Genomic DNA, 57,671 nt, shown 5'->3' on the forward strand with positions numbered 1-57,671 from the left:
ATCAATCAAAAGAATAAAAGAAGTTGAAAAATTACTAAATTACAGACCTATTAGAAAGTTTAATTATAATAACCCTATTGAAGTCCTAAATAATAAGTGTGTTGCACTTATGGGTTGAACTCAGCTATATTCATTCAAAAGGATTTCAAGGTATCTTAGGCATGGAACACAAAAACTCAAAGCCGGGTAAAGCAGGTGAACAAGCTGTCATTGAGGCTTACAAAGACACATCTAGTTTTTAAGAACAAAACACTTATGAAAATACACCTAATACATTTTTTAAGTTTTTGTTTTCTTATAACCTCACTAACCGTTTTAAGCCAAGATAAGAAGCCCTTAGTTTATATATTCTCAAAAACTACTGGATACCGACACACTTCCATAGAGCCAGGTATAGAAAGTATAAAAAAATTAGGTGTAGATAATAATTTCAAAGTTAAGGCTACAGAAGACGCTCAAGAACTTACTGCAAATCTAAAAAACACTTCTGTTGTCGTTTTTCTAAGTACTACGGGGCGTGTTTTTAACCATAAGCAGCTTAACACATTTAAAAGGTTTATAAAAAATGGTGGCGGCTACGTTGGTATACATGCTGCTCCCATAGCTGAACCACAATCTCATTGGTACACCAAACTAGTTGGCGCTCGTTTTAATAATCACCCTAAACAACAAAACGCGACACTTCATGTTTTAAACAAAACACATCAAGCCACTCATTTTTTAGATAATACATGGACTCGATTTGATGAGTGGTATAACTACAAAGATTTCTGTAAACATATTAATGTACTATTAACAGTAGACGAAAATAGCTATGAAGGTGGTGAAAATGGCAACTTTCACCCCATTTCGTGGTACCATAAAACACTTGGAGGCTCAGCATTTTATACGGGTCTCGGTCATACCGATGAAAGTTTTTCTGACCCTATGTTTCTAAAACATATACTAGGAGGCATAACATACGCCTTAGGCCGATAAAAGCCTAATGTAACATATTTCGTTTTTTAAAAAACTACACCCCTATTAACATCTTACTTACTTCGTAATAAATACAACAAAGCTAAGGCTGATAAAATTAAGCCAATAAATTCTCTAGATCCTTCTAAATAAGGCTTCTCATAAACCATCTCTCCAAAAATCTCATTTCTGTTGTCTGTTTGCCACCAATCTACTACATAAGGAAAATATCTAACAGATAAGAGCAACACCGCCACTAAAGCCGTCCATAAAATAAATTTAGATATACTTTTTAAACCTGAAATCAAACACAAAACCGCCACCGTTCCATAAATAATAACCCAAAAAACGGGATCGGGATCATTAAGCTGCAACACTGCAAACATGATGAATATTACAAACAATACAATCTTAATACCTTTATTTAATTTTGATGGGATTCTCATAAATATATCGTTGTTAAAAATAGGCCTCTAATTTTTCAGTAAAACAACAAAATTAGTTTATACTGGAAGAAAATCTGTTTATTTTTTCAGTAAATAATTATCCGCAGCTTTTTAATTTTGCATATTTGTCAAACATTTTAAGCACATAAAACCTACTAATGAATTACACAAAATTTAGTCTATTTTTCTTAATCATATTTTTTACTAGCTTACCAATATTTTCGCAAGGTAACATAAAAGGAACTGCTACCAGTAATAACAAACCTTTAGAAAATGTAACCATATACTTGCACCCAAAAAACCTAAGCACCTCAACAAATAGTTATGGAGAATTTATATTCAGTGATATTCCTGACGGCAGTTATACCATAACGTCTTATTATCTAGGATTTGAAACCCAGTCACAAAACATTGAAATAAGAAATAATAATTTGAACTTGGTTTTTGAGTTAGTTCCTGATTTAATAAATCTGAAAACGGTTATTATTACGGGCTCTTTTGACTCCAGATTGAATTTACAATCAAGCACCTCGGTAAGTGCCTTAACCCCAAAAGACATCCAAGGCGTTTTCCCTAGAGGAACAGCTAATTTACTTCAAGACGTATCAGGCGTTTTTGTTGACGCATCGGCCGGTGAGGTTTTCACGAGGGTGTATACACGAGGGGTTTCTGCTTCTGCTGAAGATGATATGGGCTGGTATTATGTTTCTCTTCAAGAAGACGGACTTCCTGTTAGCTTGGCGCAGCACTCATACTATTCACCCGATTTATTTCATCGTTATGATTTAACGACCAAAAAAGTTGAGGCCATTAGAGGAGGAAGTGCTGCTATTACTGCTGCGAATGCGCCTGGCGGTATTTTTAATTTCTTATCGCATGGTGCTAACCATAACCTCAAAGGTATTGTTCAAACTTCAGCGGGAATTCAAGGCGATAGCAATCCTATTTATCGTATAGACACACACATTGGCGGTCCCTTGTCTAATAACTGGTTTTTCAATATTGGTGGTCACTATCGCCATGACGAAGGCGCTAGAAATTCTGAGTTTACGTTTAGCAAAGGCGGACAATTAAAATTTGATCTTACCAAAACCCATAAAAACGGTTATTTTAAAATTTACGGAAAAACGCTGAACGACTACACTAACAGATACACAGGTGTTGCTGCAAAAAACTGGAATCAACCCGCGGCAGCATTTGGTCAAGATTTTAAAAACACATCTTTATTAATGCCGTCGTTTAACGCCTATATTCCAGATGGAAGATATTTACAACAAGGTGCCACAAATCGCTTTAACCCTGCTCAGGGGGTTCATGCTAAAGATTTAGCGGCTGGCATTGAGTTATCTCAAAACCTAGGAAGGCATTGGACAGTAAAAAACAATTTTAAATATTCTTCTAAAAATGCCAATTGGCAAACATCTATAAGTAATGCTTTTGTATCCATAAATAATCCGTTGGCCTATTTTATAAGTGGGGCTAATTTCCCCATTGGTCAGGTAGTCTTTAGAGATGCAGAACATGGACATGAAGTTGCAAGAATTGACAATAGTGGTATTTTATCTGGACAACCAGCACAGTATTTAACAGATGGAAGATTACCAAATGATGCCGTCATGGGCACTTCGGCATGGTATAAAGATGTAGACGCCGATGAATTTATGAACCAACTTATTATTCAAAAGCAATGGGAAAATCACACGTTTAGCTCTGGCTTGTTTTTAGGTTTTTCAGACATGAAACATTTTACACAAGGAAGTTTTGGATATACTACCTATCAACCAACCCCTAAAATGTTACGTGTTACCCTTGAAAACCCTTCTCAACCCATTATTGAACTTTCTGACGCCAATGGGGTAAGTAATTACGGTGGTTTATTTTATGCTAATACAAATGCAAACATCTCACAGATTGCCCCATTTATCAATGATCGATTTAAAATAAACAACAAAATCTATCTAGATTTGGGGTTACGTTTTGAACATATTAAACACACAGGAAGCAAGGATAGATACGCTCCAAACACATTGAACGGTGGTGTTGACGGCAATCCAAATACAGCCTATGACAATGGTATTTTGGTTCCCACGGGAGAAAAAGACTTTTTTAACTACCTATACAATTATGTATCATACTCGGCAGGTATAAACTATAGCCTCACAGAAAACACATCTGTATTCGGACGGTTTTCAAGTGGCAATAAAGCCCCCGAGCTTAATTATTATTTCAATAATTTTTCAAATGTTCCTATTAACAAAAAAGGAGAGATTCAAAATATTATTCAAACAGAAATTGGATTGAAACATGCCACAAAAAACTTTTCTGCTTCAGGCACTCTATTCTGGAGCACTTTGAAGAATATTGGTGTCACTAATTTTGAATTTGATGATTCAACAAACGAAGTATTTTATACCCCTATTCTGTTTAACACTTCAAGAACCATTGGCCTAGAATGGGAAAGTTCATATAAACCGTTTAGTTTTTTACGCGTTTTATTTCATGGAGTGATTCAAGACCCCAAAGCAACGAAATGGCATGAATATGATGCTAACGGTACTGTAGATCCTGATGACGATATTATTTATGACTATTCAGGAAATACATTAGCTTTTAACCCAAAAATCATGTTTCACCTTGGAGCTGAATATGACGAAAACAAAACCTCTGCTTTTTTTAAGTGGCAATTCATGGGACAACGGGAAGGAAATGTATCAAATGGTTTCCAATTGCCTTCTTACAGTGTTTTTAATACTGGTTTAGGCTATAAAATCACTAAAAGCTGGTCGGCTCAAGTAATTATAAACAACCTTTTTAACTCTGCAGGATTAGCTAACTTTTTTGGAGCAAACAGCTTTGGTGCTTCTGGAAGTGGAGCCACTCCTGAATTTGTTCAGGCTAATCCTGATGCCAGCTTTGTTGTTGTTCCTATTTTACCTAGAAGTTCTATGCTAAAATTAAATTATACGTTTTAACCTAGTTCAACCATATAAGCCAGTAAAATTTAAAATCATCTGATAACAAAAAAGCGATGTTACTGAACAACATCGCTTTTTTGTTTACTCTAATTCTTAAAACTACTCAACAATAAACGTCCCTTTCATAATGGCATAATGCCCTGGAAAGCTACATAAAAATTCGTAAGTTCCTTTTGCTGGAGCTTCAAATTCAACTACAGCTGTTTCTCCGCCACCAATAAGCTTGGTATGCGCAATAACATCTTTACCAGCTTCGGGAATGTATTCTGTTTCCTTTGATGTGGCTGCTTTATTGCCAAACGCAACCAAGTCAGTTCCAGATTTTAATAACACAAAATTATGCCCCATTACATTTTTATCCATTTTCCCTAAATGCTTCAATGTAATCTTGACTGGCGCACCTGCTTTCACACGAATTTCTTTCTTGTTGAACTGCATGGCATCATTAGCGGTAATTACCACATCATTTATGTCATTTTTAACCTCGTTAGTGGTTTCAGCCTTATTTTCATAACTAAAACCTTCTTTCTTCTTGTCTTTTTTATCGCCACAACTTACCATAATAAAACAAGAAAAAACGGCTAGTATAAGGTGTTTGAATGTTTTCATTTTTAGTGTTTTGTTTTCATTAGACTTCTATACACCCAAATATATTAATATAAACCTATTTTACGGTATAGTTTCTTTCAATGAAATAAATTAAACGAAAAACACTGGTGTTATAAAATGTAATCTGTACTAATAAAGTTTGACGTTTTCTTTTCTAAAAGCTCCGTTAAAATAGCATTATTATATTCATTGTCTTTTGAAGCCACAAAGGTTCTAATTGAAAAAGAGCGTAACGCATCATGTACGCTTAACGTACCAAAAGCAGAATCCTTTCTACCTGTAAACGGATAAACATCAGGACCTCTTTGACATGAACTATTTAGATTAACACGACAAACCAAATTTACCAAAGTATCAATTAAAGGCGATAATGTGTGGATATTTTTCCCAAATAAACTCACTTGTTGACCATAATTAGACTCTGCCATATCATCAAGCGGCTCTTCAATATCTGAAAACGAAACCACAGGAACAACAGGTCCAAACTGTTCTTCTTTAAACACTCTCATATCTTTGGTTACTGGATATAAAACCGCCGGGAAAATAAAATTTTCTGTGGTTTCTCCTCCTTTTTTATTTAAAACAGAAGCGCCTTTTTCTTTAGCATCATCAATTAGCTCTTGAATGTATTCTGGCTTACCATCTTCTGGAAGCGGTGTTAGTTTAGCCCCGTCGTCCCATGGGTTACCAAACTTAAGTTTATCAACTTTATAGGCAAAGCGTCTATTAAACTCTTCAACAACAGACTCATGAACGTATAACACTTTTAGTGCTGTACAACGCTGACCGTTAAACGATAGCGTGCCTGCCATACACTCTTCAACCGCTAAATCTAAATCGGCATCAGGTAAAATAATGGCTGGGTTTTTAGCCTCTAACCCAAGTACCATGCGCAACCTATTACCTTTAGGGTGTTGCGCCTGAAGTGCATTGGCTGAATTACTATTCCCAATTAAAGCCAGTACATCTATTTTTCCCGATTGCATAATAGGCGTTGCTAAAACGCGTCCGCGACCATACACTATATTCACAACTCCTTCAGGGAAACTACTTTGAAAAGCCTCTAATAAAGGGGAAATTAACAAAACACCTAACTTAGCTGGCTTAAAAATAACAGGGTTCCCCATTATCAATGCGGGAATCAGCAGGGTAAATGTTTCATTTAACGGATAATTATAAGGTCCCAAACATAACACAACGCCCAAAGGCCCTCTACGAATATGCGCATATACACCCGAGTTTTTTTCAAACTTTGCAGAACTTCTATCTATTTGTTTGTAGGCTTCAATGGTATCATATATGTAATCAACCGTTCTATCAAACTCCTTTTCTGAATCTGGTAAATTCTTACCAATCTCCCACATTAATAATTTTACAACCTCTTCGCGCCTGGTTTTCATTTGCTCTACAAAGGTTTCCATGCAGGCAATTCTATCGGCTACTTTCATAGTTGGCCATAGTCCTTTACCATTATCATAGGCATTGCTTGCTGACTCTAAAACCTCTAGAGCTTCTTTTTCACCTAATTGCGGAATGGTACCAAGAAGTGTTTTCTTATATTCTGAGGTCGATGAAATTGTAGAATACACCTCTGCGGTTTCTCCATTCCAAGATCTCAGCTCTCCATTAACTAAATATGTTTTTTGATGTAATAAATTAGTAATTTTAAATGCTTCAGGGATGTCTTGAAAAGTTTGTTCTATTTCCATAGTTAGTTTATTTTAATTGCAGCCAACAAAAAGAAATACTTAATCTTTTTAGCTACACTTACAAACACCAAATTAACTAAAAACAACTGAAATTTACCCAAAAAACAACCAATAACTCTCTGTAAAACAACGAAAACGATTGCGACATATGAGTCTCACAAAACTAAACTAAAAACTGAAAAAGATCAGGTTTATCATTTAGATAATCGCCATAGAAATTATGTTTTTTTAATTTAGCTATAAGAGGCGCTAAATCATCTGAAGATTTTAATTGCACACCAACTACAGCCGAACCATTTTCTCTGTTGGTTTTCTTAGCATATTGAAAATATGTAATATCATCATTCTCACCAAGAATATCAACCACAAATTCTTTTAAAGCCCCTGCTCGTTGAGGAAAGTTTATAATAAAATAATGCTTTAAATTGGCATATAACAAAGCACGCTCTTTAATTTCAGGCGTTCTAGTAATATCATTATTGCTGCCACTCACTACACAAACCACGTTTTTACCTTTGATTTTTTCAGCATAAAAATCAAGTGCAGAAATGCTTAATGCGCCTGCTGGTTCTACCACTATGGCATCTTTATTATAAAGTTCTAAAATGGTTTCACAAACTTTACCTTCAGGCACCGCTATTATATCATCTAAATACTGTTTACATATAGCAAAATTTAAGTTGCCCACCCGTTTTACAGCAGCGCCATCAATAAATTTTTCTATTCTACTTAACTCTGTATTTTTATTGTTTTTGATAGAAACCAACATAGAAGATGCGCCTTCGGGCTCTACACCAATAATTTTTGTTTGCGGGGATAATGTTTTAAAAACGGTTGACAAGCCTGCAGCCAAACCGCCACCGCCAACAGGAATAAATACATAATCAACAGCTACAGTTGTCTGATCTAAAATTTCAAGTCCGATGGTAGCCTGACCTTCAATAACTTTTTCATCATCAAACGGATGAATAAAGGTTTTACCTAAAGCCTCACATTCGTTTATGGCAGCATAATAAGCATCATCAAAAGTGTCTCCTACAAGTTTTATTTCTATGAAGTGCTCTCCAAACATCTTAACCTGTTCAATTTTCTGGTTTGGTGTAGGAGCTGGCATATAAATGGTTCCGCGTATTCCCAATAGTTTACAAGATAACGCTACACCTTGCGCATGGTTTCCTGCACTTGCACAAACCACACCTTGTTTTGATTGCTTGGGCGACAAAGAACTAATTTTATTATAAGCGCCTCTAATTTTATAAGACCTAACTTGCTGTAAGTCTTCACGCTTAAAAAACACACGGGCTTCAAACTGTTTTGAGTACCTCAAGCTTTGACCTAAAGGCGTAACTGCCGATACTTTTCTAATAGTATCGGCAGCTACCTTTATATCATCTATTTTAGGAAAATATGTTTTGTTTTCCTTACTCATAAATTGTGTTTTATACTATGGGCTTCATAGCGGTCATGGAAGCTCTTAAGAATTCTCCAACTTTTTCAACAGGATGTTCTCTCAATACTTTATTAATAGCTATTAACTTAGCGTTATCAACACCTTTACCATTATCTTTTGCATAAGCTTTACCAATAACATCAGTTGATACTGTTTTCATAAAATCAGTCAATAAGGGCTTACATGCATGATCAAATAAATAACATCCGTATTCTGCCGTATCAGAAATCACACGGTTCATTTCGTATAATTTCTTTCTAGCAATAGTGTTTGCAATAAGCGGTGTTTCATGTAACGATTCATAATAAGCAGACGCATCAATAATACCTGAATCTGTCATCGCTTCAAAAGCTAACTCTACACCTGCACGAACAAATGCTACCATAAGTACACCATTATCATAGTATTCTTGCTCTGAAATTTCAACATCACTCGCTGGAGTTTTTTCAAAATTTGTTTCAGCCGTAGCTGCTCTCCATGATAATAAGTTTTTATCGTCATTAGCCCAATCTTCCATCATGGTTTTAGAAAACTCGCCTTCAATAATATCATCCATATGCTTTTGGAATAACGGACGCATGATATCTTTTAATTCTTCTGACAACTCAAAAGCTTTAATTTTTGCTGGGTTTGATAAACGATCCATCATGTTAGTAATACCACCGTATTTTAAACCTTCTGTAACCGTTTCCCAACCATACTGAATTAATTTAGACGCATAACCTGGGTCAATGCCTTCCTCTATCATTTTATCAAAACAAAGAATAGACCCTGTTTGTAACAAACCACAAAGAATAGTTTGCTCACCCATTAAATCTGATTTTACCTCAGCAATGAATGACGACTCTAAAACACCTGCTCTGTCTCCTCCAGTCGCTACAGCGTAGGCCTTTGCTTGCGCCCAACCTTTTCCTTCTGGATCGTTTTCTTCGTGCACAGCAATTAATGTAGGCACTCCAAAACCACGTTTGTACTCTTCACGAACTTCTGAACCTGGTGACTTAGGTGCCACCATAATTACTGTTAGGTCTTCCCGAATTTGCATACCCTCTTCAACAATATTAAATCCGTGAGAATATGATAAGGTAGCTCCTTTTTTCATTAAAGGCATCACAGCATTTACTGCACTGGTATGTTGTTTATCTGGCGTTAAGTTTAACACTAAATCGGCGGTTGGAATCAACTCCTGATAGGTTCCAACGGTAAATCCGTTTTCAGTAGCATTAACATATGAAGCACGCTTTTCTGCTATGGCTGCATCACGTAATGCATAAGACACGTCTAACCCGGAATCTCTCATATTAAGACCTTGATTTAATCCCTGAGCACCGCATCCTACGATAACGATCTTCTTACCTTTTAAAGCATTTACTCCGTCTGCAAATTCAGAAGCGTCCATAAATCTACACTTCGATAATTGATTTAACTTATCTCTTAGCGACAGTGTGTTAAAATAATTTCCCATTTCTATTTTTAATTGTTATTATTGATTATTGAATGCCATAAGCAATTCTGTTATTTTCATTTCTTCTTTTGTTACTGCAATACGCCCTGAACGTACAAACTGCATAATACCAAACACATTTAAATCGCGTCTTAGCGATTCAATTTCATGGCGTCTTCCAGATTTTTCAAGTACAAAAAACTCTTTATTTACCGTTACAATTCTTGTATTACTTTCTTTTATAATGTTTTGAATTTGAGGTTCATCAAACAGTAATTCAGACTTGATTTTAAACATACAAGATTCTGTAAAGATAGTCTCTTCATTTGTATGATAATACGCTTTTATGGTTTCAACCTGCTTTTCAATCTGTTTTACAATTTTTTCAGCATTTGTTTTGGTTACATTTACCACAATGACAAAACGATTCACGCCATCAATCTCAGACTGCGAGGTGGTTAAACTTTCTATATTTATATGTCTACGCTGAAATATAGCGGATATACGATTTAGCAAACCGATATTATTTTCGGTATAAACTGAAATTGTAAATGTTTTTATATCTTCACTCATTGCTCTTCTAAATTTAGCTTAATCTAACATCTGAAACCGATGCTCCTGCCGGAATCATTGGAAACACATTATCTTCTTTTTCTACACAAACCTCTAAGAAATATGAATCTTTTGAAGCTATCATTTCTTTTACAGCATCAGCCAACTCTTCTCTTTTGGTAACACGTTTACCATCAATATGGTAGCCCTTTGCAATAGTTACAAAATCAGGATTAGTCATTTCAGTTGAGGCATAACGCTTATCAAAAAACAACTGTTGCCACTGACGCACCATACCTAAAAACTCATTATTTAAAACCACTATTTTTACAGGTACTTTTGTTTGAAAAATAGTGCCTAATTCTTGAATATTCATTTGATACCCACCGTCACCAATAATAGCAACCACTTCTCTATCTGGTGCTCCCATTTTAGCTCCAATAGCTGCTGGCAATGCAAACCCCATAGTACCAAGACCACCTGAGGTAATATTACTTTTGGTGATATTAAAATCTGCATACCTGCAAGCAATCATTTGATGCTGTCCAACGTCAGACACAATAGCCGCATTACCCTTGGTTTCCATATTGATTTGTTTCAATACCTCGCCCATAGTTAAGCCTTCTTTTGTTGGATTAAGGTCTTCATTTATCACGCTTTCAAACTCAATATCATAAAGTTTTTTGAATTCCTGAAGCCAGGAGTCATGCGCATTCTCAGTCAGAGCCTCGGCTAACATAGCTAAACTTTCTTTTGAGTTTCCTAATACCGCTATATCTGTTTTAACATTTTTATCAATCTCAGCAGGATCAATATCAAAATGAATAATTTTTGCTTGCTTTGCATAAGTATTTAAATCGCCCGTAACACGGTCATCAAAACGCATGCCTATAGCAATAAGTACATCACACTCATTAGTTAATTTATTTGGCGCATAATTTCCGTGCATACCAACCATACCAACATTTAACGGATGTGTTGATGGCAACGCAGAAGCTCCTAAAATAGTCCAAGCCGCCGGTATTCCTGCCTTTTCAACAACCGTTTTTAGTTCGGTCTCAGCTTCTCCTAAAATAACACCCTGCCCCCAAACAATTAAAGGTTTTTTGGCTTTGTTAATTAATTCTGCCGCGGCATCAATTGCCAATTGTTTTGTTTTTGGTACTGGACTATAACTACGAATACCTGTGCATTTTTTGTATTCAAAATCAAGCTCACCAAACTGAGCATCTTTAGTAATATCAACTAATACAGGACCTGGTCGGCCACTTTTTGCAATATAAAAAGCTTTTGCAATAGCTTCAGGTATATCTTCAGATTTTGTTACTTGACAGTTCCATTTTGTAACTGGTGTTGAAATGCCTACTATATCTGTTTCTTGAAAAGCATCACTCCCTAAAAGATGAGATGGTACTTGCCCTGTAATACAAACTACAGGTGTTGAATCTATTTGTGCATCAGCAATTCCTGTAATTAAATTTGTAGCTCCAGGTCCTGAAGTTGCCATAGCAACCCCTACTTTACCTGAAATACGCGCATAACCTTGAGCTGCATGTGCTGCACCTTGCTCATGACGTGTTAACACATGATGAATTTGATCTTGAAATTTAAATAACTCATCATAAACAGGCATGATAGCCCCTCCTGGATATCCATAAAGGATATCAACACCTTCAGCAATTAGGCATTTTATAATAGCTTCACTACCTGTTATTCGTTCTGTTTTACTTGCCACCTCTTGCTTATTATTTATTGTTTGTGTTTTCATAATTCTCAACATTTGAGATTTTCGCCTCAGCGAAAATGAAACTAATTTCTATTTAAAATGCATCTGTAACACATCCTTTTGAGGCTGGCGCTACCGATTTTGCATATTTGTATAATATTCCTTTTTTATGTTTTAGCTCTGGCTCTACCCACTGTGCTTTTCTGGCTGCTAATTCTTCATCAGAAAGCAACACGTTAATAGAGTTATCTTCTGCACTAATTTTTATTCTATCTCCTGTTTTCACTAAACCAATAGCGCCACCAGATTGTGCTTCAGGGGTTATATGTCCCACAACAAAACCATGAGTTCCACCAGAAAAACGTCCATCAGTAATTAAGGCCACTGATTTTCCTAAACCTGCACCCATAATTAAGGATGTAGGTTTTAACATTTCAGGCATGCCCGGACCACCTTTAGGTCCTACATACCTAATGACGACGACATCACCGCGTTGCACTTCACCATTTGAAATACCTGTATTAGCATCTTGCTCGCTATTGTAAACCACGGCTTTACCCTCAAAAACCAAACCTTCATTTCCTGAAATCTTAGCAACCGCCCCTTCAGAAGCAAGGTTTCCGTAAAGAATCTGTAAATTTCCTGAAGATTTTAATGCTTTATCTTTTGGATAAATGACTTGCTGATCATCTTCAAAAGTCAATGGCTCAACATCTTTTAAATTTTCGGCTAAAGTTTTCCCTGTTACGGTCATACAGTCGCCATGTAAATAACCATTATCTAATAAATATTTCATTACAGCTGGGGTTCCGCCAATACCATGAACATCTTCCATAAGATATTTACCACTTGGCTTTAAATCCCCTATTAGCGGTGTTCTGTCACTTACACGTTGAAAATCCTCTAAAGTAAATTCTATATCAGCAGCATGAGCTATAGCTAAGAAATGTAATACCGCATTGGTTGACCCACCAAGGGCATTGACAACCGTAATAGCATTTTCTATAGACTTTTTAGATATAATATCTAAAGGTTTTAAATCTAATTCTAAAAGATTTTTTACAGCTATAGCTGTTCTTTCACATTCCGATAATTTATTAGGATTCTCTGCTGGAATGGAAGAGTTATACGGCAATGCAAACCCCATACACTCAATGGCTGAAGCCATAGTATTTGCCGTATACATACCACCGCAAGCACCAGCTCCAGGAATGGCTCTTTTAATAATTTCTTTATATTCTTCTTCATCAATCTCTCCTGCTACTTTTTGCCCCAAAGCCTCAAAAGCAGAAACAATATTTAATTTTCTCCCTTTATAATTTCCAGACTTTATTGTGCCGCCATACATCATTATAGAAGGTCTATTAAGACGCAACATAGCAATAACCGCTCCAGGCATATTCTTATCACAGCCCACAACAGAGACCAAGGCATCATAACTTTGGGCATTCATCACTGTTTCAATAGAATCTGCAATAATATCTCTTGAAGCCAATGAATAATTCATACCAGAAGTTCCCATTGAAATACCATCACTAACACCAATAGTATTAAAACCTAAACCAACCAAACCTGCAATATTGCATTCTACTTTTAGCTCAGCAGCCAAACCATTTAAATGCATATTACACGGATTGCCATCGTATCCTGTACTAGCAATTCCTACTTGAGCTTTGCTCATATCTTCTTCAGTTAATCCTGCTGCATATAACATAGCTTGAGAAGCTGGTTGCGATTCATCTTGAGTTAACCTTCTACTATATTTATTAATTTCTTTCATTTTTATTGCAAATAATTTTAAGCTTTATCTTAATTTCATTTATTATCTTAAAAGAATTATGATTTTTATCACAAATTCCACAAATACGTGTCGAAAATAATTTATTACAATGTTATAACGTTTTACCTCATTTTTTTTCAGTTAAATCCACAACCCTAAAAAACACAACAACAAACTCATTTACAGTTATTTAAACTGTTTTTTTTATGATACCCAAAAATTAAAAAACTTCATAAAAAAACCTTCCGCTTAGGGAAGGCTTTTTCCGTTCTATATTAATTTGTACCACCCTTTAGCGTTGTGAAATAATCACAACAACCTCAGAAATGATATTTAAACCGTATTTTTTCATTTACTTTTACAAAAATTGACATAAAATTCATGACCACCAAATTTTTCTTAAAAAAGATAAAAACATATGCCGATTCTTTATTTTTTTTTACTTTTGCATGCACAAAATAATAGAGGAAAGATTTGACTGATTGCAACCTCTTTATACTTCTTTTAAGTATAAAATAAAAATGCTAAAGGCAGTGTAAACTCCCTTCGACGTTATCGTCAAATCTTACCATAAAATAAAAAATATGGCTTATTTATTCACTTCAGAAAGTGTTTCTGAAGGACATCCAGACAAGGTAGCTGATCAAATTAGTGATGCTTTAATTGATCATTTTCTAGCATTTGACTCCGACTCGAAAGTAGCATGTGAAACCCTAGTTACAACAGGGCAAGTGGTACTTGCTGGCGAAGTTAAATCTACAACCTATTTAGATGTTCAAAAAATTGCGCGAGATACCATAAACAAAATTGGCTACACCAAAGGTGAGTATATGTTTGATGGAAATTCATGTGGTGTTCTTTCTGCAATTCACGAACAATCAGAAGATATAAACCAAGGAGTAGATAGAGGAAGTAAAGAAGAGCAAGGCGCGGGAGATCAAGGTATGATGTTTGGTTATGCAACCAATGAAACCGAAAACTTCATGCCGTTGGCTTTAGATTTATCACACCTTATACTAAAAGAACTTGCCGAACTACGAAGAGAAAATAAAGAGATTACCTATTTAAGACCTGATTCTAAAAGTCAGGTTACCATTGAGTATAGTGATGATAACATCCCACAGCGCATTGAGGCTATTGTGGTTTCTACGCAGCATGATGATTTTGCCGATGATGATACTATGCTAGCCAAAATAAGACAAGACATTGTTAACATCCTTATTCCTAGAGTTATTGAAAAGCTACCTGCAGACATTCAAAAGTTATTCAATAACGATATTAAATACCATATCAATCCAACAGGAAAATTTGTAATAGGAGGACCACATGGTGACACTGGACTTACTGGTAGAAAAATTATAGTAGACACCTACGGCGGAAAAGGCGCGCATGGAGGAGGTGCCTTTTCAGGTAAAGATCCTAGTAAGGTTGATAGAAGTGCAGCCTATGCTACAAGACACATCGCTAAAAATTTGGTTGCCGCAGGTGTTGCAGAAGAAGTTTTAGTACAAGTGAGTTATGCTATTGGAGTGGTTGAACCTATGGGAATTTTCATTGACACTTTTGGCACATGCCCATTTAACTTAACCGATGGAGAAATAGCTGAAAAGGTTTCAGAACTATTTGATATGCGTCCTTTTGCCATTGAAGAACGTTTAAAATTAAGATCTCCTATGTATAGCGAAACAGCAGCATACGGACACATGGGAAGACACAATGAAACCGTAACCAAAACATTCTCTCAGCCTAATGGAGAAACCATTACATTGGATGTTGAATTATTCACTTGGGAAAAATTAGATTATGTAGATAAAGTGAAAGAAGCTTTCGGTATATAAATTGAACATATAGATTCTTAAAAAGCCTCGACTATAAAAGTACGAGACTTTTTTATTACTAAACCTTCATTTTAGATTCTGAACATGCTACAAATATTCCCAACTTTTTAAGTCAACGAGGGCTCCACCTCTATTATTAAACTTGATAATAACTTAATAATACTCATTTGTCATACATTTAAAATAATAATTGACAACTCATAACATAGTTTTAAAGTATTTTTATCCCTCAATTAAATCTAAACTAGTAACATTTAATTTTAGAATATGAAGTCAAATAAATTTCTAAAAAATCACCGCAAATTCTCCCTTTTAGCATTACTCATTATTCCTGTTATTTTTCTGTCTTTTACAGATAGTCCGAAAAAACAATTTACCAGAGAAATCGATTTCAACTTCGATTGGAAATTCGAGTTACAAAAAGACACAGTAATTCCAGCTATCATTCCTATGAAAGATAAGCATTGGCGGAATGTAAGACTACCTCATGATTGGAGTGTTGAAATGGCTTTTGATTCTATTTATGAAGGGGCCACAGGTTATTTACCTGGTGGTGTAGGTGTTTATCAGAAGCATTTTAAAACACCCATTGATAAAACCGATGAGAACTGCTACATTCTTTTTGATGGGGTTTATAATAATGCCACGTTTTGGCTAAACGGTGAGTTATTAGGTGAAAACCCGTATGGTTACTCACCTGTCTATTTTGACCTTACCGACAAATTAAATGATGGTTCAAAAACAAACGTTTTAACAGTACATGTAGATCATTCTCGATATGCCGACAGCAGATGGTATACAGGTAGTGGCATTTATCGCAATGTAAAATTAGTGACCACCAATAAACTGCATATTCCTATTTGGGGCACCTATTTAACTACTCCTGAAATTACCTCAGACCTAGCCAAAGTCAACATTGAGATTAAAATAAAAAACGACTCAAAAAATAGCAACACCTTTTCACTGAGTACTAAAATTTTAAATCAAACAGGAAAAGAAGTGGCTAGTTTTACAGAAGATGCTACCTTAAACACCAATACAGAAAATACCTTTAAACAAATACTTCAGGTTAAATCTCCAGAATTATGGGATTGCGAAAACCCATACATGTATAAAGCTATAACCACCGTAACTCAAAACGGAACCTTAATAGACCAATACACCACCCCGTTTGGTATTAGAAGTTTAAAATTTGATGTTAATTCTGGGTTTTTCCTTAATGGAAAATCCACCGACGTGAAAGGCGTTTGTATTCATCATGACGCTGGATTAGTTGGTGCCGCTGTACCTAAAGGTGTTTGGAAAAGACGCCTTGAAAAACTTAAAGCCTGTGGGGTAAATGCCATTAGAACAGCACACAATCCATACTCTGAAGAGTTTCTGGACCTTTGTGACGAAATGGGAATTTTAGTTCAAAACGAATTTTTTGACGAGCTAGACTACGCCAAAGATAAACGTAAAAATTACCACGATCGTCATGACGATTATATAACAAGAGGCTATGTTGAACACTTTCAAAAATGGGGAAAAAGTGATTTAACACGGACTATGTTAAGAGACAGAAACCATCCAAGTGTTTTTCAGTGGAGTATTGGTAACGAAATTGAATGGACGTACCTGCATTACAGGTATGCTACTGGTTTTTGGAAAGATCCGAACGATCCACAAAATTCTGGAAAATACTGGGGAAGCGGTCCTATACTGTCTCCAGATGAAATAAAAAAGCGTTACGACGCCAATGAAAAAGGTGATTATATATTAACCGAAACAGCTACTAAAGTAAATGATTGGGTAAAAGCATTAGACACCACCAGACCTACTACTGCTAACTTGGTAGTTCCACAAACCAGTTTAGTGAGCGGCTATGCCGATGCTGTTGACATTGCTGGATTTAGTTACAGAAATAAAGATATTCCTTGGGCTCTTAAACATTTCCCTGACACACATATCACTATTAATGAAAATCCAGGTACATGGGACGATTGGAAACAAGTTATTGAAAACCCAGGTGTATTTAGCATTTTTATGTGGACTGGTATTGACTATATGGGAGAGCGCCATGGAGACTGGCCGCAAAAAAGTGGTTGGGGTGATTTACTTGATTTAGCTGGTTTCAAATATCAAGGTTGGAATTATTTTAAATCTATTTGGGTAAACAAACCTCATATTTCAATAGGCACACTACCTATTGCTAAATCTGGATTTAAACAAAAGGCTATCTCTGGTCAGCAGCTACCAGAAAACAGCAATGCTTATAATTGGCGCGATTCTAATATGCATTGGAATTATGAAGATGGTGAAACGGTGGTTGTTGAAGTCTGTTCAAATTACACTATAGTTGAACTTTTAATCAATGGTCGTTCTTTAGGACGCAGAAGTATGTCTGAAAGTCCAGATCGTCTTTTTAGATGGACTATTCCTTTTGAAGCAGGTACTTTAACTGCTCGTACTGGTTTTGACGGACAAGAAATCATTGCAGAACTTCATACAACCTCCAAACCTGTTGATTTTAATTTCACGACTGACAATGTTCTTTTAAAAGCAGATGCCTATGATGTAGCACACCTTGAAATACAACTAGTTGATATCATTGGTCATCCTGTAAAAACCGAAGAAACAGAAATTGAATTTGACATTGAGGGGCCGGCTAAACTATTAGGGGTTGACAATGGCGCTCGTGATAATGTTCAAGGTTTTCAAACCAATAAAATAACAACCCACAAAGGCCGTTGCTTGGCCATAATTCAATCTACAAATAAGAAGGGAGATATTAAAATAACAGCTAAGGCAAAAGGGTTAAATGATAAAACCATTATCATCAGTTCAAAGTAAGAACTTCATTACAATACGTTATTAAACTAAAAAAACTCCAGAGAAGTTTCTTCTCTGGAGTTTTCCTCTTATTCTTTTTCAGAATACACAACAATCCTTTTTATTTCTAGTTTTAGGAATTACACAGTGGGCGTTTTCGTCATAAAACATTATCTGCATAATAACTTCTAAAAGGTGGTATTTAAAAGATCGCCACTAATCTGAAGCATTTCCAACTCAGCTATTTTAGCGGCATATTTAGCTCTATTTCTATTAACTTCGGCATTTAGAAGATTTACCTGAGCCAACCTAAATTGTATGGAATTAACCTGACCCAATTTAAATTTCTCCTCAGTTCTATTGAAATTATTTTGAGCTGTTTTTATGTTATCTTCCTGTAGTTTGAATATTTCAAGTCTGTTTAAATAATTTTCCCACGCATTATTAAAATCTCTTTCAAGCGTTACCAAAATGCGTTCTTTTTCAATCTGCTGCGCTTCTAAATTAAGTTTTGCATTATTTACTCGTGTAATGGTGTTACCTCCATCAAACAAATTCCACCTTAAATTTAAACCTCCTGTTAAACCAACCGTTGAAATTTCTGTGGTAAAACTCGCAGGGTTATTGTTTTGATTCCAACCATAACTACCTATTAAACCTATAGTTGGCAAATAGGCAGATCGTTGATTTTTTACACCAAGCTCCGTCATAGCAATGCCCTTATTTGCTAACATAATACTTACATTACCAGACAATGCTTTTTGAATCAATTCTTCTTTATCATATAGCGTATTAAAGGCTATTTCAGAATCTATATCAAACTCATTGTTCAATGTATTCCCCAACACTAAATTAAGATCCCTTTTAAAGTTTCTTAACTGTTGTTTTGAATTCATAACAGTTATACTATCGTTATTTACATCTACCTCAGCATTGAGCACATCTAGCTTTGTACTTTGTCCATAATCAAACTGATACTTTGCTCTAAGCAGTCTATCTTTTGAAATAGCAAATGACTGCTCAATAGCACCGATGTTTTCTGTCATTTCGGCAACATTATAATACACCGTAAATAACTGTAATATGGTATTTTCAATAGTAGCACGTGCTTGTAATTCTGTAAGCTGTTTGGTTTCTTTCAACTGTTTATAATTATAGCTACGACCCAAACCATCAAACAATACATAATTCAAATCTACAGAAGCATTATATCTTGAACTCTCTACATCACCTCTACTTATAGGGCCTTGCGCGGTTTCCCCATCAACATCATTAACCGTAAAACTGGCTCCTGCATTACCCGTAACTGTAGGTAAATAACCTGAGTTCAAAATATCGGCATTATTCTCAGCAATATGAACATCTGTGTATGCTAGTTTAATACCATAGTTGTTTTCTAGTGCAATTTTAACCGCTTTTTCAGGTGTTATCACTTCTTGAGCTCCAATAGAAATTTGCAGAAGCCCTATCAAAAACATCAGGCTATACTTAAAATTCTTCTTCATGTTGTTCTTTTATAGCACGTTCAACTTCTTCCTTAGTTACATTATTTCCTGTAGCTAACCACTTCACATTCTTTTTAATAGCATTACTAAACGACAAAAACAGCGGTAATACGAGCAGGGTTAGAATGGTAGCATAGGCTATTCCGAAAGAAATAGAAATAGCCATAGGTTTTAAAAATTGAGCCTGTCTGCTTTTTTCAAGTAAAAGTGGTGCCAAGCCTGCAATGGTTGTTAATGACGTTAAAAATATGGCTCTAAACCTTGACTTCCCAGCTTCTGAAAGGGCAGCGTCAAAGGTCATGCCTTCCCTCAAATTACCATTAAATTTTCCTATAAGCACAAGCCCGTCATTCACCATAATTCCAATTAAGGCTATAATCCCTAATAAAGACAATACATTTACAGGAAACCCTAATAACCAATGTCCCCATGCTACTGCTGTTAAGCTGAAAGGCACTAGTAAAAGCAATAACAATGGTTGACTATAACTTCTGAAAGTAAATGCAATGGTTATGTAAATTAAAACCAAAATAGGAATACCTGCCTTTTTTAAGGAACTTGATAGCTTTGAGGCTTCTCTATTTTGTCCTTCAAACGAAGCCGAAATAGTAGGATAACGTGACTGAATTTCTGGTATGATATTAAGTTTAATATCATCAATAATATCTGTTGCGCTTGTACTTGGATCTTTTAAATCGGCAGAAACCTGTATTTCACGTTGTCCTATTAAGTGATTGATAGCCACATCGCCTCTTTCTATGGAATACGTTGCGATATCTTTTAAGGTTACTCTGGTTCCCATAGGCGTTACAATACGCATATCATCAAGGTGATTTATAGATTCTCTATTGGTTCTATCATAACGTACCCAAACCCGAATCTCATCTTGTCCACGTTGAAAACGTTGTGCCTGAACGCCAAAAAAGCCAGCTCTAACCTGACTCATAACGGTACGCAAATCTAACCCCAACAAATACGCACTTTCCTTTAATTGCAATCTAATCTCTTTAATTCCTGCGGGGTCATTATCTTCAACGTCCTTTAATAATGGGTTAGTTTCAAGTACCTTTTTCAACTCTATTTTAGCGGCCTTTAACTCATCAATATTGTTACTCAATAATGAAACAGAAACGGGGCTTCCTCCAAAATTACCTCCCGAACCAAAGATTAAACGTTCCGTACCAATAATAGGTCCCACAGCCTGCCTAATTTTATTAGCCACCAACCTTGAGTTTATAGCATCCGGACGTTCTTCTCCTGGTAACATATTTATACGAAGTCTTGCATTTGAAGAACTGGTTAAGCTCAATATGGTATTTTCAAAAAGTTCTTTGCCCATGCTTGGCATAAATTCTTCAGTAAGCTCTTTATTTACAATTAAAGCTTTCTCTTCTATCATAGAAATAATAGAATCTGTAATTTTTTCATTGGTACCTTTAGGCATATCCAACTCAATAGAAACCTGATCACTAGCAATACTAGGAAATAAAGTTACTCCAATGACACCACCTCCTATGGCTCCAAAAGTTAGCACTAAAAGCGATACAAAAACACCAAAGGCCAACAATTTATATTTGAGCACAGCATTTAAAACTGGTGAATAGACTTTGTCTCGTAAAAGCACCATAAACCTATCACCAATCTTATTTATAGAACGCATTTTGCTAAAAAACTGTTTAATTTTAGAAGGATTCTCTTCTTCTACGGGTTTTTGTAATGCTTTTGAGTGAGCTAAATGCGCAGGCAAAATGATTAGGGCTTCTATTAGTGATACCACAAGTGTTAAAATAACAATAACTGAGACTTCACTGAAAAACTCTCCAATTCTACTATCTAAAAATAAGAATAAAGAAAAGGCCAACAAGGTGGTTATAATAGCCGAGACTACTGGAGGAATAACCTCCATCGTACCATCAATAGCAGCCTGTTTTGGAGACTTTCCTTTCTCGTAGTGTTGGTAAATATTTTCAGCAATCACAATTCCATCATCAACCAAAATACCAATAACGATAATCATTCCAAACAGAGATAAAACGTTTATAGTAACATCAAACTGTCCTGCAAAAATAAACATCCCCAAGAAGGAAATTGGCAATCCAAAAGCCACCCAAAACGCTAAACGGGTGTTTAAAAACAGAGACAAAAAGGCTAATACCAGTATTATTCCAATAATAGCATTTTCCGTTAACAGTTGTGTACGCTGGTTTAAGGTTATTGACAAGTCTCGAACAACATTCAGTTTTACATTATTATGACTCTGATTATAACCTTCAATATAGTCTTTCACCTTATCAGCAGAAGAAATTAGGTCTTCATTATTTGTACTCGTCACCGTTATATCAATGGCTAAATCACCATTAAAAAAAGTGGCATTAGGGGTTTCGGAAAATCGATCACGTATCACAGCAACATCTTTCAATCTTACTGTTTCTCCCTCATTAGTTGCTTTAATAATGACATTTGACAGTTCATCACCGTAATACGACCTATTATTAGCTCTAATTAGGTACTCCTCAATATCTGTTTTAATATTTCCGCCAGTCACCAAAATATTGGCAGAACCAATGGCCTGTGCTACATCTGCAAATGTTAAATTATAGGCGAGTAAACGCGTTTCATTAACGGCTATTTCAATTTCCTCATTAGGATAGCCTGAAACCTCAACCTGTGATATACCTTGAATGGCTCTTAAATCATTTTCAATTTGCCTGCCTATTTGCTTTAAAGTCACTAAGGGTACATTATCACCACTAAGCGCAAAGGATATGGTTTGCCTTACCTCTTCTCGTTTAGCCACAATTAATGGTTCCATACCTGTCGGGAATGATGGCACTCTATCAACTGCATTTTTCACTTCCAACAACATGAAGTCTATATTTTCATCTTTTTCTATTTCAACCGTGATAACCCCACTATTCTCTCTTGAAACAGAAGTCACTCTATCTATACCCCTTAAGCCTTTTAGATTATCCTCTATTTTTAACACAACCCCTTCTTCAATCTCTTGAGGTGAAGCACCTGGATAGGTGACATTGATGTTTATAATTCTAGAGTCCACTAATGGAAAGAAGGATGAGCGCAATGATGATACCCCTAAAACACCAAAAATGACAAAAGCAATGATAAACACATTAACTGCAACGTGATACCTTATAAAATAAGCAATAATTTTTCTCATTATTTACTTGCTTTTTTAACATTTTTAAAAGGCCGCACTAACATACCCGCATAAGCCCCTGGCACTGCTTTTTTTAGAACTATCTCCCCATTAGGGATACTTTTCAAAACCACTTTTGTTTCCGAAAAATAAACAGGTTTTACAGGTATTACATCTAAAATGGTATCTCTCACTACAAAGATTTGATCGCCTTCTAAAAGCAAATTCCTATCTACTTCAACAGCATTGGTTTCCTCTTTTGCATTCAGTCGTGCTTCTAGATACAGACCTTCTTTTAAAGCCTCATCTTTTACTTCTATATAGGCTGTAATGGTTTGCGTGGTTGCATTTACACTACCATTAACTCTTGAAACCACCCCTTGGTAAGTTTCTGTTTTGTTTAAATTTTGCAGCACAACATCTTCACCCTCTTTAAGCAAACTAGCATAACGCTTACTTAAAGCCACTTCCATTTCATATACAGACGGATCAATAAATTCCCCTAACTTTTGTCCCACTCTGATTAACGATCCCTCGGTTACCAAAGCTTGGGTTAAAACACCCGAAAAGGGCGCCGAAATTTTGTATTTGGAAAGCCGCTGCTCTAAATTCTTAACATTATAGTAGCTAGAAACAATACCCCTTCCTGTAATAAAAAAGTTCTCTTTTTCTGAAGACATTTTTGGCAATTGAGGGGTTGTTTTACTCAAATCAAAGCCCTGTAAATAGTCTTGCCATTTTTGATAAACATCTGGAAAGTCTAAACGTAAATCGGGCATAATGGCCGCTATGGTATTATATAAATTACTTTTTGCAGATTGTACACTGGCATAATACTCTTCGGCATTCATACTAATAAGCAGCTCCCCTTTTCTGTATTTTTGTCCTGGCTTAAATAACTTTTTTGATGACTTGAACACACCTTGTACCTCAGCGTAAAGCTCAACCCTGCGTTTGGCCACTAAACTTCCGTTAGCTGGAATCACAATGGGAACGGTTCCATTTTTTACCGTATCTGTAAAAACAGTTTTAACAACTTTTTCTTTAACTGGCTTGGGTTTATGTTTATTGGCTATGAGCTTTTTAGCTACTAAAACAGAAAGCACAATAAATAAAACGCCTAAAAAGGAGAGTATAATTTTTCGCATGCTAATTTTTTGATGGTCTAGCCTGCAAAATTATCGATTAGTATAATGCCGAAAAGTTAAAAAAAACCTAAAAGACTAGTTTTCAAAAGCCTCAATTTCCATCTGAACAGTTTCCCATTGCGCCATAAGATCTTCTAAATCTGATTTTAATTTTTGATAACTATCAAAGAAGTAAGGCTTAGATGTAGTTTCTTCATAATTAATCTCCAATTCAACATCAATCGCTTTAATCTTTTTTTCTAATTGATTTATTTTAGATTCTACATTGCTCAATCTATTGTTCAAAGATTTTAACTTTTTTTGGTCTTCATAAGACGTTTGTTTCTTTTCCTTTGGTTCTTGTTTCACCGCTGTGCGCTTTTCTACCTCCCTTAAACTTTCAACCTTACGTTGTTCTAGGTAATAGTCAATATCTCCTAAATACTCTTTGATTTTATGATCTTTAAACTCATACACTTTATTGGTGAGGCCTTGTAGAAAATCACGATCATGCGACACTAAGATAAGGGTTCCTTCATAACGCTTTAAAGCCTCTTTTAAAACATTCTTAGATTTAATATCGAGATGGTTGGTCGGCTCATCCATAATAAGCACATTAAAGGGTTGTAACATTAACTTAGCCAAAGCCAATCTATTACGTTCACCCCCAGAGAGTACACTTACGTATTTATCAACCTCTTCTCCTCTAAATAAAAACGATCCTAAAATATCACGAACCTTACTCCTGTTGGTTTCATTAGCGGCATCAATCATGGTTTCATGAACAGTTTTATTACCATCAAGATACTCTGCTTGATTTTGAGCAAAATACCCTAGTTGCACATTATGTCCTAATTTTAATGTGCCTCGATACTTAACGTCACCAACCATAATCTTTGCCAGTGTAGATTTTCCCTGACCATTCTGGCCTACAAAAGCTGTTTTACTATCACGTTCAATCAACAAATTAATGTTTCTCAAAACTTCATTATCGCCATAACTTTTTGAAACGCTTTCAGCCTCAACCACCACTTTTCCGGGGGTAATAGAGACTGGAAAATTTAAAGTCATTACGCTATTATCATCTTCATCAACCTCAATCCTATCAATCTTATCAAGTTTTTTTATTAACGATTGCGCCATAGTTGCTTTTGAAGCCTTAGCCCTAAACTTTTCAATCAGTTTCTCGGTATGCTCAATTTGCTTCTGCTGATTTTTTTGTGAAGCCAATTGCTGGGTTCTTAATTCTTCACGCAACACTAAATACTGAGAATATGGTTTAGGATAATCATAAATGCGGCCCAATGATATTTCTATTGTGCGGTTGGTTACATTATCTAAAAACATTTTATCGTGCGATACGATTACCACAGCTCCTGTATATCCTCTTAAAAAATTCTCCAACCAAATAATAGATTCAATATCAAGATGGTTGGTTGGCTCATCAAGTAGCAAAATATCATTATTCTGAAGTAATAATTTAGCCAACTCAATACGCATGCGCCACCCTCCAGAAAAAGTATCGGTGAGTTTATCAAAATCTTCCCGCTTAAATCCTAAACCTTGTAAAATCTTTTCGGTGTCTCCTTGGTAATTGTACCCACCTAGCACTTCATATTGATGTTGCAGATCATTGATATCGATCATTAATTGATGATAGCTGTCACTTTCATAATCTGTGCGCTCTGCCATTTGAGTATTAACCTCTTCCATCTTGGCTTCTAAGGTCTTTATCTCAGTAAATGCTTCATAAGATTCTTCAAGCACTGTTCTCCCTTGAATAAAGTCTATATCCTGCTTTAAAAACCCAATTTTGAGTTCTTTATCAGCAGCTATTTGCCCTGTATCAGGCTCCATTTCCTTTGATAAAATTTTAAGCATTGTTGATTTACCAGCTCCATTTTTACCAATAAGCCCAACTCTATCACCGTTCCCTAACTTAAAGGTAATGTCTTCAAAAAGGTATTCTCCTTGAAATGAAATGGATAAATTATGAATGTTCATCATAGAAATGTAACTTTTGTCACCGTGCTTTTTATATATAAACCGTATTTTAGCAAGGAGATTGCGCAGCAAAAATACACAAATTATATGTTTAAAAAAGGATCAAAACTTTATAGTATTTTTACGGGAACTTGCCCGAAGTGCCATGAAGAATCGATGTTTAAAAATAAGAATCCTTATATACTTTCGGAAGCTTTAGACATGTATGAAACCTGCTCAAACTGCGGCACAAAGTACAAAATAGAGCCCTCTTTCTTTTACGGCTCTATGTATGTTAGTTATGCCGTTGGTATTGCCTTTGCTGTTGCTGCCTTTATTATTTCATTCTTTGTTTTTAATGCAGATATTAACACGGTTTTTATCTCTATTGTGATTACCCTTATAGTTTGTATGCCTATCATTTTAAGGCTTTCAAGAAATATTTGGATTAACTTTTTTATGAGTTACGATAAATCTTTGGCTAAAAAACAATAAGCCATCACATAATCCTGATTTTTTATAAAAAACTCAAATTAGGCAGTTTATATAACATTATATGAAACGGTCTATATTTATTTCTTTATCTAGAGGGATATTCTTTTCAATAAAGTCAAAAAGTTGTTTTGCTACATACGGACCAATCATAACACCTCGCGTGCCTAAACCATTTAAAACATACATGTTTTTTTGCTCCTGGTGTCTTCCTACCAACGGCCTTCTATCTTTTACAGTAGGTCTAATTCCAGCTACTTGATCAACGACCTCAAACGAACAGTTGATTATTTTTTTTAGTTTATTTAATAAGTCTTCCTTAGCTTTTAGACTTACTTGGTTACTTAAGTCTTTCCATTCATAAGTAGCCCCAACAATATATAAATCTTCTCCCATAGGAATTAAAAACACCGCCGACTTTAAAACAAAATCAATTTGCAATTCGGGTGCGTGAATGACCAGTAGTTCGCCCTTAGCTGGATTAAGGGGTAACTGGTTAAAATACGGATTCTTTGTTATACCATATCCTTCAGAAAACACAATATTTGACGCTTGAATCCCCTTATAATACAACTTTTCTTCTTTACTCCTGATATCTTCATATTGAAACGAATCGCTATAAAACGCACCCTTATTCTTTAAATCGGAGACATAAGCTTCAATAAGTGTTTTTACTTCAATCCGTCCCGTATGTAACACCTCTCCAAATCCATAGGATGCCTCAATAGCAAGGTTGTTATTCTTAATAATTTTAGGAGAAAGAAATTCTGAAAGATTAAGCTTATCGGATGCGCCAAACCAATCATTTTGTTCTTCTAAAGATGCAAATTTTCTATAAACAGGTAGTTTATAATCTATTTGAATACCAAGTTCTTTTTCAATTTTAGCGTAAAGTGGCAAGGCCAAATCGAGTTGTTCTTTGCTTTTCCATACTGTTGTAAATCGTTTTAAAACAACGGGATTATACAATCCACCGGCCACCATAGAAGACTGCTGTGAGCTATTATCAAAAACAACAAAACTTTTCTTATGCGCCTTTAGTTGTTCACAAAAAGACACGCCTGCAAGCCCCAGACCTACTACTATATAATCTACTTTCATAGTTTCGCAAATATACTGAGAAAACCATTTTTATATTTAGTAAAAACAAAAAAAGACCCGCTTAAATATAAGCAGGTCTTTTCGTTTATAATTCTATGGGACTAATAGGTCCACATATCAAGCTCAAAATCTCTAATTTTATTCTTTATTCTTTCTGATTCTAACAATTGCATTAAAGCATTTTGTGAAACATATTCTGTAACAGCTCGGTCATTTTGCACATTTTCTTCTCTAAAAATATAACCTTGAAAACGTCTAGCATTTAACAAATGATCAAATGAAAAAGGCATAGAACTGTTTGAATTGTTGAATGATTTTGCTTCATGCAATACTTCTCTTGCATCAGGAAACCAAACCCAAAATAATGGCACTAAGTCTGGGCTATCTGTATCAATGAAATTAACATCTGGTGCTACTGGAGCAATACCAAGTAATCTATATTTCATTTCGGCCTGACGTTTATCAAAATACCACAAACCTTTAATGTGATACTCTTTAATATCGGCAGCCGTAATGGTTCTTCTATTAATATACTCAGCAGACAATTCTTCTCCTGCATTGATTTGTTCAATACCCAACTCGGTTGTATCAACCATAGTTAACGCAGCTTCAATATCTTTTAGCGTTCTCTTGGTAGTAAAATAAGAATCATCATAGATGTTTTCAATAGTTCCATTTTTGATGTTTTTCATTAACACATCATATAATGAACGTCTGTCTTTACCAATGTTATTGGTGTCAATGGGATAATATAGTGGAAAATTTGCTCTTTCATCAAGCGATATTTTTTCCCAAACCATTTTTGAAAACAAGATATCTCTGTCATCAACATATCCATATTCTAAAGGTTTATCATTATCTACCGCTTTTTGACTAGCTGTTCTCACACCTATTTCATCAGGAGTCTTAGCATTTAAGATATTTGCCTGAGCAAACAGAGTTGTTGCTGTAAAAGCAGTTGCAACGGTTAATAAAAAACTTCTTAATTTCATCTTATTCTTATTTTTCATTAAAAATTCCATGGCCATAACCAAACATTATGGCCATAGTATTAGTTTGTTAATTCAACAAAAACAGGCGATACTTTTTTAAGTATTACACTTACACCACTAGCTTTTGCCTCGATATCAAATATTTGGATACCAGAACCTCGTTTTGCCTTAGCAAGTGCTTGTTGCGCTCTACCATCTAACTTATTTCCTTTTACATTGATAGTTGGCTGCCCTGGTACTTTAAATTTAAATCCTGTAACTTTTAAAGGTAACTCAAAATCAAAATCATCAAATTTAGCTCCAATGGTAGATATTTTAAGTGAGCTACGTTGCATTTTTAACGCACCATCTTCACCTCTAACTGTTCCTGTTGGTTTCGGTAAATCTTTAATTCTGAACTTAGCATTATCACTAACTTTTCCACCATCAGGTAAAGTTCCCGTTACATTAATAGTAACTTCTCTACCTCTAATACTTGTGGCATCCATTACATAGCTACTTCCTGAAGTTCTACTTAAACCTTGGGCACTGGCAGAGACTTTATTATCAGGAATACCAGCAAATGAAATGGTCATTGGGTTTTTAACACCACGATATACTACATTCATTTTATCAGCCGAAATAGTAGCTGCATTTGGTTTTGCTACGGTTGCAAATGACGAGTTTACAGGAACTTCAATTTCTTCACCATCTTCACCAAAAATAAGTTTCCCTTCAATTTTGTGTTCTCCAACACCACCGGTACCCACTTTCAATTTCACTTTACCATCTTCAATAGTATACTGATCTTCGGAAAGTTTTCTACCATCTAAAGTTAACTCAACTCTTTTTGGTTTAGTTGATGCATCTTTTCTACCTAGAACGATTTCTCCATCAAACTGCTCACCGTTAAAGTAAGCTGATTTAGAAGTTTCCATTAAGGTAGTATAGTTTGTCATAGACACCTCACTAGATAAGGTTCCTTGTAACATAGTTGCCAAAACTTCTGATTCAGTATTCTTGATATCCGCTTGAAGTTGTGTCATTTTTGTTAAAGAAGCTACCAAAGGAAAACCCTTGTAATGATAGTCTAACCATCTTACTTTTCGTCCATCACGGTTTGTAACTTCTTCTGTACTAAACTCAGATTTCACTTCTGCAATTACAGATTCCATTCCTTTTTCTGAAGATAAAATTTCTACAACGCCTTCTCTAAAGCCATTAATATGATCAAGAAACTTTTGACCTTCTTCTTTGATTATATCTCCTTTAAAAAAGTTTTCGTCTAGGTAATCGCCTTTATCCATAATCTCATAGTCGGTTGGATCATCAATCTTGGCGGTCATTTTACCTTTCAACTCTTCTAAATAAGTATCAAACTCTTCTGCCAATTTATCAATGGACTCTGCTTTAGCTTTTAAGTGTTCATACTTTTCAGGCTGATCTGAAGCTTTTTGCTCTAAACTCGCCATAAAATTGTCATTCTGCTGGGTTGAAGCAACGTTTGACTTCGTTAACTTTTCGTTCATTAATCCGAAGGCTGAAAGCACCTCCTTTGACATATTTAATGCTAGCATTGCTATAAATATTAAATACATCAGATTAATCATTTTCTGTCTGGGTGATAAATTTCCTGCTGCCATGTTAATTAGGTTTTTGGTTAATTAATTTTGATTTGGGTTTATTAACACTCCTAATTATTTACTCATTGCAGACAGCATACCACCATATACACCGTTTAACGATGATAAATTAGACGCTAAAGATTGCATTTGCTCTTTTAACTTTGCAGCATTCTCGATTGACTCTTCATTAATTGTAGCTTGCTTATTTACACTTTCTAATTGCATTTTGTATAAGCTATTTAATGATTCCATTTGAGCCGCAGCTAATGATAATTCTTCACCATATTTCTTAGTTGCTTCAATAGAATCTGCAGTAGAACTCATATTTTTTGCCGCACCTTCAAAGTTTTTGATGCTTTCTCCTAAGCTAGCAATTAATTCTCCATCAATTTTAGCTTCTCTTAATAAGTCATCTAATTTTTTTGATAGTAAGCCTTGTGCATCTTGGTTAGCTTCTTTCTTTGAAGCTTGTCCTCCTGCTAACTCTGGATATACTAAAGACCAATCTAATTCTTCATCAACAGGTTCAAATGCTGATAATGCAAATATAATTGCCTCAGTTACAAGACCAATGGTTAACATAACATTACCTGTTAACGGTCCAATTTCAAAATGAATAATCTTAAATAAGGCACCAACAATTACAATTGCTGCTCCTAATCCGTAAGCCATATTCATGAATTTTTTGTTTGCTTTTGACTTTGCCATAATTTTCGGTTTTAAAATGTTAAGTAGGTTAATACTTAAGTAGGTTAATTAATAGTTTATAATTGATTTGATTTAACACAAATTAGTTTCCGCTCTTGGTTACTTTTGTCCCCATGTAATCTTGAACGGTTCTGAAACCAATGTAACTTCTTGCTGAATCAGCATATTCGTAATCTCTTGAACTTACTTGTAAAAAGTATGCTACGTCTTTCCAAGATCCTCCTCTTACAATCTTACGTTGATTATCATTATCATTAACACTCGGGTTAATGGTAGAGGTGTACTCATAAGATGATGGATCATAGGATGCATTTACCCATTCGGCCACATTACCAGCCATATTATATAGATTATAATCATTTGGCTCGTAAGACTTCGCTTCAACGGTGTAAAGTGCTTGGTCTGCTGCGTAATCCCCTCTTACAGGTTTAAAGTTTGCCATAAAACACCCTCTATCGCTCTTTGTATAAGGCCCTCCCCAAGGATAAGTAGCAGCTTGTAAACCGCCTCTTGCGGCATACTCCCATTCTGCTTCAGAAGGTAACCTGAATGTATTAACAGGTGATGTACCTTTTTTTGATTTTAAATAGCTATTCTTATTAATAGTTCGCCACTCACAAAATGCTTTAGCTTGTTTCCAAGTAACACCAACTACAGGATAATCACTATAGGCATCATGCCAGAAATAATCATTATGCATAGGCTCATTATAAGAATAGGCGAAATCTCTAATCCAAACAGTAGTATCTGGATACACTTCAATTTCTTCCTTTATAATAACGTCTTTACGCTTAACACCTCTACTTCTAGCGGCTTCTTGAATATCCATATGACTGTATTGAAACTTGAATTTAGTCACATCCCAAGTACGCTGTCCGTTATAAGATTCTTCAAGCGGTAAATACATAGTATCCATAACTTCAGTATAATATTCATCTGGATATTCTGAAGTATCAAAAACTAGATCTACATCTTTGTTTATTTTTCTTCCTTCGTACCCTGTTGGACCTAAGCCAGTATAGTTTTCAAACATATACTTCTCATAAACAGACATATTGGCTGTATCTGCATCTTTAAATGCATACTCTCCAATACCTCCATCCTCAGGAGTCATACCAACCTCATCAGCTAGTACCGCGAGTTTCATTCTTACAATTGAATCTCTTACCCAATTCACAAATTGGCGATATTCGCTATTGGTGATTTCTGTTGCGTCCATGTAAAAGGCTCTAACAGTTACTGTTTTTGCAGGAGCATCTTGAACGCCAGCCAGATCATCGTCTGCCTTACCCATTATAAATGCTCCTCCAGGAATAAGTTCCATACCATAAGGTTTTTCTGGATGCCATTTTTTCCCTTTGACACCTACCAGCTCGCCTCTATCTTTAGAGCCACAGCTGGCAAGAATTACTAATACTCCGGTTAATAATAAAAGCTTCTTCATATCTATAGTAAACTCGAGGTTAAATTATTTAGCTTGATTTTCGAGAGCGTAAACATATTTATATATTTTCGAAAAAACAACTTTTTATCTAAAAAAATGTCGTTTCATCGTAAAAAAATGTCATTTCACCGATGAAATTAACAGTTTAACCAGTATTCCCCTTTCAAACACAATTCTTCTGAAAGGCTTTATACCAGCGCTCTGGCACCTTATTGTTACAGGCATCTAGATAATCTTGATGCATGCAAGGTAATAACGTATGTCTTTTCAATTTATTATTGACTTCAGCCAAAAAAGGGATTTCAATCCACCATCGGCCTGTTTTGTTACTTTTATAAAAAATCAGTTCTTCATCATCCACCAACGTTATAAACTTCTGATAACTGTTTTCATCAGAGAAATCATCGTCAGTCACTCTAAAATTAACGCCCTCTACAAAATACCAGATCATCTGAGCCATCAACATGGAGGTCATCTCATCATCTTTAGAAGGCTTATACTCATAAATTCCAAAAGAAGACACCTTATTACTTATACCAGCATATCTGGCTATGGCACAAATTTCTTTACCATCCAGACCATTGGGTGAATATCGCTGATGCAGGCTTAGCTCAGAGCCTTTAACAGCATTCAAATCTATGCTAACAATATTTGCGTCTCGCAGTACAGGCTCTGCCAAAGTAATATCACTTGATATTTCACCTAACCTATAGGATTCAAAATACAAACTATCCATTAAATCTTTTTCCTCTTGAGAATTAAAGTAGGTTTGATACCCAATAGTAGCATAGTTGAATAAGTTATAAGGCTCGTCAAGGATTATTTTTCCCACAAAACTATTATTCTTGATTGGTTTTGTAGAATCTCCCAGATTGAACTGCGCATCAACATTTACAATATTAACCATAGGAATAAGCGTATCATAAGCTCTGTAATTAGCATATGTTAAATCTTGAGAACCTCCTATAACTACTGGTATAATTTTCTTTCCTACCAGAATACTAATAGATTCTTTTAAAGCAAAATAGGTGTCTTCAACGGTTTCTCCCCTATTGATATCGCCCAAATCGGCTATTAAGGTATTCCAACTCCCTGGAAATAGACTATAAAAAGACTTCCTAATTTCATTTAACTGAAACTCTTCCCCTATATAGTTGATATCATTTCTGTTTTCAAGCACACCAATGATAGCTATTGCTACACCTTCTAAATCGGGAATACCCTGTTGAGCAGAGTGAATTTTCAACTTTCTTCCTAAAGCATGAGGCGAAAGCAGTTCATTATGAGCAAGTACTAAATCTGAAACTGGAGATAAGAAATTAAAATTCATATGGCCTTAAAACTATTTGTGGGAATCGTTTTTTATCGATTCCCACAAATATTAAAAGAATTTATGATTTTTCTCATTCAGTTTACATAAAAATAATGTAGAATAATTAGTAATTACACAATTATCTGAATATCAAACCAAATAACTCATATAATACTTCACATCATTTCTTCTTAGCCGTTGTTTTCTTTTTGGCTGTCGTTTTTCGTTTTGTTGGCTTTTTCTTAGGTGCATTGGCTTCTATAATAGCTTTTGCTTCATCTAAAGTCATTTCAGAAACATCAACAGTTTTTGCCAATTCAACTTTTACTTTTCCTTGTATCACATGATGTCTTCCCCAACGTGCTTTTTCAACCCTTATACCTTCGGCTTCCCAACTATGAACTACCTTATCAATTTCTTTTTGAATCTTGGTTTCAATCAGTTCAACAATATCTTCATCTGATAGATTATCCCAGTCGTATTTTTTATTGACATTAATGAACATATTGTTCCATTTTATATAAGGGCCAAATCTACCTTTCCCCTTTTGAACAGGTAAATCTTTGTATATATATATAGGAGCATCTGCCTTTTGCTTCTCTTTTATTAAAACAATAGCGTCATCTAAATCTACACTCAAAGGGTCAGTTCCTTTTGCAAGCGATACAAAAGCATCACCAAATTTTACATAAGGACCAAAACGGCCATTATTAACTTGAACTTCTTCGCCCTCATATTTACCTAACGTTTTTGGCAACTGAAACAAGTCCATAGCCTCTTCATAGGTAATTGTATTTAATTGTTGGTCTGGACTTAAACTGGCAAATTGCGGTTTTTCTTCATCATCAACCGTACCTATTTGAACCATTGGCCCAAAACGCCCTAAACGTACGCTCACCTGCTTCCCCGTTTTAGGATCTGTTCCTAAAATACGCTCTCCAGACTCTCTATCTGCATTTTCCTTTACATCTTCAACAACAGGATGAAACTCTTTATAAAAAGATTTCATCATTTCAGTCCAATCTTCATTACCTTCCGCAATTTCATCAAAATCAGCTTCTACTTTGGCGGTAAAGTTATAGTCAAGAATAGCATCAAAATGATTTACTAAAAAATCGGTTACAATCATTCCTATATCGGTAGGCACCAACTTTCCTTTATCTGAACCTACTTTTTCAGTTAAGGTTTTATCTTTTACAGCGCCATTGCTTAACGTTAGCTGTGTGTAACTACGCTCTACCCCTTCTACAGTACCTTTTTCAATATAATTTCTTGCCTGTATAGTTGAAATGGTTGGAGCATATGTTGATGGACGTCCAATACCCAATTCTTCTAATTTTTTAACTAAAGACGCCTCTGTATATCTTGCTGGTGGACGCGTATAACGTTCTGTTGCCGTAATGTAATTATTTAATAAAGTTTCATTGGTTTTCATAGCTGGCAAGACACCATCCTGTTCTGTATCTTCATCATCAGTACCTTCTAAATACACCTTTAAAAAGCCATCAAACGTGATAACCTCTCCATTTGCTGTAAAGGTTTCTCTGTGTGTTGAGGCACTAATTTTAACGTTAGTACGCTCTAGCTCGGCCTCGCTCATTTGAGATGCAATAGCTCGTTTCCATATTAACTCATACAGTCGTGCTTGATCTCTATCTATATTAACGCTATGTGTAGCAAAACTGGTTGGTCTTATAGCCTCATGCGCCTCTTGAGCTCCCTTTGCTTTACCTGTATAGTTCCTTGGTTTACTATATTTGGCTCCATAAGCGTTCTTAATTTCTTCTTCAGCTCCTTTCCTTGCTTCATCCGATAAGTTAACACTATCTGTTCTCATGTACGTAATTAACCCTTCCTCATACAAGCGTTGCGCTAAAGTCATAGTTTTACCTACTGAAAAATACAATTTACGAGAAGCTTCTTGCTGTAATGTTGAGGTAGTAAATGGCGCTGCAGGTGATTTTTTTGCTGGTTTTTTTTGTAAATCAGCTACCTTAAATCCTGCTGTAGCATTCTGCTCTAAAAATTTTAAAGCTTCTTCTTTTGAGGAAAAATTCTTTGGAAGCTTCGCTTTAAACGTTTGCCCGTCTTCATTTGAAAACTCTGCATCGATTCTATATGAGGCAACGGGTTTAAAATTTTCAATTTCCCGTTCTTTCTCAACAATTAAACGCACCGAAACAGATTGCACACGCCCTGCTGACAAACCACCTTTAACTTTACGCCAAAGCACAGGAGACAACTCATACCCCACAATTCTATCTAAAACACGTCGGGCTTGTTGTGCATCTACTAAATCATAATCAATACCTCTAGGATTCTCAATTGCTTTTTGAATGGCTGATTTAGTAATTTCATGAAAAACAATACGCTTTGTTTTTTCTTTGTCCAATTTTAAAGTCTCAGCCAAATGCCAAGCAATAGCTTCTCCCTCTCGGTCTTCATCACTTGCTAACCAAACGGTTTCTGCTTTTTTAGCAAGGTCTTTTAATTTTTTAACAACTGCTTTTTTATCTTTAGAAACTTCATATTTGGGTTTAAAATCACCATCAACATTAACCCCTAATTCTTTAGAAGGCAAATCTGAAATGTGCCCAAAACTAGACTCTACTTTAAAGTCTTTTCCTAAAAATTTTTCAATGGTTTTTGCTTTTGCGGGTGACTCTACTATCACTAAATTCTTCGCCATACTTCACTTTTTGAAGGTACAAATGTATATGAAAAAAAGTATATCTGTAACTTTTTATACAGTATCTATCATATTTTTAAATTAAAAAACCTGTTTTTACATCGCAAAAACAGGTTTTTTATCATGAATATGAAAAATCACTCTATTGGCGTTCCTATTTCATCAATCGCATCTTGTTCTTTCAATCCTACTACCGATTTGTAAACATAGTATGCTGGAATATCAGAGAATTGTTGCGTTACATAAATACCGATAAAACACATTAAAACACCCACAAGACCTGCCAAAATTCCTGCAACAATTATCAATCCGAAACTTAAAAACCACTTTTTATTTCCAAGTTTAAACCCAATCTTTATAATATCTGAATTTGACAAATCTGGATTCATAGCATAAGTAATCACCATATAATATAACGGCACCATTAGATAAAACACAGGTAACACACATAAGGCATACCCCAAAATCATCATGCCTATTATGGACAAACTGAGCATAAATGTCTTTTTTAAGTATTTTGATTTTAGAAAAAAGAAGTAATCATCACTAGCATCTAACCCAAGGTCTTTATGCTTCAACATTCTATAATAAGCTCCTTTTAGTGCTACACTAATTGTTGTTACCCCTAAAATCATAACCATAATCAATACAATCATGGCACTAATAGCAAGAATCCCCATACCTTCAAGCCCCAAGCCTCCATCAAAAGACTCTTGTCCCAAAACACCTAACACAATCATAGGAACATACATTATTAAGATAAACGGAAGCATCAATACCATATTAAGCAAATATACAACCAACCCTTGCAACCATACCTTTTTAAAAAGTTCTATAGATTGGTTAAAAATATCTCCAAAATCTAGTGATTTGGCATTTTCAATTTTATTGATGAAGTGGTTTAGGTTGATCATAGTTATTATTATAGTTTATAATTTAATAATCTGTATTAGTTCCTATTTGGTCTATTTCACTCGTTTCATCAAAACCAACAACCTCTTTATAAATAAAGAATAATGGTAAGTATGCTATTGAAATAGTAAACAAAAGACCAATACCACATCCTAAAACACCTAGCATTCCAAGCAACGCCGCCACAAATAGTGTCCCAAAAGAAATAAACCACTTTTTATTCCCTAGCTTAAAACTAGCTTTAACAAGCTCCGTTTCACTCAAATCTGGATTAAAAGCAAAAAACAGAGAAAAATAAGACAGTGGAATCATAACATAAATAACAGGAAGCACAAATAAAAACTGAGCTAAAGTTGAAATACCAGTATATAGAATACCGAGCATTAAAAGTTTTGAAAAATAGCCGTTTCTAAAAAAATAAAAATAATCATCTACACCTTGCTCCCCCTGTACTTCGCGCTGGCATATCCTATAAAAAGCCCCTAACAAGGCTAAGGTTATAGTACTTACCAAAATGCTTTGAGGCACACTAAAAAGTACATTTTTAAAATAGTCATCAAACTGCACATTGAAATTAAACCCGTTGTCTGTCACAAAAGTATTGGTAGAAGCCAGACCAATTGCAGCAAATGCAAAAGCGATAACCATGGCAGACATAACAATCAATAACACTACTAAAAATCCTTTTAACCAAACCTTTTTGAACAGTTGTAATGTGCTATCGAAAATTTGCCCGAAATCTAATTCCTTTGCTCTATCTATTTTGTCATACAACGAATCAATCGTATTCATAAATTTCTATTTGGTTTTAAGATTATTGGGAATAAAGTAAATGCTTTTTAACAATACCAACAACTAAAAGACGGTAAAATGTTATAACATCAAAGATTTTAAGCATCAAAAAAATTACAAATATTTAACAACTGCCACTTTGTCACAAAACACAAATATATTGTATCTTTGCATGCTTATTGACTGATAGCAATAGCTAAAAGATTATGGAAAAAACAATTGACGAAAGCAAACAAGGGGAATCTTTAGTTCTGGAACAGAAAGAAGGTAACAAACGTAAACTTTTCATAGAAAGCTACGGTTGCCAAATGAATTTTAGCGATAGTGAAATTGTCGCCTCGATTTTAACAGAACAAGGATTTAACACAACTCAAAGTTTAGAGGAGGCCGATTTAGTTTTAGTAAACACCTGCTCTATTCGCGACAAAGCCGAGCAAACGGTTAGAAAACGCCTTGAAAAATATAATGCCGTAAAACAAGAACACAACCCAAACATGAAAGTGGGTGTTTTAGGTTGTATGGCTGAACGCTTAAAAAACAAATTTTTAGAAGAAGAGAAAATAGTAGATCTTGTTGTAGGCCCTGATGCTTATAAAGACTTACCAAATCTTTTAGCCGAAGTTGATGAAGGGCGCGAAGCCATCAATGTAATTCTGTCTAAAGAAGAAACCTATGGTGATATTTCACCTGTACGATTAAATTCAAATGGCGTTTCTGCTTTTGTTTCCATAACACGTGGCTGTGATAACATGTGTACATTTTGTGTAGTGCCTTTTACTAGAGGTAGAGAACGCAGTAGAGACCCTCAAAGCATTATTGAAGAAATCAACGAACTTTGGAATAAAGGTTTTAAAGAAGTAACGCTACTCGGCCAAAACGTAGATAGCTATTTATGGTATGGTGGCGGATTGAAAAAAGATTTTGATAAAGCCAGTGAATTACAAAAAGCTACAGCGGTTAATTTTGCTATGTTGTTAGATTTATGTGCCAAAGCTCAACCTAAAATGCGGTTTCGATTTTCTACCTCTAATCCGCAAGATTTTACCTTAGATGTGATTGAAGCTATGGCGAAACACAAAAACATTTGTAATTATATTCATTTACCCGTACAGAGCGGAAGCAACCGCATTCTAAAAGCCATGAATAGGCTACATACACGCGAAGAATATTTCGAATTAATTGACAATATAAAAAGACTCATTCCAGATTGTGCTATCAGTCAAGATATGATTGCTGGATTTCCAACCGAAACTGAAGAAGATCACAAAGACACCTTGAGTTTGATGGAGTATGTTAAGTATGATTTCGGTTTTATGTTTGCTTATTCTGAAAGACCCGGCACCCTTGCTGAGCGCAAAATGGAAGATGATATTCCTGAAGACACGAAAAAACGTAGACTAAATGAAATTATCGCGTTGCAACAAAAGCACAGTTTATTAAGAACGCAACAGCATATAGGGAAGATTGAAGAGGTTTTAATTGAAAAAGCTTCAAAACGATCTGATGCACATTGGTCTGGAAGAAACACTCAAAATACCGTAGTGGTTTTCCCTAAGGGAGACTATAAAGTGGGGGATTTTGTAAACGTAAAAATCATAGATTGTACCAGCGCTACGCTAATTGGTGAAGCTGTAGGATATTCAGAAAACAATTAAAATGGAATCAGTTCAAGCTATAAAACAACGTTTTGGAATTATAGGTAACACGCCCAGTCTCAATCGGGCCATTGAAAAAGCTATTCAAGTGGCGCCAACAGATATTTCGGTACTTGTTACTGGTGAAAGTGGTGTTGGAAAAGAAAGCATTCCAAAAATCATTCATCAGTTGTCGCATAGAAAACACAATAAATATATCGCTGTAAACTGTGGCGCTATTCCTGAAGGCACCATAGACAGCGAACTATTTGGTCATGAAAAAGGTGCCTTTACGGGTGCTACGCAAACACGTGCTGGATATTTTGAAGTTGCTGATGGTGGCACCATTTTTCTTGATGAAGTGGGCGAATTACCCCTTACCACTCAGGTAAGATTACTACGTGTTCTTGAAAATGGTGAATTCATCAAGGTAGGATCAAGTAAGGTTCAAAAAACAAACGTTCGCATTGTAGCCGCTACAAACGTAAACATGTTTGAAGCCATTGAAAAAGAGAAGTTTCGCGAAGATTTATATTATAGATTAAGCACGGTGGACATCCACTTACCACCTTTAAGAGAGCGTCAGGGTGATATTCACTTACTGTTTAGAAAATTTGCCAGTGATTTTGCCTTAAAATACAAAATGCCTACCATAAAACTAACTGATAATGCCGTTCAAGTGCTTTTAAAACACCGTTGGAGTGGTAACATCCGTCAGTTACGAAATATTGCTGAACAGCTTTCAGTACTTGAACAAAACAGAACCATTTCTGCCGAGGTCTTAAGAAGCTATTTACCAGCATCGGCCAGCACTAATTTACCTGCCATCATTAAAACATCAAAGTCTGAAAGTGATTTTAGTAGTGAACGTGAAATTCTTTATAAGGTTTTATTTGATATGAAAAGCGACCTGAACGACCTGAAGAAACTCACCATGGAACTCATGAAAAACGGAAACACTAAAGATGTTGAGAAAAACAATGAAAGTCTCATTCAAAAAATTTACGGTAATAATGACGAAGAGGATGTAGACTTTGAAGAATCTATACCTCAAAATACCGAAGTGATTTCAATACCTGAGCACGCTATAAATCAAGAAGACATCACGCCCATTCAAGACAAATATCATTTTGCAGAAGAAATTGAAGAAGAAGAAACTTTGTCACTTCAAGACAAAGAGTTAGAATTAATAAAAAAATCTCTTGAACGTCACAACGGAAAACGTAAATTAGCTGCAGCTGAGTTAGGCATCAGCGAAAGAACACTTTACAGAAAAATAAAACAATACGATTTATAAGCTTTCATTGGAATAAGAAAGCGCTTTATATATGAAAAAAGCATCCATTCTACTCATAGCATTTACCGCATTAGCCTTTCATGCTTGTGGCATATATTCATTCACCGGAGCATCCATTCCTCCTGGTGTAGAAACCTATCAAGTAAACCGATTTGAAAACACATCGCTGCTTATAGAACCTGGTTTAGAGCGTGATTTTAAAATTGCACTTGAAGATTTAATTCAAAATCAAACCAATTTAAACCTAGTACCCTCTGGAGGTGATTTAGTTTACGAAGGTGAAATTACAGAGTATAGAATTTCACCAACAACAGCCACCTCTGAAAATGTTGCGGCTCAAAACCGATTAACCATTACGGTGAAATTACGCTTTTTCAACAGAAAAAAGGAAGACGATGATTTAGATCAGTCTTTCTCCTTTTTTTATGATTTTCCCGGAAGCGCACAGCTGTTAGGATCCCAAAAAACAACAGCACACGAAGAAATTTTTGAACGTTTAACACAAGATATTTTTAACGCTACCCTAGCTAAATGGTAGATTTAAATCCATAAAAACAAATTTGCTTTAAGCAATGAATACAACTGATTTTACACATATTTTACAACAGCCTCAAAATCTAACCTTTGAGCAAATAGAAGATGTAAAATCAATTATAGATACATTTCCGTATTTTCAAGCCGCAAGAGCTATTTATCTAAAGGGTTTACAAAATCAAGGTAGTATAAAATACAATCAAGAGTTAAAAACAACAGCAGCATATACCGCAGACAGAAGTATTTTATTTGATTTTATTACATCGGAAGCCTTTATTCAGAATGAAATCTCCGAATTTATTAAAAAAAATACAGCTTATTTAAAGAATATTGATGTTGATGCTGAAGATATCTCAGTAGACAAAAGTGTTGGAGTTGATGAGGCTCTGCAGGAGCAAATTAAAGAAACGGTTGGGGTATTAGACCCTAGCTTATTTGAAACTAAAACCGATTCACCAAGTAGTGCTGAGGACATTAAAACTGTTGAAGAAAACAAGGAAACTCTGAAAGCTGAAGATGTTTTAGAACTAGGCAAACCCTTCAATTTTAACAAAAATGAATCTCATTCCTTTAATGAATGGTTAAAATTAACCAAGCTTAAACCCTTAGAACGCCCATTTAAAGGCACACCTAAACCAGCTGTTAACGTAATAAAAAAGATTGAAGAACCTCAACCCAAAAAAAACAAAAAAACAACTTCAGAAAAAGAGCGCAAGTTTGAATTGATTGATAAGTTTATTTCAAAAAACCCGAAAATAAATCCAACTAAAAGCGCTGCCCCTAAAGGCAATTTAGCAAAAGCCCAAATGATTCAACCCGAGGCGTTGATGACAGAAACTTTAGCACGCATTTATGTAGAACAAAAAAATTTCAAAAAAGCGATTCAATCCTATAAAATTTTAAGTTTGAAATATCCAGAAAAAAGTGGTTTCTTTGCAAACCAAATTAAAGCAGTAGAACAATTACAAGAAAAAAACAATAAAGAATAATGAGTACGTTTACAATATTTCTAGTCCTTATAGTGGTTGTAGCATTTTTACTAATTGTAGTAATCATGGTTCAAAATCCTAAAGGAGGTGGTTTATCCTCTTCTTTTGGCGGTGGAGGCACCCAACAATTAGGTGGTGTAAAAAAGACAACCGACTTTTTAGACAAAAGTACATGGACTTTAGCAACCGTTTTATTGGTGCTAATTTTAGCTTCAAATATTACAATTAACCGAGGTGATAATAGCATTGACTCAAAAGCTTTAGATCCTGATGCGCAAACTGCGCAACCTTTACCTGAAGCGTTACCTCAAACACAAGAGGCTGCTCCAGCAACATCAACAGAGTCTACTACTGACAATAGTACAGAAGACCAATAAAATCTTCTACATATTCATATACAAAATGCCATCTATTACAGTTGGCATTTTTTGTTTCTACCTGTTAGGCAGACAGGCCTGCAAGTTTGTCAGATTGCCTATCATGGCACATTTTTAGCTACATACAAAGCCGTTAAACATTAACTTAATAATTAAAATATAAAACAAATGGGAGTAAACATTAAACCATTAGCAGATCGTGTTCTTATTGAACCTGCTCCAGCTGAAACCAAAACAGCTTCAGGAATTATTATTCCAGACAACGCCAAAGAAAAACCTCAAAGAGGTACTGTTGTTGCTGCCGGTCCTGGCACAAAAGACGAACCTATTACAGTTAAAGTTGGTGATACTGTTTTATATGGCAAATACGCCGGAACAGAATTAAAACTTGAAGGTTCTGATTATTTAATTATGCGTGAAAGCGACATTCTAGCAATTGTTTAATTGTAAACTTTTAACATCCAAAAATTTAAAAAAATGGCAAAAGACATAAAATTTGATATTGATGCACGTGACGGTTTAAAACGTGGTGTAGATGCATTAGCTGATGCAGTAAAAGTAACTTTAGGTCCTAAAGGACGTAACGTAATTATTAGCAAAAGCTTTGGAGCACCTCATGTAACTAAAGATGGTGTTTCTGTAGCAAAAGAGATTGAACTTGAAGACGCTCATGAAAACATGGGTGCACAAATGGTAAAAGAAGTAGCATCAAAAACCAATGATTTAGCTGGTGACGGTACTACAACAGCTACTGTTTTAGCACAATCTATCGTAAAAGAAGGATTAAAAAACGTAGCTTCTGGTGCAAATCCAATGGATTTAAAACGCGGTATTGACAAAGCCGTTAAAGCCATTACTGCCGATCTTGAAGAGCAAGCTCAAGAAGTAGGTAATTCTTCTGAAAAAATAAAACAAGTGGCCGCTATTTCAGCAAACAACGACGATACTATTGGTGAATTAATCTCAAAAGCGTTTGAAAAAGTTGGAAAAGAAGGTGTGATTACCGTTGAAGAAGCTAAAGGAATGGATACCTATGTTGACGTGGTTGAAGGTATGCAATTTGACCGCGGGTATTTATCACCTTACTTTGTAACAGATTCTGATAAAATGATTGCTGATTTAGAAAATCCATACATTTTATTATTTGATAAGAAAATTTCTAACTTACAAGAAATTCTTCCAATCTTAGAGCCAGTAGCACAATCTGGACGTCCATTATTAATTATTGCTGAAGATGTTGATGGACAAGCTTTAGCTACTTTGGTGGTTAACAAATTAAGAGGTGGGTTAAAAATTGCTGCGGTAAAAGCGCCAGGATTTGGAGACAGACGTAAAGCCATGCTTGAAGACATTGCTATCTTAACTGGTGGTACGGTAATTTCAGAAGAAAGAGGTTTTACTTTAGAAAATGCTGATTTATCTATGTTAGGTACTGCTGAAACAGTAACTGTTGATAAAGATAATACAACAATTGTTAACGGTTCTGGTGATGCAGATGCTATTAAAGCACGTGTAAACCAAATCAAAACTCAAATTGAAACAACCACATCTGAGTATGATAAAGAAAAGCTTCAAGAGCGCTTGGCTAAATTGGCTGGCGGTGTAGCTGTACTTTATGTTGGCGCAGCAAGTGAAGTTGAAATGAAAGAAAAGAAAGACCGTGTTGATGATGCTTTACACGCTACAAGAGCGGCCGTTGAAGAAGGCATTGTTGCTGGTGGTGGTGTTGCTTTTGTTAGAGCTAAAGCAGCCCTTGAAACTCTTGAAACTGCAAACTTAGACGAAACAACAGGTGTGCAAATAGTGAACAAAGCTATTGAAGCACCTTTAAGAACTATTGTTGAAAATGCAGGTGGAGAAGGTTCTGTGGTTATTAACAAAGTGTTAGAAGGTGATGCTAACTTTGGTTATGATGCTAAATCTGAAGAATATGTTGATATGCTTAAAGCAGGTATTATTGATCCTAAAAAAGTGACGCGTATCGCTTTAGAAAATGCAGCTTCAGTAGCCGGTATGATCTTAACCACTGAGTGTGCTTTAATCGACATTAAAGAAGATGCACCAGCTATGCCTCCAATGGGTGGTGGTATGCCAGGAATGATGTAAGTTGATAACCTCAACACACACAAATAAAAAAACGCTTCAACATTAGTTGAAGCGTTTTTTATGCATAATGTCTCCTAATCATTCTTTGTTAGATTTAAGAATATACCCATAGCATTATTCTCTTACCTGTTGAATTTGATTGGTCAAAACTTCTCTTTCCAAAACTTTAATTTCTTGCACTGTTTTTCCTTTATAAGTCCTTATATAGGTAATCTTATCATCGGCACTATAACTATAATCTAAACCCAAAGCCAATGCTGGTTCCTTGTACTGCTTCATATCTTTTACAAACTGCAATTGCATTTTTTCAACAACATGCTTGTACTCTGGTCTGAATATACATTTACCAATTCCTTAGAATTTTTGGTTAAATCAAATAGTCATGCTGTGTCTTTAAAAGACAACACCAATTTGTATTGACCATCTGTAATCGAAGTCCACTCACTTAAAGGAGAATAGTTAATATACACCATTCAAAATATTCTCCCAAAGCGTCAACATCAAAATCACCAGATTTCCCTTTATCCCCTACAGCCCATAATGGTCGCTTTGAAGTTATTCAGGTTTTTTAGGCTCAGGCATTTCGACTTTTAGATTAGTATAATGCGACTTGTAGGGTTCTCTCGCTTCATTTGGTATATGTGGATTAGGCAAAGAAAGCATCAAACAGAATGATCTCTTTTTATCAGGTTCTAACACCTTAAGAGTACAATTTATCAGAAAACACACAACATACAAACTATCAATTACCTTTTCGGGCCTTTAATAGCTCAGATTAATTGTTTTAGTTTCATAATTTTGGCGTACCCATTTTGCGTGCCCGTTACCATAGCGCATACACCAATCCATGTCCTCATAGCCAAACGCTTTTTCGCGCTCACCTGTTTTCAATGTTTTCATACGAGTAGATGCCAAATATCACTTCTCCACATAACTTGTACCGCACCCAGATAACCTCTACACCTCTGCAAATGTGATTAGATCTTCAAACATGCTCATACCATTAATAAGACACCCTTGGACACAGGATAAAGCCCCATTGAAACGATATTCATAAAGGCATGTATACGGGGCTAGAGGCATAATAATTAGTACAAATTGCACCTTCATTGGGCATAAATCTAAAAAAGGTTTTTCAACAGCTATACCCTTTCCTCAAAGTATAGCAATGATATTCACCGATACAATACTTTGAAAGCCTCTTTCTTAATAATAACTTTAATTTTTTCTATGTCCTACTCTTTCATGTTATGTTTCTACATTTAATTAATACACCTTTTCATTTAAACCTTTTTTAATTGAACAAGTCTTAGTTTTATCATTTTTAATTCCCAACCTAAGTTTATGTTTCGTACAGCAGTATTACTTATACTTTCCTGCTTTATAAATAATCTTTTTTCTCAATCTAATACCTTGATTGGTACCATCACAGATTCAGATCAAACTCCAATTGAATTGGCATCAGTGGTCTTGTTAAACCCTAAAGATTCAACGGTTGTAACCTACTCTATTACCGACAGCAAAGGCTTTTTTCAACTCACTGCATCAAAAAGGGAGACCTTGCTGTTTCAAGCTTCTTCTTTAGGGTTTAAACCATTTTATAAAAAGATCTATTTACAAAGCAAACACATTGATCTAAAAACGATTGTTTTGCAAGATGACGTCAGTACATTAGATGCTGTTATGATTTCTGCCGTTGTACCCATACAAATTAAAAAAGACACCATAGCCTTTAATACCAATTCTTTCAAGGTAAATCATGATGACACCATAGAAAAACTACTTGGAAAACTCCCTGGGGTTGAAATTGATTCAGACGGCAAGGTTGTAGCGCAAGGTGAGGAAGTGCAACGTATTTTTGTAAATGGAAAAGAATTTTTTGGAGGCGATCCTGCTATTGTTTTAAAAAACTTATCGGCCGATGCTATTTCAAAAGTAGAAGTGATAGACAAGAAAAGTGATGAGACTGAACTTACTGGAATTGATGACGGCAATAAAGAAGTAATTATCAATTTTACCTTAAAAAAAAACAGACAAAACCAGGGGTTTGGCAAACTATCAGGTGGCATAGGGTCAGACAAACGCTATTTTGGTAATGTTAACTTCAATCAATTTAATCCGAAAACACAAGTATCTGTGATTGGAAAATTTAACAACATCAATATCACAGGATCAAACATAAAAGGATTTTTAGAAAATGCTAGCGGTCTAGACGATGAATCTTCTGAAGAAAGCATGACAGCAACAAAACCCAAAAGCTTTAGTGGCTTTTTAACTACGGGTGTTACTGGGGTTCATTATGGGCATGAATTCAAAAAAAAAGAATCTGTAAATGCCGATTACTTTTTTAATCACACCAACAATTATGGGCTTTCAAATACCAATCGTTTAACATTTTCAAACACCAGTAATTTTGATTTTAAAGCACTGAATGACTTTAACAATACCTCCAATAATCATAATTTAAATTTTAATTATGAAAACAAGTCCAATTCAAAATATAGTTTAAAAATTACAGGCGGATTGATTGCTGATATGCGCGATAACTTTATTGACAGTAAAGGGAAATACTTTAACGAAGACGGCAATTTGGCTACCACCAATGATTATATTCTAAACACCAAAAATGACAGAAGTACAGGGCGCATAAATACGCAGTTTTACAGGCGATTACAAAAAAAAGGACGAAGTTTCAATGCGGGTATTAGCGCCAATATTTCTGATAGGTCATACTTTAACACCCAAAAATCAATTAGAACAAGCAATATAGGAAGCCCCAATGAAAGAGAACGTGAACAATTCACACTTAGAGATGAGTACTTTAAAACTGATAAAATCAATTTATTATTCACTTACACTGAACCTCTTATTGTAAAACATTTTTTAAAAATTAGCGGTACCGCAGTACACATTCTTGACCAAGAACATGCTAAACAATTAAGAACTGATATTACTAGAGATAATGAGGAAACTTTTAGTTATAATTTTTTCCATAATGAACGTCGGTATTCAACTAAATTCTTGCACAATTATGTTTCTAAAAAATGGTTTCTTTCATACGGTGCAGAAATTCAGGATATAAACCGAACTTTTGGTGAAAACAATCATAAAGATATTGTGAGAAATCAATATTACACCAACCCATTAGCAATGCTTCAATATAAACCTAAGCGTGGAATAAAATATAGATTAAACTACCAAAGGCAAATTAAAAGTCCTAGAACGCCCCAAATAACAACTGTTGTTAACGATTTAAATCCTTATAACATACGAACTGGTAACCCCAATTTAAAAAACGAAAAATTAGACGTGCTTACGTTCAACACCAATATTCATGATTTTAAATCGGCCTTAAGTTTTTATGCTAATATTCAATATAGATGTATTCAAAACACCATTATTTCAAATGTCACCATAGACGATGACTTTGTAAGAACTAGAACATATGATAATGCTGGCGATACGCAAAACCTAAAAGCCAATTTAAGTTTAAGTAAAAAAATTAACAAACTAAATATAAGATATACCCTAAAAAACAAAACCCTGTTTTCTACCTCAAAAGCCTTAGTTAATCTAAAACTTAATGATGTTGAAACCCAAGATTATTGGTTTAGTTTTCAGTTGGAGAATTCCAATAAAAGTATTTTAGATATTAAAGCGGGAGCTTCCTTAAGTTTAAATCATACTAATTTTTCTCTAGACGATGATTTAGATAGAAAATATACCAAACAACAATATTTTGCTTCTTTTGATTGCCAAGTTTCTAACAAACTAAACTTTAATACCCAGTTTGATTATATCACATTTACAGACAATACCTTTACCGAAATCCAAAAACTACCATTACTAAACGCGGCCGTTTCATACGCCTTTTCAAAAAACAATAATATTTTGAAACTTGTTTTAATTGATATTTTTAACAAGAATGTAGATATTTATAGGCGCAGTACGGTAAACTATTTTGAAGAAACTGTCACAGAAAGTTTAGGGCGTTATGCTATTTTGAGTTATAGCTATAGACTAAATAACAATAAAAGGAGAAAATAATGACACTCAATGCTTGAGCTTATAATAATAAAATGCAGGCAATAATAGGATTAAAAGTATAGGTTGAATTAAAAACCGTCTCACATTAAAAAACACATAATAGTCTTCTTGTTTTGGGTTGATTACAAAGTATAAGTAGACAAACAGAAGTACTACAAAGGTCAATACATATAACAAAACAGAAAACTTAACAATACTTATGTCTTGAAAAACTAAATACAAAATACCCAATGAAATTACTGTATTTAAAGCATATCTAAACGTGGTAAATAACACCAGTTCTGCTACTTCCCGCCTCGGGCTATCCATATACAAATAATCATTTTCAAAAAAACTTAAATACGGGTCATAAAACAAACTTGATTCAAAATATCTTATTAAAACCAGAAGTAAGAAGCACACTACCACCAATATATACCTTAAAGGTTTATTCATTTCTTTTTTTTTGTCTTGAAAATCGGTTAATCCAAATAACCCAGAGTAAAAACATCATCCCATAGATAATGGCTGGAAAAACAACGGAGTGTAACACATCTGAATATTCCGGATAACAATAAACTCCTATGGTTAACACTACAATGCGAAGCACATTAACACTATAAATTAAAATACTTCCTGCCAACATAAATAGCAAGGTAGTTTTTAATTTACTCGCAAAAGCTGCAATAAATGAGACAAACAGTATAATAACACTTATAGCATTACAGCCCTCAATAATTCTAGCCACATAGTTATTATTCAGAATTAATTTCATGGAGGGTTCATTGGGGTGCGGTATCACTTGTGCATCAAAGCCAAAAGCATTTAATAAAGCTTCAGTTTGCAAGCTAACCAAATGCGTTACATAATCTGGATAAAATTTAGAACCATCAGAAAACTGCAAATACATTTTATAGCTCCATGAAAGAACAACATACACAAATAAAAATGTAAGTATAAATGTTATTACCGACTTGTATTTAACTAAAAGTGCTTTCACGAATTCTATAATATGAATCCCGAAATTAAGTCTTTTTAAATATTTTTGCTAAAACTTTTAAAGTTATGATGTTTAATACTCTAAAACCACAGGTTGAAACCATTTTATCTCATACCGAAAAGACCGTAAATGAAAAACTATTTGCTGTTTGCGAACTTCTTGAAAACCATATAGAATACTACAACTGGGTAGGTTTCTATTTTAAAAACGGAGACAAAAAAGAGTTAAAACTTGGCCCTTATGTAGGAGCACCTACAGACCATACTATCATTCCCTTTGGCAAAGGTATTTGTGGTCAGGTGGCTGTTAGCAATCAAAATTTTGTTGTTCCAGACGTTAGCGCACAAGATAATTACATAGCGTGTAGTATTACTGTAAAAGCCGAAATAGTGATTCCTATTTTTGTAAAGGGCGAAAACATTGGGCAAATAGATATCGATTCAAACACACCTAATCCGTTCACAGAAGCCGACGAACGTTTCTTAGAATTTGTATGTAAAAAGGTAGCTAAAATATTATAACTATTTCTTTACCTAAAACGCAGATTTTACATTTTTACATAAACTGACAATACCACTCAGATTTAATTAAAAAAGCCTTCATTTTTTACCAAAATGTAAGCTCATTTTTTGAAGGAAATAAGTATTTTTGCAAATATTTTAAAATTTCAGGATAAACCCCTGATTTACACTATCTATTTCAAGTTCAACAGAAACATAAAACCTTAACAACATAGTAATGAGCAACGAAAAAAAAATCAAATCAGCCTTAATCTCTGTATTTAGTAAAGATGGTTTAGAACCCATAGTTAAAGAACTAGACAAACAAGGTGTTACCATTTATTCAACAGGTGGTACAGAAAAATTTATTAATGATTTAGGTATAAACGTTGTTCCTGTTGAGGATGTTACTTCTTACCCTTCTATTTTAGGCGGACGCGTAAAAACATTGCACCCAAAAGTTTTTGGAGGTATTTTAAACAGACAGAGTCATGACGGCGATGTTGCCGAGTTAGCTGAATATGAAATTCCTCAAATTGATGTGGTAATTGTTGATTTATATCCTTTTGAAAAAACGGTAGCCTCTGGAGCTAGCAATCAAGATATCATTGAAAAAATTGACATAGGTGGTATTTCATTAATTCGTGCTGCCGCAAAAAATTATGCCGATGTAATTTGTGTGTCTTCTGTTGCTGATTATGCTGAATTTTTAGAGTTAATTTCTGCCAATGAGGGGTCTATTTCAGAAGAAGACAGAAAACGATTTGCCACCAAAGCATTTAACGTATCTTCGCATTATGACACCGCTATTTTCAACTATTTCAACCAGAATAATGAAGAAACCGTTTTAAAAATCAGCGATCAAAACGGAAAAGCGTTACGTTATGGTGAAAACCCGCACCAAAAAGGCTATTTCTTTGGAAACTTTGACGAGTTATTTACCAAACTACACGGAAAAGAATTAAGCTACAACAACCTTTTAGATGTTGATGCAGCTGTGAATTTAATGCTAGAATTTAAAGGTGACGCACCAACTTTTGCTATCTTAAAACACAATAACGCCTGTGGTTTAGCACAACGCGACACACTACACCAAGCTTATGTTGATGCCTTAGCGGGAGATCCTGTTTCGGCTTTTGGCGGTGTATTAATTAGTAATACTGAAATAGATTTAGCAACAGCCGAAGAGATTCACAAACTATTCTGTGAAGTGGTTATTGCTCCTTCTTTTTCAGCCGAAGCTTTAGATATTCTTAAAGGTAAAAAGAATAGAATATTATTAGTTATTCACGATATTGAAATGCCTGCAACAAACGTACGAAGCTGTTTAAATGGTATTTTAGTACAAGACAGAAACAACATTACAGATAAGGCCGAAGACTTAAAAACAGTAACTAACCTAGCGCCTACTGATGCTCAAATTGAAGATTTATTGTTTGCTTCAAAAATTTGTAAACACACAAAATCTAACACCATTGTATTGGCTAAAAACAAACAATTATGTGCTAGCGGAACAGGACAAACAAGTCGTGTAGATGCCTTAGAGCAGGCTATTCATAAAGCAGGCACATTTAAGTTTGATTTAAACGGAGCTGCTATGGCCAGTGATGCATTTTTCCCATTCCCTGATTGTGTTGAAATAGCAAAGAAGGCAGGAATTACATCAGTAATTCAACCAGGAGGTTCCATCAAAGACCAATTAAGCATCGATTATTGTAATGCTAATGACTTGGCTATGGTGATGACTGGCACCCGTCATTTTAAACACTAAAAATCATACACTACACCCTAAATTCATCGGTTTTTATTGCTGTCTAAATAGTCTAAAAACCGATGAATTGCGTATAAGAAACAACGGTTATATTTTAATAAAAATTTTGAACCTGTTATAAGGTATATATTTATTTACTTTTATTACATTTACGAGATTCGATTTTAAACCACTAAAAATTACCAATAACATATGGGCTTTTTTGACTTCTTAACCGAAGATATTGCGATAGATTTAGGAACCGCAAACACCCTTATAATTCATAATGACAAAGTTGTAGTTGACGCCCCTTCTATTGTGGCGAGAAATAGAGTTTCTGGAAAAATTATAGCCGTGGGTCAAGAAGCTAGTTTAATGCAAGGTAAAACGCATGAAAACATAAAAACCATTCGTCCTTTAAAAGATGGAGTTATTGCCGATTTTGATGCTTCAGAACAGATGATTAGTATGTTTATAAAAAACATACCTGCTTTAAAAAAGAAGTTTTTTACACCAGCATTAAGAATGGTGATTTGTATTCCTTCTGGCATTACGGAAGTAGAAATGCGAGCGGTAAAAGAAAGTGCAGAACGTGTTAATGGGAAAGAAGTTTATCTCATTCATGAGCCCATGGCTGCCGCTATTGGTATTGGTGTAGATATTATGCAACCTAAAGGAAATATGGTGGTTGATATAGGTGGTGGTACCACTGAAATCGCTGTAATAGCTTTAGGTGGTATTGTATGTGATAAATCGGTTAAAATTGCTGGAGATGTTTTCACCAACGATATTGTTTATTACATGCGTACCCAACACAATTTATATGTTGGAGAACGCACTGCTGAAAAAATAAAAATTCAAATTGGTGCGGCTACTGAAGATTTGGAATTACCGCCAGAAGACATGAGTGTTCAAGGGCGCGATTTACTTACTGGAAAGCCTAAACAAGTTACCATTTCGCATAGAGAAATTGCAAAAGCACTCGATAAATCTATTTTAAGAATAGAAGATGCCGTTATGGAAACCCTTTCACAAACGCCTCCTGAATTGGCAGCCGACATTTATAACACAGGTATTTATTTAGCTGGTGGTGGTTCTATGCTTAGAGGTTTAGATAAACGTCTATCACAAAAAACAGATTTACCTGTTTATATTGCCGAAGACCCCCTAAGAGCAGTGGTAAGAGGCACCGGAATTACACTAAAAAATTTAGCAAAATACAAAAGCGTATTGATTAAATAGAGCGGGCTAAGTCATGCAACAAATTATTAATTTTATAATAAGGAACAAAAACTTTTTGTTGTTCTTGTTGCTGTTTTGTGTGTCTCTTTTATTTACCATACAGTCACATTCGTATCATAAAAGTAAGTTTATTAATTCTGCAAATTTTCTTACTGGAGGGGTTTATAATTCAATAAACAACATTAGTAGTTATTTTAGCTTAAAATCGCAAAACACCTTATTGGCCGAGGAAAACAAACAGCTCAAATCACTTTGGTTTAATGCCTCACAAAAAACAGATTCTACTTATGTTGACTCCACAGCATTTCAAAGTCCGTATAGATTTTATACGGCCAATATTATTAAAAACAGCTATGCATTAACTGATAACTATTTAACCATAAATAAGGGGCGAAAAGATAGCATAAAACAAGATTTTGGTGTGATTTCTTCTAAAGGTATTATAGGAATCATAGATAAAACAAGTAGAGGGTACGGCACGGTGTTATCCATTTTAAATACAACCAGTAGAATTAGTGCACAATTAAAAAAAACCAATCATTTTGGAACACTCACCTGGAACGGAAAATCTCCTGAATTCACCCAACTAGTTGATATCCCCAAAATAGCCCCACTACAGAAAGGAGATACCATTATCACTTCTGGAAGGTCTTCTATTTTCCCAAAAGGTGTTCCTGTGGGTGTCATTGCAGACTTTGTTCTAGATCAAGCTGAAAATTTCTATGAAATAAATGTGAAACTTTTTAATGATATGACCAATATTGAACATGTATATATCATTGAAAACATAGATACAGAAGAAATACTAAACCTAAATAACAACAATAACAACGACTAAATGAATAGTATTTTTTCCATACATACTACCCGATTTATTCTTTTAGTTGTTTTTCAGGTTTTAATATTAAACCATATTAACTTTTTGGGTTATATAAATCCTTATGTTTATATTCTTTTTATTGCCTTATACCCCATAAAAAATAATAGAGTTATTTTAATAGTATTGAGTTTTTTATTGGGCTTAACCATCGACTTATTTTTAGATACAGGTGGTATTCATGCTGGGGCATCGGTGTTTATTGCATACGCACGCCCCGTACTTTTAAAAACGTCATTTGGAGCCATTTATGAACATCAAACCATAAAATTTAACACGGTAGACTTTGGATCAAAACTCACATATTTTACCCTATTAACGGTCATGCACCACCTCATCTTATTTTCTCTAGAAATTTTTAGCCTGTCAAAAATAATTTTAGTCTTACAAAAAACGTTATTCTCAAGTATTTTTACTATACTTTTAAGTGTATTGATAACTATTCTTTTTAGTAAGAAACCAAGATGAGACAACTTTTATTATTCATATCAATAATTACAGTTGGCCTATTATTTATTTCTAGGCTTTTTTACTTACAAATTTATGATGCCAGAAGTCATGATTTATATGCCGATAATGCTATTAGAAAAGTGTATGATTATCCCAAACGAGGATTTGTTTATGACAGAAACGGAAAGCTTCTTGTAGCCAATCAACCGTCATATGACGTCATGGTTATCCCCAGAGAAGTTGAGCCTTTAGATACTTTAGAATTTTGTTCACTTTTGAAAATTGATAAAGAAAAATTCATCAAAACATTAGATAAAGCAAGACATTATTCACCAAGATTACCTTCGGTTTTTGTATCTCACTTATCTAAAGAAGATTATGCCGTGCTTCAAGAAAAGATGCGAAAATTTGATGGATTTTATATTCAGAAGCGCTCTTTAAGAAGTTATGAAACAACTATTGGCGCCAACGTACTAGGCGATATTGGAGAAGTAAATAACAGAATCATCCAAAAAGACCCCTATTACAAAATGGGTGACCTTATTGGAAAACAAGGGGTTGAAGCCTCATACGAAAAAACCCTACGCGGGGTAAAAGGCATAAAGTTTATTCAAAAAGACCGTTTCAACAGAAATATAGGCCCCTACAAAAACGGAAAATTTGATACTATTCCTGAACAAGGCAAAGATATTACCATTACTATTGACGCTAAACTTCAAGAATACGGTGAACTTCTTATGAAAAATAAAAGAGGAGGCGTAATTGCTATTGAACCTTCCTCGGGCGAAATTCTTGCCATGGTAGCGGCCCCTACATACGACCCCAATATTTTAGTAGGCAGGGAACGTTCAAAGAACTTCACCAAGTTATATAATGACTCTATTGCCAAACCACTTTTTAACCGAAGTTTACAAGGGGTTTATGAGCCTGGTTCACCATTCAAATTAATGAATGCCTTAATTGGTTTACAAGAAGGTGTGATAACTCCCGAAGAAACCGTTACCTGTTATCGTGGCTATAAATACGGTAACCGATTTATGAAATGTCATTGTAACTATGGCACCAGAAATAATATTGTAGGAGGTATTCAGCGTTCATGCAATGCCTACTTTGCTACAGCCTATAGAAAAATATTAGACAAAAATGGCAATGCTTCAGACGGCATTGATGTTTGGAGTAGCCACGCCAAGAGTTTTGGTTTAGGACAATTTTTAAATAATGATTTATATGTAGGACAAAAAGGAAGGATTCCTGATAGAGCTTATTATAAATACATTTATCCCAAAACCTTTTATTCTACCTATACCATTTCAAATGCTATTGGCCAAGGGGAGGTAGCCACAACCCCCATTCAATTAGCCAATATGGTAGCGGCTATAGCAAACAGAGGCTACTATTTTACCCCGCATATTATAAAAAAGATTGAAAACGAGACTTTACCAGAACAGTTTACAAAACCTAAATACACCACCATTGACAAGCGGAATTTTGAACCCGTTATTGAAGGTATGTATCAAGTTTACAAAAAAGGAACGGCGGCTTCATTGCAAGTAAAAGATATAGATATTTGTGGAAAAACAGGTACCGTTGAGAATTTTGCTATTATTGATAGTGTTAAAACACAATTAACAGACCATTCTATTTTTGTAGCCTTTGCTCCAAAAGACAATCCTAAAATTGCTATTGCCGTATTTGTTGAAAATGGCTATTGGGGAAGCCGGTTTGCTGGAAAAGTAGCGAGTTTAATGATTGAAAAACACATAAAAGGGTTCATTACTAGAACCGACTTAGAAGATTGGCTTTTAAGACACTCGTTACAAGATGAATATGCCAAACCCTACTCTGGAAAACCCTTTCAAATTAATGGCTATACACAACTGCAAACCATTGAAGAGAAAGATTACCTTCAATTAAAAAAGAAACTACAACATATTAACAGCACAAGTAATTAATGGTTAGGGAGACAAACAGACATTTTAAATTTGATTGGATTACCATAATACTCTTTTTACTGTTAGTTGGCTTTGGTTGGTTAAACATTTTATCGGCTTCACATACTGGTAGTAGTATAGATTATTTTGATTTCTCACAACCGTTTGGAAAACAACTGATGTTTATTTTTCTAACTTTCGGACTCATTGTTATTCTCTTAGCTATTGATGCCAAGTTTTATGAACGGTTTTCAAGCCTTATTTACATCATATCCATGCTATCTTTAGTTGGCTTATTCTTTTTTGGAAAGAACGTAAATGGCGCAACATCTTGGTATGCTATTGGAGGCATGACATTACAGCCCAGTGAATTTGCAAAAACTGCCACTGCTCTAGCCGTTGCTAAATATATTAGTGACCTCAACACCAATATTAAAGTATTAAAAGATCAATTACAGGTATTTACCATTATTATCATTCCTGCCCTTTTAGTTTTACTTCAAAATGATACAGGCAGCACCTTGGTTTACGCTTCTTTCTTTTTCGTGTTATATAGAGAAGGGTTGCCTAAATACTACCTTTCTATTGGTATTTCGGTTATTGTTTTATCTATTTTGTCATTAAAATTTGGCCCCCTCATTTCATCTTCTCTGGCGGTTATATTAGTGATTGGTTTTCATTTTCTAAGCAAGAATAAATTAAGAATATTTCAATCTATAATTATTTTATTACTGGCCTTTTTAGTCTCTTTTGGTGTAAAATTCTTTTACCAAAGCATTTTAAAACCGCATCAGCAAGATCGTATTAGTCTTTGGTTACGATTAGAAAAAGATCCTGAAAAGC

Annotated in this window: 46 protein-coding genes and 1 pseudogene (1 of these 47 running past the window's edge); 22 read left to right on the top strand and 25 right to left on the bottom strand. The window is 34.9% G+C overall.

Going from position 1 to position 57,671, the window contains the following annotated elements:
* The 3 genes and pseudogenes from FGF67_RS17705 to FGF67_RS09925 form a co-directional block, all read left to right on the top strand.
* Positions 1-118: pseudogene (locus FGF67_RS17705) on the top strand (IS30 family transposase); the annotation flags it as partial.
* Positions 99-242: a hypothetical protein gene (locus FGF67_RS09920; protein WP_394344300.1), complete on the top strand. Its 144-nt coding sequence runs from the start codon at positions 99-101 to the stop codon at positions 240-242. The pseudogene FGF67_RS17705 and the gene FGF67_RS09920, both read left to right, overlap by 20 nt.
* Positions 243-255: 13 nt before the next feature.
* The gene (locus FGF67_RS09925) at positions 256-978 is read left to right on the top strand and encodes a ThuA domain-containing protein (protein WP_139697286.1); all 723 of its coding nucleotides are present in this window, start codon (positions 256-258) and stop codon (positions 976-978) included.
* A 53-nt stretch (positions 979-1,031) separates the two neighbouring features.
* Here the strand turns inward: FGF67_RS09925 and FGF67_RS09930 are convergent, their stop codons facing one another.
* The gene (locus FGF67_RS09930) at positions 1,032-1,403 is read right to left on the bottom strand and encodes a transmembrane 220 family protein (RefSeq protein WP_139697288.1); all 372 of its coding nucleotides are present in this window, start codon (positions 1,401-1,403) and stop codon (positions 1,032-1,034) included.
* A gap of 158 nt (positions 1,404-1,561) precedes the next feature.
* Between FGF67_RS09930 and FGF67_RS09935 the strand changes: the two genes are divergently transcribed.
* A complete protein-coding gene (locus FGF67_RS09935; protein WP_139697291.1) occupies positions 1,562-4,375 on the top strand; it encodes a TonB-dependent receptor in 2,814 nt (937 codons plus the stop codon).
* 102 nt (positions 4,376-4,477) lie between these two features.
* On the opposite strand, the gene azu is transcribed toward FGF67_RS09935, so the two are convergent.
* From azu to ilvD, 7 genes are all read right to left on the bottom strand, one after another.
* Positions 4,478-4,987 carry an azurin gene (azu, locus tag FGF67_RS09940; RefSeq protein WP_139697293.1) on the bottom strand — a complete coding sequence of 170 codons (510 nt, stop codon included), beginning with the start codon at positions 4,985-4,987 and terminating at the stop codon, positions 4,478-4,480.
* Positions 4,988-5,097: 110 nt separating this feature from the next.
* Entirely contained in the window at positions 5,098-6,696 is a 1,599-nt protein-coding gene (locus FGF67_RS09945; protein WP_199240678.1) for an NADP-dependent glyceraldehyde-3-phosphate dehydrogenase, read from the bottom strand.
* A 163-nt stretch (positions 6,697-6,859) separates the two neighbouring features.
* Complete coding sequence (gene ilvA, locus FGF67_RS09950) at positions 6,860-8,125, bottom strand: threonine ammonia-lyase IlvA (RefSeq protein ID WP_139697296.1); 1,266 nt, start codon at positions 8,123-8,125, stop codon at positions 6,860-6,862.
* Positions 8,126-8,135: 10 nt separating this feature from the next.
* Positions 8,136-9,611, bottom strand: a complete 1,476-nt coding sequence (gene ilvC / locus FGF67_RS09955) for a ketol-acid reductoisomerase (protein ID WP_139697299.1) — start codon at positions 9,609-9,611, stop codon at positions 8,136-8,138.
* Between the two features lie 18 nt (positions 9,612-9,629).
* Positions 9,630-10,163, bottom strand: a complete 534-nt coding sequence (gene ilvN, locus FGF67_RS09960; protein WP_139697301.1) for an acetolactate synthase small subunit — start codon at positions 10,161-10,163, stop codon at positions 9,630-9,632.
* A gap of 13 nt (positions 10,164-10,176) precedes the next feature.
* Positions 10,177-11,910, bottom strand: coding sequence for a biosynthetic-type acetolactate synthase large subunit (ilvB, locus tag FGF67_RS09965; RefSeq protein WP_139697303.1), 1,734 nt, complete (start codon positions 11,908-11,910; stop codon positions 10,177-10,179).
* A 52-nt stretch (positions 11,911-11,962) separates the two neighbouring features.
* Positions 11,963-13,648 carry a dihydroxy-acid dehydratase gene (gene ilvD / locus FGF67_RS09970; protein ID WP_139697305.1) on the bottom strand — a complete coding sequence of 562 codons (1,686 nt, stop codon included), beginning with the start codon at positions 13,646-13,648 and terminating at the stop codon, positions 11,963-11,965.
* A 584-nt stretch (positions 13,649-14,232) separates the two neighbouring features.
* On the opposite strand from ilvD, the gene metK reads away from it, so the two are divergent.
* Positions 14,233-15,486, top strand: coding sequence for a methionine adenosyltransferase (metK, locus tag FGF67_RS09975; RefSeq protein WP_139697308.1), 1,254 nt, complete (start codon positions 14,233-14,235; stop codon positions 15,484-15,486).
* Between the two features lie 267 nt (positions 15,487-15,753).
* Positions 15,754-18,318: a glycoside hydrolase family 2 TIM barrel-domain containing protein gene (locus FGF67_RS09980; protein ID WP_139697310.1), complete on the top strand. Its 2,565-nt coding sequence runs from the start codon at positions 15,754-15,756 to the stop codon at positions 18,316-18,318.
* Positions 18,319-18,485: 167 nt separating this feature from the next.
* Here the strand turns inward: FGF67_RS09980 and FGF67_RS09985 are convergent, their stop codons facing one another.
* The 4 genes from FGF67_RS09985 to FGF67_RS10000 form a co-directional block, all read right to left on the bottom strand.
* Positions 18,486-19,802, bottom strand: coding sequence for a TolC family protein (locus tag FGF67_RS09985; RefSeq protein WP_139697313.1), 1,317 nt, complete (start codon positions 19,800-19,802; stop codon positions 18,486-18,488).
* Positions 19,786-22,980 (bottom strand): efflux RND transporter permease subunit, encoded by a 3,195-nt coding sequence (locus FGF67_RS09990; RefSeq protein ID WP_139697315.1) that lies wholly within the window; start codon positions 22,978-22,980, stop codon positions 19,786-19,788. The genes FGF67_RS09985 and FGF67_RS09990 overlap by 17 nt, the downstream gene beginning before the upstream one ends.
* A complete protein-coding gene (locus tag FGF67_RS09995) occupies positions 22,980-24,107 on the bottom strand; it encodes an efflux RND transporter periplasmic adaptor subunit (RefSeq protein ID WP_139697317.1) in 1,128 nt (375 codons plus the stop codon). The genes FGF67_RS09990 and FGF67_RS09995 overlap by 1 nt, the downstream gene beginning before the upstream one ends.
* A 75-nt stretch (positions 24,108-24,182) precedes the next feature.
* A complete protein-coding gene (locus FGF67_RS10000) occupies positions 24,183-26,093 on the bottom strand; it encodes an ABC transporter ATP-binding protein (protein WP_139697319.1) in 1,911 nt (636 codons plus the stop codon).
* An 84-nt stretch (positions 26,094-26,177) separates the two neighbouring features.
* Here FGF67_RS10000 and FGF67_RS10005 point away from each other — a divergent pair, with 84 nt between their 5' ends.
* A complete protein-coding gene (locus FGF67_RS10005) occupies positions 26,178-26,564 on the top strand; it encodes a DUF983 domain-containing protein (protein WP_139697664.1) in 387 nt (128 codons plus the stop codon).
* A 57-nt stretch (positions 26,565-26,621) separates the two neighbouring features.
* On the opposite strand, the gene FGF67_RS10010 is transcribed toward FGF67_RS10005, so the two are convergent.
* From FGF67_RS10010 to FGF67_RS10050, 9 genes are all read right to left on the bottom strand, one after another.
* Entirely contained in the window at positions 26,622-27,662 is a 1,041-nt protein-coding gene (locus FGF67_RS10010; RefSeq protein WP_139697321.1) for an NAD(P)/FAD-dependent oxidoreductase, read from the bottom strand.
* Between the two features lie 101 nt (positions 27,663-27,763).
* Complete coding sequence (gene porN, locus FGF67_RS10015; protein WP_139697323.1) at positions 27,764-28,654, bottom strand: type IX secretion system ring subunit PorN/GldN; 891 nt, start codon at positions 28,652-28,654, stop codon at positions 27,764-27,766.
* A 59-nt stretch (positions 28,655-28,713) separates the two neighbouring features.
* Positions 28,714-30,276: a type IX secretion system motor protein PorM/GldM gene (gene porM / locus FGF67_RS10020; protein WP_139697326.1), complete on the bottom strand. Its 1,563-nt coding sequence runs from the start codon at positions 30,274-30,276 to the stop codon at positions 28,714-28,716.
* 54 nt (positions 30,277-30,330) lie between these two features.
* Positions 30,331-30,966 (bottom strand): type IX secretion system motor protein PorL/GldL, encoded by a 636-nt coding sequence (gene porL / locus FGF67_RS10025; protein ID WP_139697328.1) that lies wholly within the window; start codon positions 30,964-30,966, stop codon positions 30,331-30,333.
* An 82-nt stretch (positions 30,967-31,048) separates the two neighbouring features.
* A complete protein-coding gene (gene porK / locus FGF67_RS10030; RefSeq protein ID WP_139697331.1) occupies positions 31,049-32,410 on the bottom strand; it encodes a T9SS ring complex lipoprotein PorK/GldK in 1,362 nt (453 codons plus the stop codon).
* A gap of 163 nt (positions 32,411-32,573) precedes the next feature.
* Positions 32,574-33,740, bottom strand: coding sequence for a formimidoylglutamase (locus FGF67_RS10035; RefSeq protein ID WP_139697333.1), 1,167 nt, complete (start codon positions 33,738-33,740; stop codon positions 32,574-32,576).
* Positions 33,741-33,903: 163 nt separating this feature from the next.
* Positions 33,904-36,411 carry a type I DNA topoisomerase gene (topA, locus tag FGF67_RS10040; protein ID WP_139697335.1) on the bottom strand — a complete coding sequence of 836 codons (2,508 nt, stop codon included), beginning with the start codon at positions 36,409-36,411 and terminating at the stop codon, positions 33,904-33,906.
* Between the two features lie 137 nt (positions 36,412-36,548).
* Positions 36,549-37,325, bottom strand: a complete 777-nt coding sequence (locus tag FGF67_RS10045) for a hypothetical protein (protein ID WP_139697337.1) — start codon at positions 37,323-37,325, stop codon at positions 36,549-36,551.
* Between the two features lie 22 nt (positions 37,326-37,347).
* Positions 37,348-38,115 (bottom strand): hypothetical protein, encoded by a 768-nt coding sequence (locus FGF67_RS10050; RefSeq protein ID WP_139697339.1) that lies wholly within the window; start codon positions 38,113-38,115, stop codon positions 37,348-37,350.
* A 206-nt stretch (positions 38,116-38,321) separates the two neighbouring features.
* Here FGF67_RS10050 and miaB point away from each other — a divergent pair, with 206 nt between their 5' ends.
* The 7 genes from miaB (at position 38,322) to groL (ending at position 45,052) form a co-directional block, all read left to right on the top strand.
* Positions 38,322-39,770 carry a tRNA (N6-isopentenyl adenosine(37)-C2)-methylthiotransferase MiaB gene (miaB, locus tag FGF67_RS10055; protein ID WP_139697340.1) on the top strand — a complete coding sequence of 483 codons (1,449 nt, stop codon included), beginning with the start codon at positions 38,322-38,324 and terminating at the stop codon, positions 39,768-39,770.
* Position 39,771: 1 nt separating this feature from the next.
* Positions 39,772-41,046 (top strand): sigma-54 interaction domain-containing protein, encoded by a 1,275-nt coding sequence (locus FGF67_RS10060; protein ID WP_139697342.1) that lies wholly within the window; start codon positions 39,772-39,774, stop codon positions 41,044-41,046.
* A 31-nt stretch (positions 41,047-41,077) separates the two neighbouring features.
* A complete protein-coding gene (locus FGF67_RS10065; protein ID WP_139697345.1) occupies positions 41,078-41,584 on the top strand; it encodes an LptE family protein in 507 nt (168 codons plus the stop codon).
* A 34-nt stretch (positions 41,585-41,618) separates the two neighbouring features.
* Positions 41,619-42,569 carry a hypothetical protein gene (locus tag FGF67_RS10070; RefSeq protein ID WP_139697348.1) on the top strand — a complete coding sequence of 317 codons (951 nt, stop codon included), beginning with the start codon at positions 41,619-41,621 and terminating at the stop codon, positions 42,567-42,569.
* The gene (secG, locus tag FGF67_RS10075; protein WP_139697351.1) at positions 42,569-42,946 is read left to right on the top strand and encodes a preprotein translocase subunit SecG; all 378 of its coding nucleotides are present in this window, start codon (positions 42,569-42,571) and stop codon (positions 42,944-42,946) included. The genes FGF67_RS10070 and secG overlap by 1 nt, the downstream gene beginning before the upstream one ends.
* Before the next feature lie 168 nt (positions 42,947-43,114).
* Entirely contained in the window at positions 43,115-43,390 is a 276-nt protein-coding gene (locus FGF67_RS10080) for a co-chaperone GroES (protein WP_139697355.1), read from the top strand.
* Positions 43,391-43,423: 33 nt separating this feature from the next.
* Entirely contained in the window at positions 43,424-45,052 is a 1,629-nt protein-coding gene (gene groL / locus FGF67_RS10085) for a chaperonin GroEL (protein WP_139697359.1), read from the top strand.
* A 114-nt stretch (positions 45,053-45,166) separates the two neighbouring features.
* Here the strand turns inward: groL and FGF67_RS17260 are convergent, their stop codons facing one another.
* On the bottom strand, positions 45,167-45,331 hold the full coding sequence (locus FGF67_RS17260) for a hypothetical protein (protein WP_158293210.1): 165 nt from the start codon (positions 45,329-45,331) through the stop codon (positions 45,167-45,169).
* Between the two features lie 483 nt (positions 45,332-45,814).
* Positions 45,815-45,952 carry a hypothetical protein gene (locus FGF67_RS17265; RefSeq protein ID WP_158293211.1) on the bottom strand — a complete coding sequence of 46 codons (138 nt, stop codon included), beginning with the start codon at positions 45,950-45,952 and terminating at the stop codon, positions 45,815-45,817.
* A 444-nt stretch (positions 45,953-46,396) separates the two neighbouring features.
* Between FGF67_RS17265 and FGF67_RS10090 the strand changes: the two genes are divergently transcribed.
* Positions 46,397-49,099: an outer membrane beta-barrel protein gene (locus FGF67_RS10090; protein WP_139697363.1), complete on the top strand. Its 2,703-nt coding sequence runs from the start codon at positions 46,397-46,399 to the stop codon at positions 49,097-49,099.
* A 6-nt stretch (positions 49,100-49,105) separates the two neighbouring features.
* Here the strand turns inward: FGF67_RS10090 and FGF67_RS10095 are convergent, their stop codons facing one another.
* Together FGF67_RS10095 and xrtF are read right to left on the bottom strand one after the other, a co-directional pair.
* Positions 49,106-49,534, bottom strand: coding sequence for an exosortase F system-associated membrane protein (locus FGF67_RS10095; RefSeq protein WP_139697367.1), 429 nt, complete (start codon positions 49,532-49,534; stop codon positions 49,106-49,108).
* Positions 49,527-50,078 carry an exosortase family protein XrtF gene (gene xrtF, locus FGF67_RS10100; protein ID WP_139697372.1) on the bottom strand — a complete coding sequence of 184 codons (552 nt, stop codon included), beginning with the start codon at positions 50,076-50,078 and terminating at the stop codon, positions 49,527-49,529. Before xrtF ends, FGF67_RS10095 begins: the two co-directional genes overlap by 8 nt.
* A gap of 65 nt (positions 50,079-50,143) precedes the next feature.
* Between xrtF and FGF67_RS10105 the strand changes: the two genes are divergently transcribed.
* The 7 genes from FGF67_RS10105 to rodA form a co-directional block, all read left to right on the top strand.
* On the top strand, positions 50,144-50,599 hold the full coding sequence (locus tag FGF67_RS10105; protein WP_139697377.1) for a GAF domain-containing protein: 456 nt from the start codon (positions 50,144-50,146) through the stop codon (positions 50,597-50,599).
* Positions 50,600-50,816: 217 nt separating this feature from the next.
* Entirely contained in the window at positions 50,817-52,349 is a 1,533-nt protein-coding gene (gene purH / locus FGF67_RS10110) for a bifunctional phosphoribosylaminoimidazolecarboxamide formyltransferase/IMP cyclohydrolase (RefSeq protein ID WP_139697382.1), read from the top strand.
* Positions 52,350-52,541: 192 nt separating this feature from the next.
* Positions 52,542-53,570 (top strand): rod shape-determining protein, encoded by a 1,029-nt coding sequence (locus FGF67_RS10115; protein ID WP_139697387.1) that lies wholly within the window; start codon positions 52,542-52,544, stop codon positions 53,568-53,570.
* Positions 53,571-53,583: 13 nt separating this feature from the next.
* A complete protein-coding gene (gene mreC / locus FGF67_RS10120) occupies positions 53,584-54,408 on the top strand; it encodes a rod shape-determining protein MreC (RefSeq protein ID WP_139697388.1) in 825 nt (274 codons plus the stop codon).
* Positions 54,409-54,915, top strand: a complete 507-nt coding sequence (locus FGF67_RS10125; RefSeq protein ID WP_139697391.1) for a rod shape-determining protein MreD — start codon at positions 54,409-54,411, stop codon at positions 54,913-54,915.
* Positions 54,912-56,849, top strand: coding sequence for a penicillin-binding protein 2 (mrdA, locus tag FGF67_RS10130; RefSeq protein WP_139697393.1), 1,938 nt, complete (start codon positions 54,912-54,914; stop codon positions 56,847-56,849). Before FGF67_RS10125 ends, mrdA begins: the two co-directional genes overlap by 4 nt.
* Positions 56,849-57,671: the 5' portion of a rod shape-determining protein RodA gene (gene rodA / locus FGF67_RS10135; protein WP_139697395.1), read on the top strand. The gene runs 455 nt beyond the window's last position; 823 of the gene's 1,278 nt are visible here — the first part of the coding sequence; it begins with the start codon at positions 56,849-56,851; its stop codon lies off the right edge, out of view. The genes mrdA and rodA overlap by 1 nt, the downstream gene beginning before the upstream one ends.

It is taken from the genome of Allotamlana fucoidanivorans, from assembly GCF_006265225.1.
Lineage (GTDB): Bacteria > Bacteroidota > Bacteroidia > Flavobacteriales > Flavobacteriaceae > Allotamlana > Allotamlana fucoidanivorans.

Coding starts and splice junctions, on each gene's coding strand:
- FGF67_RS09925 (WP_139697286.1), top strand. CDS start 256: ATGAAAATACACCTAATACATTTTTTAAGTTTTTGTTTTCTTATAACC.
- FGF67_RS09930 (WP_139697288.1), bottom strand. CDS start 1,403: ATGAGAATCCCATCAAAATTAAATAAAGGTATTAAGATTGTATTGTTT.
- FGF67_RS09935 (WP_139697291.1), top strand. CDS start 1,562: ATGAATTACACAAAATTTAGTCTATTTTTCTTAATCATATTTTTTACT.
- azu (WP_139697293.1), bottom strand. CDS start 4,987: ATGAAAACATTCAAACACCTTATACTAGCCGTTTTTTCTTGTTTTATT.
- FGF67_RS09945 (WP_199240678.1), bottom strand. CDS start 6,696: ATGGAAATAGAACAAACTTTTCAAGACATCCCTGAAGCATTTAAAATT.
- ilvA (WP_139697296.1), bottom strand. CDS start 8,125: ATGAGTAAGGAAAACAAAACATATTTTCCTAAAATAGATGATATAAAG.
- ilvC (WP_139697299.1), bottom strand. CDS start 9,611: ATGGGAAATTATTTTAACACACTGTCGCTAAGAGATAAGTTAAATCAA.
- ilvN (WP_139697301.1), bottom strand. CDS start 10,163: ATGAGTGAAGATATAAAAACATTTACAATTTCAGTTTATACCGAAAAT.
- ilvB (WP_139697303.1), bottom strand. CDS start 11,910: ATGAAAACACAAACAATAAATAATAAGCAAGAGGTGGCAAGTAAAACA.
- ilvD (WP_139697305.1), bottom strand. CDS start 13,648: ATGAAAGAAATTAATAAATATAGTAGAAGGTTAACTCAAGATGAATCG.
- metK (WP_139697308.1), top strand. CDS start 14,233: ATGGCTTATTTATTCACTTCAGAAAGTGTTTCTGAAGGACATCCAGAC.
- FGF67_RS09980 (WP_139697310.1), top strand. CDS start 15,754: ATGAAGTCAAATAAATTTCTAAAAAATCACCGCAAATTCTCCCTTTTA.
- FGF67_RS09985 (WP_139697313.1), bottom strand. CDS start 19,802: ATGAAGAAGAATTTTAAGTATAGCCTGATGTTTTTGATAGGGCTTCTG.
- FGF67_RS09990 (WP_139697315.1), bottom strand. CDS start 22,980: ATGAGAAAAATTATTGCTTATTTTATAAGGTATCACGTTGCAGTTAAT.
- FGF67_RS09995 (WP_139697317.1), bottom strand. CDS start 24,107: ATGCGAAAAATTATACTCTCCTTTTTAGGCGTTTTATTTATTGTGCTT.
- FGF67_RS10000 (WP_139697319.1), bottom strand. CDS start 26,093: ATGATGAACATTCATAATTTATCCATTTCATTTCAAGGAGAATACCTT.
- FGF67_RS10005 (WP_139697664.1), top strand. CDS start 26,178: ATGTTTAAAAAAGGATCAAAACTTTATAGTATTTTTACGGGAACTTGC.
- FGF67_RS10010 (WP_139697321.1), bottom strand. CDS start 27,662: ATGAAAGTAGATTATATAGTAGTAGGTCTGGGGCTTGCAGGCGTGTCT.
- porN (WP_139697323.1), bottom strand. CDS start 28,654: ATGAAATTAAGAAGTTTTTTATTAACCGTTGCAACTGCTTTTACAGCA.
- porM (WP_139697326.1), bottom strand. CDS start 30,276: ATGGCAGCAGGAAATTTATCACCCAGACAGAAAATGATTAATCTGATG.
- porL (WP_139697328.1), bottom strand. CDS start 30,966: ATGGCAAAGTCAAAAGCAAACAAAAAATTCATGAATATGGCTTACGGA.
- porK (WP_139697331.1), bottom strand. CDS start 32,410: ATGAAGAAGCTTTTATTATTAACCGGAGTATTAGTAATTCTTGCCAGC.
- FGF67_RS10035 (WP_139697333.1), bottom strand. CDS start 33,740: ATGAATTTTAATTTCTTATCTCCAGTTTCAGATTTAGTACTTGCTCAT.
- topA (WP_139697335.1), bottom strand. CDS start 36,411: ATGGCGAAGAATTTAGTGATAGTAGAGTCACCCGCAAAAGCAAAAACC.
- FGF67_RS10045 (WP_139697337.1), bottom strand. CDS start 37,325: ATGATCAACCTAAACCACTTCATCAATAAAATTGAAAATGCCAAATCA.
- FGF67_RS10050 (WP_139697339.1), bottom strand. CDS start 38,115: ATGAATACGATTGATTCGTTGTATGACAAAATAGATAGAGCAAAGGAA.
- miaB (WP_139697340.1), top strand. CDS start 38,322: ATGGAAAAAACAATTGACGAAAGCAAACAAGGGGAATCTTTAGTTCTG.
- FGF67_RS10060 (WP_139697342.1), top strand. CDS start 39,772: ATGGAATCAGTTCAAGCTATAAAACAACGTTTTGGAATTATAGGTAAC.
- FGF67_RS10065 (WP_139697345.1), top strand. CDS start 41,078: ATGAAAAAAGCATCCATTCTACTCATAGCATTTACCGCATTAGCCTTT.
- FGF67_RS10070 (WP_139697348.1), top strand. CDS start 41,619: ATGAATACAACTGATTTTACACATATTTTACAACAGCCTCAAAATCTA.
- secG (WP_139697351.1), top strand. CDS start 42,569: ATGAGTACGTTTACAATATTTCTAGTCCTTATAGTGGTTGTAGCATTT.
- FGF67_RS10080 (WP_139697355.1), top strand. CDS start 43,115: ATGGGAGTAAACATTAAACCATTAGCAGATCGTGTTCTTATTGAACCT.
- groL (WP_139697359.1), top strand. CDS start 43,424: ATGGCAAAAGACATAAAATTTGATATTGATGCACGTGACGGTTTAAAA.
- FGF67_RS17260 (WP_158293210.1), bottom strand. CDS start 45,331: ATGAAGCAGTACAAGGAACCAGCATTGGCTTTGGGTTTAGATTATAGT.
- FGF67_RS17265 (WP_158293211.1), bottom strand. CDS start 45,952: ATGAAAACATTGAAAACAGGTGAGCGCGAAAAAGCGTTTGGCTATGAG.
- FGF67_RS10090 (WP_139697363.1), top strand. CDS start 46,397: ATGTTTCGTACAGCAGTATTACTTATACTTTCCTGCTTTATAAATAAT.
- FGF67_RS10095 (WP_139697367.1), bottom strand. CDS start 49,534: ATGAATAAACCTTTAAGGTATATATTGGTGGTAGTGTGCTTCTTACTT.
- FGF67_RS10105 (WP_139697377.1), top strand. CDS start 50,144: ATGATGTTTAATACTCTAAAACCACAGGTTGAAACCATTTTATCTCAT.
- purH (WP_139697382.1), top strand. CDS start 50,817: ATGAGCAACGAAAAAAAAATCAAATCAGCCTTAATCTCTGTATTTAGT.
- FGF67_RS10115 (WP_139697387.1), top strand. CDS start 52,542: ATGGGCTTTTTTGACTTCTTAACCGAAGATATTGCGATAGATTTAGGA.
- mreC (WP_139697388.1), top strand. CDS start 53,584: ATGCAACAAATTATTAATTTTATAATAAGGAACAAAAACTTTTTGTTG.
- FGF67_RS10125 (WP_139697391.1), top strand. CDS start 54,409: ATGAATAGTATTTTTTCCATACATACTACCCGATTTATTCTTTTAGTT.
- mrdA (WP_139697393.1), top strand. CDS start 54,912: ATGAGACAACTTTTATTATTCATATCAATAATTACAGTTGGCCTATTA.